Consider the following 45185-nt stretch of genomic DNA (forward strand, 5'->3'; position numbering starts at 1 on the left):
GGTGGTGCATTAAAAAGTATGCTGATATCAGACATACCCGTTATTAATATAAAAGAACACTAAATCAAAGGCTTTAAAGTGATTCTCGAGTTTTTTGGAAAAGTTACAACTTCGCCTAACTGCTCGTTTTATCCTATGCCGAATACGGCAATTATTTCCTTCGATGCCCACGGTGAAAAATTTACCAATTCTTTGAGTAAAGCCTTTAAAGCCAGTGACGAAGCTATCCCAATTATCACTGGCAATAACAGCACAAGTTACACCCAAGGCTTGAGGTTTTGCGCTTAATCGTTTAACCGTTTTAAGGTCTCGCTTTCCCCATACATAGGCAACAATTTCGCCTGTTTGACGGTGGTAAGCATAGATGAGCCATTGTTTGTTGCTCTTTTTACCTACGAACATCCATAGCTCGTCTACTTCTAGTTGGTCATAGTGACTTTGCTTTGGTATCAGTCGGTAGTTGCATTTTTCCAAAGTAGCTAATACTTTACCTTGGCTAATCCTTTCAACGCAAGCGATGTCTTTTATGCCACTACCTCGTACCATGAGTTGGCGTATTTTGCTTTCTTTTTGAGAGTGACATCCAAGATAACTTAACGCATGGTCGCCAATAAATTGCCGCCTGCAGTCTTTGCATTGGTAGTTCTGCTTACCATAGCTTTTTTTACCGTTTTTCTTTATACTGTCCCCTAAACAGGCTGGGCAGTTGATGTATAGTGTGATTTGCATTTCACTATTTTATCAATTTCTCAGCCTGTTTTTTTACAGCATACTTTTTAAAGCACTACCTGAACTTGATGATCAGCGGTGGGCTAACTTATCTGACTTAAATTGTGTGGTATTAAGAATGTTTGATATAAAAATTAAACCTAAATCCCCCTAACCACATTCTCAATCGTGCCAAAGATCGTGTTGCCGTCTTTGTCAAACATCTCAATACGCACCACATCACCGTGTTTCAGAAATGGCGTTTGTTCTTTACCTTCGATCTTTTGGTACATACGAAGCTCCGCCAAGCAGCAGTAACCGACGCCGCCATGCTCGACACTTGAGCCCCACAGACTGTCTTGTTTATTAGACACCGTCCCTGAGCCAATGATCGTCCCTGCCGCCAGATTGCGTGTTTTGGCAGCATGAGCGATAAGCTGACCAAAATCAAAAGTCATGTCTGTGCCAGCATTAGGACGACCAAAGAGCGCATCATTTAGATGCACAACCAGCGGTAGGTTTAATTTATTGTCCTGCCAATCGTCCAGCTCATCTGGCGTCACTGCGACAGGACTAAACGCCGAGGCAGGTTTAGACTGAAAAAACCCAAAGCCTTTGGCAAGCTCATCTGGGATAAGATTTCTTAAAGACACATCATTGACCAGCATCACTAAGCGGATTTGTTCAGCGGCTTGTTTTGGGCTGCTACCCATTTCAACTTTGCCTGTAATAACCGCCACTTCAGCTTCCATATCAATGCCCCACGCTTCGCTTGCGACGATATCATCATTTGGAGTGATGAAGCCATCCGAGCCACCTTGATACATCAAAGGATCATCATAAAATGACTTGGGTACTTCTGAATTTCGGGCTTTACGCACCAATTCCACATGGTTGATGTACGCTGAACCATCCGCCCATTGATACGCCCGAGGCAGCGGCGAGTGGCATTTTGTACTATCAAATGGTAAGCCGTCAGTGCTATCATTGAGCTTTTGATAGATATCTTGAAGCTTAGGCGCTGTGTTTTCCCAATCATCGAGGGCAGCTTGCAAGGTGGGTGCGATCTCGCTTGCGGTGACATAGCGGCTCAGATCACGACTGACGACGACCAAGGTGCCATCTAGTCCGCCTTGTTTTAGGGTGGCTAATTTCATAAAAACTCCTGATTATTTTTATATTTTAAAAAACAAATCCATCACACATCGGGTGGCTCTGTACCGTCATGAACCCACTGAGCGTATTTGGGTGCTTTTTTGGTTTGCGCCCATTCATTGAGCATCTGCCATTTGACCTGATCAAGCGCGCGGTTCATCCGATCGGTTGAGATATCACAGGCAAGCTCAATGCGATGTCCATTGGGATCAAAAAAATAAATACTCTTAAATAGCGTATGATTCACAGGCCCCAAAACCTCCAAGCCTTCATTAATCAGCCTGTGTTTGGTGGCGTTTAATGCCTCTTCGCTATCAACTTTGAGCGCCAAATGCTGAGTCCAAATCGGCGTATTTTCATCACGCCCCATCTCAGGTTTGGTCGGTAGCTCAAAAAATGCCAAAATATTACCGCCCCCTGCATCCAAAAAAATATGCATATAAGGGTCAGGTTCGCCCGTAGATGGTACTTTATCCTCGGCGATGGCAAGCACAAATTCCATGTGTAAGTGCTTTTGATACCATTCAACCGTCTGTTTGGCATCCTTGCAGCGATACGCCACATGATGCACGCCTTTGGTCAGGGACATGAAAACTCTCCTTGGTGATGTGCGGTTTGTTCTATCATTTCATCAAAAAATACCCCTAAATAAAAGTTGGATTTTATGGATTATTTATCAGACTATACGATAATTCCTGTGATTTAATGCATGAATTCACCAATGATTACTAAGAAACCTCAAGATACAAGCTCACCGACTTTCAAACCGATGGATTCCCAAATCATGAATAGCTATGATAAATATGGAGGGTTATTAAAATAATTAAAATCCCCCAGAAGCAATCCTGCAACTGGGGGATTTTAATTGGATCAACCAAACAATCAATTAAGCGTCATAAGGATCGCGCAACACGATGGTCTCACCTCGATCTGGACCTGTTGAGATAATGTCCACAGGGCAGCCGACAAGCGCCTCGATGCGCTTAATATATGCTTGGGCATTGGCAGGCAATGCATCAAAATTGGTCACGCCAATCGTTGACTCGCTCCAACCTGGCAAGGTTTCATATTTTGGGGTGACTTTTTCATAATATTCAGCATCATAAGCACCTGCACATTCACCTTCTGGCACTTCATAGCTCGTACAGATATTAATCTCATCCAAGCCATCAAGCACATCAAGCTTGGTCAAGCAAATTCCACTCATTGAGTTTAGCACAACTGCACGGCGTAAGCTTACCGCATCAAACCAACCACAGCGACGAGCACGTCCAGTCGTTGCGCCAAACTCATGACCTACTTTTGCCAAATGGGCACCCACATCATCAAACAGCTCTGTTGGGAATGGACCTGAGCCAACACGCGTGGTGTATGCCTTAGTGATACCCAGTACATAATCCAAATACAAAGGACCTAGACCTGTCCCAGTAGATACGCCGCCAGCTGTCGTGTTTGAGCTGGTGACAAACGGATATGTACCATGATCAATATCAAGTAGCGTCCCTTGAGCGCCCTCAAACATCAGATTTTCGCCATTTTGGCGGCGAGTCTCTAGCGCGTCCGTCACATCCACCACCAAGTCTTTGAGCTCGGCTGCCCATTCTTGACATAGCTTAAGTGTGGCGTCAAAGTCGATGGCATCGACTTTATAATATTCAGTCAGTGCAAAGTTATGATATTCAAGCAAATTTTCTAGCTTTTCAGGCAGATCCGCTCGGAACAGATCGGCGACTTTAAGCGCGCGACGAGAAACCTTATCTTCATAAGCAGGACCAATGCCGCGTCCTGTGGTGCCGATTTTACCATTGCCACGCTTAATTTCGCGCGCTTGATCCAAGGCCACATGGTAAGGCATGATCAATGGACAAGCAGGCGAGATGCGCAACCGCTCACTCACAGGTACACCCTTTTCGATCAAGCCGTTCATCTCTTTGAGCAGTGCATCAGGGGCAAGCACAACACCATTACCAATAAAACAAGTCACGCCTTCGCGCAAAATGCCTGATGGAATCAAGTGCAAGACAGTTTTTTCGCCGCCGACGACTAGCGTATGACCTGCATTATGACCGCCTTGAAAGCGAGCGACGGCGGTGGCCTTTTCGGTGAGCAAATCCACAATCTTGCCTTTACCTTCATCGCCCCACTGACTGCCCAGCACGACAACATTCTTACCCATAATGTATCCTTAAAAGTTACTCAATAAATCATTCAACAATCAAATCAGTGACAGTCAGAACTCATCACCAACTAAGCGCACCGCCCAAACAGGCTTATCTTGATCAGTATCCCAATGCAAGATACCATCAATCTGATCAGGCTTATCATCCACAGTCAAAGGCTTAATGACAATACAGCCTTCAGATTGCAAAGTTTTAATTTGTGCCGCCAAATCGGCTTTTGTGTCTGCATCGGCATTTTGTAGATCGTGATAATCCACCCAAATCACGGTATCTTCTTCAAGCTCAACAAATTCAAGCAAGCGATTAATGTCCATGCTAAAGCCAGTCGCACCGCGTGCCACGCCTTGAGTTGAGATCCCATCAAAGCGTCCGCCGCGCACCAAAGCCTGAGTCTGCGTAGTTCTATTGCTCAAATACACATCAAAGACCACGCCAGTGTGGTAATGATAGCCTGACAATTCAGTCACATCAATGCTCACGCTCATGCCGACTGCTCTGATATGCGCCGCCAAAGTCGCAAGCTCATTTGCCGCTTGGATGATGTCATCATCTTGGCGAGCTTTATCAGACAGTTTACTTAATAAAGCGTCGGCATTTGGCGTACGATCACTGCTTAGTGTATGTTTAGCCAACACCAAAAAATCGGTTGCATCACTTGGGCTGCTTAGGCTTTGTCCGATATTTTGGCACCATTTGGCAAGCTCTGGCATGGCTTTTTTATGATAAATACCAATCAGCTCGTCAGCGTCTTTGTTTGAAACTTCATGCAACTGGCATAAGCGATCAAAAATAGCCACATGTCCAATATCCACATGCAACATCTCTCGATCCAGTCCAATCTCATCCAACAGTGCTGCCAGCAGGTCAATCAGCTCAAGCTCGGCGCGGATGTCATCCACCCCAAAAATCTCAGCGCCCAACTGAAGCGGTGTACGCAGTCCAAACAGACCGGTCGGTAGGGTTTTGACAACCTGCCCAACATAACAGTAACGGCTGACACCTTGACCATATTTGCTGTCTATGCGTAAAATTTGCGGCGTAATATCGGCACGCAAGCCCATCAAGCGCCCATTGAGCTGATCGATAAATTTGAAAGTTTGGCGTTTTAAATCTTCATCGGCATTATTGAGTAGGCTTTCGGTGTACTCAATCAAAGGTGGCGACACTAAGCGATAACCGTGCGCTGTGAGCACAAATAGTAAGGCATCACGCAAGCTTTCTTGTTTTTGAGCATCGGTAAATAGGACATCAGCAACACCATCAGGTAGGAGCCAATTTTGCTGAATGTGTTTTGCATCCATTTGGTGTTCGGCGTTAGAATTGGTGGTGCTATGCTTTGGCACAAAAAAACCCCTGTCAGCAAATAAAAACAGTCAAACAAGCGTTTGACCAAAATACGGTGTCATGAAATACGGTATCATGAAAAAATAACTTGGGCTTATAACAAGCTTATAAAATAAGTATCATAATTACAAATGAGTTATATTGACTCATTTGTGATCACAGTAAGCATTTAGCATTTTTTCTTGACTAGTGTACCATACCTTAGCAGGCTTGCAAGGTTAATTTGAAAAAAATTTTATCAATCACTCAATTGTCAATGAAGTCATCATTTAACTGATGAAAAATTGCGACAGTATTGCTATAATAATCCACTGAATATAAATTTGCTCTATATTTTTAGGGTTTTGGCAAACTGATCATCACGAAATTTGCGATTTTTTGGGGATTTTATGACACAGCATAATACACAAACCGATCACACCCCAAATCCAAACGACCTGACCCACCCTACCGAATCCGCCACCATATCTGATCTTAATCCTATCATTCATCAAGATGAGCTGTTTGATGAATCAGACATGATCAAAGTCACCAACGACCCTGAGCATACCCCTGAAAGTGCTGAAACTTTCCACGATACTCAAGACAGCTATATCTATGGCGATGCTGATGCTACGGATGAAGATACCATTGAGACAATGACAGTCTACGATCCTGATGCGGATCGTTTGGAGGATATAGAACAATCAGGTGATAACGAAACGGTCATTTGTTATTCTTATTCTCGTAAAACGGGTGCGCCTATTGAGGCTTTGGCGATCGAGGATGTCAGCCGCACACTCACCAATAATAATCAGTTTATTTGGCTTGGCTTGTATGACCCAAGCCTTGAGACGGTGCAAGAAGTTCAAGATGCTTTCGATTTGCATGAGCTTGCCTTGGAGGATGCATTTGCCGATCATCAGCGCCCCAAAGTCGAAAGCTATGGGAACGATACGATCTTCGTCGTCGTGCGAACTGCCAAGCTTGAGGACAATCAAATTCGCTATGGCACCACCGCCATTTTTATGGGCAAAAATTTCATCATCAGCGTCCGCCGTGGTGCATCCAATTCCTACACCCCTGTCCGAGAGCACTGTCACCGCCGCCCCGAAAAGCTGCGCTTAGGTCCGATTTTTGTACTGCATGCGATTTTGGATTTTATCGTCGATAACTATTTGCCAATCACCGACCGATTGGGTAATTATCTGCGCGAGCAAGAGCGTAATATTTTTTCGCACGAATTTAGTAAAACTACCTTAAAAAGCTTGTATGAACTAAAATCTCAACTGGTGCACATGCGAGCGGTCATTTTACCCGTTCAAGATGTGTGTAACTTTTTTATTAATCATAAAAAAAATGAGCTGGTCTCTGCCTTCCCTGTCGCCGCTAAGCCATATTTCCGCGACGTTAACGACCACCTTTTGCGCTCTATTGATGCGGTCAATGGTCTGAACGAAATGCTGTCTGTGGCGATGGATACGTATATGGCGATGGTCACGATGGGGCAAAACGACGTCGTGCGTAAGCTTGCGGCATGGGCTGGTATAGCGGCTGTGCCGACGGCGGTAGCTGGCATCTATGGCATGAACTTTGACTATATGCCTGAGCTGCACATCAAAAATGCGTATTTTGTCGTACTTGGTGCCGTGATTAGCGTGTGTTTGTTCTTATATTCTAAATTTAGAAAGGCAGGTTGGTTGTAATTTATCATTCAAACTGATAACTTCATAAGTTTTATATATAATTTTTGATTTTATTGGCACAGTGCTTAAGTTTCCATTAAAATGGCTGCTTAATTATTGTGCTTTTTTATTTGAGTTTATCATCAAAATAAGGGATGGCTATGGCTGAAGCTGGTATGGCAAGCGAGCTGATACAGGTCGTTACACTGCTTGGGGCTGCCGTGATTGCAGTTCCTGTTTTTCGTAAAATTGGCTTAGGATCTGTCCTTGGTTATTTGGCTGGTGGTCTGATCATCGGACCGTTTGGCTTAGGGATATTTACCGATCCACAGACCATCATCCATATCGCTGAGCTTGGCGTGGTGATGTTTTTATTCATTATCGGTCTTGAGATGCATCCATCGCACTTATGGAGTCTAAGACGGCAAATCTTTGGGCTTGGCTCTTTGCAGGTGCTAGGCGCCACAGCCTTAATGATGCTAGTGATGAAGCTGTTTGGGGTATCATGGCAAGTGGCTTTTGTGGGTGCATCAGGCTTTGTACTGACCTCGACGGCGATCGTCATGCAAACTTTGGGCGAAAACAATGAGTTGTCCACCGCCAAAGGTCAAAGCATGGTGTCCATCTTATTATTTGAAGATCTGCTGATCGTGCCGCTGCTTGCCATTGTGGCTTTTTTATCGCCGGTGGTGCACACCAGCGAAACGCCAGCTTGGCAGGCGATCGTGGTCGCATTGGGTTCATTGCTTGCGCTGCTGGTTGTTGGACGCGTGCTGATTAATCCATTATTTAAAATACTTGCCAAAACTGGTGTACGAGAGATTATGACTGCAGCAGCGTTATTGGTCGTGCTAGGATCGGCACTACTCATGGAACTTGGCGGTCTGTCGATGGCGATGGGCGCGTTCGTCGCTGGCGTGCTACTGTCTGAATCCAGTTTCCGACATCAGCTTGAAGCGGACATTGAGCCTTTTCGCGGTCTTTTATTGGGCTTATTTTTCTTGGGCGTCGGCATGGCGCTTGATTTATCCATCGTCGCTAAGAACTGGCAGCTGATCGGTCTTGGCGTCATCGTACTCATGCTCACCAAAGGTCTTTGGATTTATTTGGCGGCGCGCATGACCAAATCTGGTCACGCCATCGCCATTGAACGCGCGGTCATGATGGCACAAGGTGGTGAGTTCGCTTTTGTGCTATTTTCAGCGGCGGCGGCTCATTCGGTGATATCTGCCGATACCCATGCCAATTTGACCGCAGTCGTTGTAATATCTATGGTGCTTACGCCACTATTTTTAGTGATCCATCAAAAATACATAGCCAAACACAGCCCCAAAGCTTCTTTTAGAGACAGTGATGCGATCGACGAAGAAAACCCCATCATCGTCTTAGGACATGGCAGATACGGACAAGTCGTGAATGGTATGATGACCGCTTGTGGCTATCAGACCACACTGATTGATAGTGATGCTGATCATGTGGATGGGTTATCAAGCTTGGGTATCAAAACCTATTATGGTGATGCCACACGATTTGATTTGCTTGACATGGCGGGCATCGCCAAAGCTAAGCTGGTGATCATTGCCATTGATCATCCTGAAGAAGCGCTGTCCATTGTACGCCATTTGCGCCATGCATATAGCGACTTGCCGATCGTGGCGCGCGCTTATGATCGCGTCCATGCCTATCAGCTGCACAGAGCAGGCGCCAATGCAGTGATTCGTGAGACTTTTGACTCGGCGGTGCGTAGCGCACGCACAGGGCTTGAGCTTTTGGGGATGGACAGTGAGATTGCCGAGCGCATCGCACATCTTTACCATCACCGAGATCGGGACGGCGTCGCCGCAGCTGCCGAAACCTATGACCCAAATGTCAGCCGCTATAAAAACACGCACATGATCAGCATGCTCAATGAGCATCGCGCGCATACTAAGGTGATGATTGAAAAAATCTTGCGTGGCGAAGAAGTCACATGGCAACCAAAACGGGGTACTTATCTGGGTCAAGAAAATCACTAATCAATTAAAATACCTTGAACTCAATTCAAGGCATTTTAATATGTATTTAACATTTATTTAACCAAAAGCTACTAAAGCACCATGGCAGCAATCCAACCAAAAATAATCAAAGGAATATTATAATGAATAAAAGTTGGAATGACAGAATCACGAATATGATCATGTTGACCGTCTGCATTTAGCCCCATGGTAGGACCCAGCGTAGAGTCTGACGCAGGCGAGCCAGCATCGCCCAACACGCCTGCTGTCGCAATCAAAGCCACCGTAGCAGGCACACTAAAGCCCACCGCCATGCATAGCGGCACATAGATGGTCGCAATAATGGGGACGGTAGAAAATGACGAACCAATCCCTAGCGTCACCACCAAACCAACAAGCAACATCGAAAATGCCGCAAGCATTTTGTTATCGCCAAAGATACCCACCACGCCATCAACCAACGCATCAATTTGCCCTGTGGCTTTCATCACTTCTGCAAAACCTTGAGCGCAAATCATGATAAAGCCAATCATCGCCATCATCTTAATACCATCATTAAATACGTCATTAGCATCGCGCCACTTAACGACACCTGTCGCCATAAATATCGCAAAACCCACGAGCGAGCCAATCAATAAAGAATCCGTCATCAGCTGCGCCACAAATGCCGCAACAATCGCCGCCACCGCCACGACAACATTGAGCGTGCCAACGTGAGTGGGCGCTTGACTGACTACCACATCTTTTTCTTGGTAATCGCGGGGTTTACGATAAGTCACAAAAATCGCAATCAAAAGCCCGATCAGCATACCCAAAGCAGGAATCGTCATAGTTTGCATCATTGAGATATTATCGGTTGCCATGCCTGCTTCATTGACATTTTTAAGAATAATTTGATTCAAAAAAATATCACCAAACCCATAAGGAATGAACATATATGTATTGACCAACCCAAAGGTCAAAATACACGTCACAGCACGGCGATCCAAGCGCAAACGATTCATCACCAATAATAGCGGCGGCACGATCAGCGGAATGAATGCAATATGAATCGGCACAATGTTTTGGGACATCATCGCCATGATAATCAAGATAAAAAATAAGAAAAACTTAAGCTTGCCTGCGCCATCGGTGTGCTGCACCTGAGCAATCAGCTTATCTGCCAACATCTGCGGCAGTCCTGAATGAGCGATCGCCATCGCAAACGCACCAAGCATGGCATAAGACAAAGCGATCTGTGCACCGTTTTTAATACCATCTTGAAAAGAAGTCAGCGTATCAGCTACTGACATGCCCGCCACCAAACCGCCGACGAGCGCCCCAACCACCAAGCTTAGCACCACATGCACGCGTGCAAGCGACAAGCCAACCATCACAATGACAGCAAGTAACACAGCATTAATCATCATCACTCCCAACTCACCCATCAAAATCAAACGAAGTATTATACCCCAAAAACCAGTAAGATTTTTTTAATAATATGATGATAAATCAATAACTTAGCGATTTAATTATTATAGACAATTTGCACAACTGCAATCATCTAGCAATGTTTACTAAAACACCATTGATGATTTGCCAAGTTTTTATGGGTAAGCCTTGCAATTTATTGCAGATGCCACCATAAAACTGTCATCATTTTAACACATAAGGAATGACAACAATGACGATTTCAAAATCCGATTATTATGAAAACCCAGGGCAGCTGCCACTGTTAGCGGTGCGCGATGTGGTGGTTTACCCTTATATGCAAATCGCTTTGTTTGTGGGTCGTGAGCAATCCATCAAAGCCATTGAGCTGGCTCAAGAAGCACACGATGGCGAGCTGATCGTCGTCTCCCAAAAAGACTCGCTTGCCGAAGAGATTAACATCAATAATCTGTATCAATTCGGTACTCGCTGCCGCATTGTCAGCACCATGCCGCATGATTCTGATGACAAATGCCTAAAGGTGCTGATCGAAGGTCTTGAGCGTGTACAAATCGGTCACATCCAAAATGCCAGTGATGATGCCGACGATAGCCTGATCGTGGAATTTACCGCTGCCGATGTTGAGCTAAATCTTAGCCAAGAAGAAGCCGATGCCCAAAAGTCAGTGCTGCTTGAGCTATTTAGTGACTATGCCGAAAGTGCACTGAGAAATTCGCGCGAGCTGATCCGTGTTGCCAATGGCTTTGACAATTTGCTTGAGCTGATCTACTTTGTAGCGACGCGCACGCAGTTACCCCTTGACAAAAAGCAAGCCTTGCTTGAATCAGGCGATGCCACTGAATACTTTAAGGCGCTGAGTGAATATTTCACCAACACCAAAACCGAGCGCAGCATCGAAAGCGAGCTACAAGACACCGTCCGCAAGCAGATGGAAAATAATCAGCGCGAATATTTCTTAAATGAAAAAATGAAAGCCATCAAATCAGAGCTGTCTGATTTAAATAACGGCGCTGAAGATGATGATGTTGAGCTTGAAAATCGTCTAAAAGAAGCTGACTTGCCTGACGATGTCCGCAAAAAAGCCGAAAGCGAATTTAAAAAGCTCAAACAGATGCCTGCGTCTTCTTCTGAAGCGTCAGTGGTGCGCGGTTATGTTGAGTGGATTTTGGACACGCCTTGGAATAAAGCCAGTAAAGTCAGCATCAACCTTGACAAAGCCAAGCAGACATTGGATAAAGACCACTATGGCTTAGATGATGTCAAAGATCGCATCTTGGAGTATCTGGCGGTACAATCCCGCGTCAAACAAATCCGCGGTCCGATTCTATGCTTAGTAGGTCCTCCAGGTGTGGGTAAGACCTCTTTGGGCGAGAGCATTGCTCGTGCCACAGGTCGTAAGTTTGTGCGTATGGCGCTGGGCGGTGTGCGTGACGAAGCCGAAATTCGTGGTCATCGCCGCACTTATATCGGTGCGATGCCTGGCAAGATTGTGCAATCACTTGTCAAAGTCGAGGTCAAAAATCCGCTATTTTTGTTGGATGAAATTGACAAGATGGCGCAAGATTTTCGTGGTGATCCTGCCTCAGCCTTGCTTGAGGTTTTAGATCCTTCCCAAAATAAAGCGTTCAATGACCATTATTTGGATTTGGATTTGGATTTGTCGCAGGTGATGTTTATTTGTACCGCCAATAGTATGAATATCCCGCCTGCCCTGCTTGATCGCATGGAAGTCATTCGCTTGCCTGGCTACACTGAAGATGAAAAAATGGCGATCGCCAATAATTATCTAACCCCAAAAGCTTTGGAACAAAACGGTCTAAAACCCAATGAGCTTAATATTACTGATGAGGCATTAACCAGTATTATCCGTCATTATACCAGAGAGGCAGGTGTACGAAACCTTGAGCGCGAGATTAATAAAATCAGCCGAAAAGCAGTTCGCACACAAATTGAAAAGTACGGCACTAAGCCTAAAAAAGGTGTGAAAATCGAGGGGCTGACCATTAATGATGAGAATATATCAGACTTTTTGGGTGTCAAGCCATTTGACTATGGCTTAGCAGAAAAAGAACCTGAAATTGGTCGCATCACAGGTCTTGCGTGGACTTCTGTGGGTGGGGAGCTTTTGACCATCGAATCTGCGACGATGCAAGGTAAAGGTGAGCTTGTGTTTACAGGATCGCTTGGCGATGTCATGAAAGAGTCTATCCGAGCCGCGATGAGCGTCGTGCGTGCCAATGGCGAGCGATTTGGTATTGATTATGAGAAATTTAAAAATACCGATTTGCACATCCACATGCCCGAAGGTGCTACACCCAAAGACGGTCCATCGGCAGGTATCGCACTCACCACTGCCATCGTCTCTGCAATGACGGGTATTGCCATCCGCGCCGATATAGCAATGACTGGCGAGGTAACTTTGCGTGGTAAAGTCCTGCGCATCGGCGGGCTCAAAGAAAAGCTCTTGGCGGCGCATCGCGGCGGGATCAAGCATGTCTTAATACCCAAATCCAATGAGCGTGATTTGATCGAGATTCCTGACAATGTCAAAGAAGGTCTTGTCATTCAGCCTGTTGAGACGATTGATGAGGTGTTAGCGGCGGCATTGGTTGAGCCAATTCGCCCACTCCCTCCACAAGCGGTCACTCACAAGACCAGTAGCGATACTGTACGCAGCTAAACAACAGCACACCTAGGCAGACATTGTCAGGTGTGCTTTTTATTTATGAAAAGATATGCATCATGAAAGCCTTATTTGACTATATTCCACTCATCATATTTTTTGTTCTTTATAAAACGACCGAACCAACAGACAACACGCATCCGATTTTACAACTCATTGGATCAGCAGGTACGGATAATAACCACATTTTAGTGGCAACATTTGGGCTGATTGCCGCAACTGTAATTATATATGGGTATTTATTCATCAGCCAAAGATTTCACCTAGAAAAGCAGCAGTGGTTTGTGTTACTGATGACGGTGGTTTTTGGTGGAATCACCTTAGCACTTAGCGACGCATTTTATATCATGCTAAAAGCAGTGTTAATTAATGGTGCATTTGCACTGGGGCTACTTATCTCCCCATTATTTAGTAAAGATAAAAGCCCTATCATCAAACGCTTGTTTGAGCCTGTATTTCACCTAACGCATCAAGGTTGGCAGTATCTTAATTTGGCTTGGGTGGGTATGTTTACTGTGATGGCAGGTTTACATACATTTTTTGCATTCATTTTTGCAGAGGGGAAATACTGGGGCGAATTTACCGCTTTTGGTGATATGATTGTCATGTTTATATTTTTGGGTGTGATGTTTTTTTGCCTAAGAAAAAATATCAAAAAAGACATTACCGAGAGTTCTAAACAATCACTTAATAAGTAATAACCTAATAAAAAGCACTGTTTTAACAGTGCTTTTTATTATCTTTGATTTGATTAAATCCATCTATTCGCTGACAAAAGCGATTTTGCCCAGTCCCGCTTTTGATGCCTCAGCCAAAACCTGTGCGACGGTGTCGTATTTACCCTCTTTATCAGCACGCAAATTAATTTGAGGATTTTTGCCTGCATTAACCTGCTCGGTGAAACGCTGACTTAGCTCATCTAAGCTCAGTGCTTCACGGTCCCAATAAATCCCCCCTGCCTCATCAATGCTAATTTGTAAGACCTCAGGCGGTGCATCATTCACCGATGCCGAAGTTTTTGGTAAATCAAGCGGTACACTTGGGTTTAGCACCGTTGCTGTTACCAAAAAAATAATCATCAAAACCAACATGATGTCAATCAGCGGAATAAGGTTCATCTCATTCATGCCGCTATTGTCATGATCACCCAACTCAAAAGCCATCAGACCCTCCTTTATCGTACAATCTTAGACAGAATTTGATGGGCTGTATCAGTTGCCAGATGAATCGCTTGCTTGTTGATGCGTGTGGCAATGTTATAAAAGATCACCGCAGGTATTGCAACCGCCAAACCCAAACCTGTCATAATCAATGCCTCGCCCACAGGCCCTGCCACTTGTGCCAAGCCTGCTTGACCTGTTGCACCGATGCTATGAAGGGCATGAAAAATCCCCCAAACCGTACCAAACAGCCCAATAAAAGGTGCGATGGAAGCTGTTGTACCAAGAACGGGCAGACCTTTTTCAAGTTCATAACGATGATGAGCGATTTGTTGGAGCAGTGTTTGCTCTGTTGCCATCTTGCGTTGGTCAAATGGCAGATCACCCAAGTTTTGGATATTGATTTGGGAGGTTAGCTCATCAACAATATTTGCTGTGCGACGCCGAGAGTTAATCACACGCATGATGCCCACAATCCAAGATGCCATTGATAAAGCCAATAAGACAAAAAACAGTGTCTTACTCACCGCATCGGTATGCGACCAATAAAATCCAAAATCCATAAATTCACCTCAAATTTTCAAAACTCAATCAGATGACCAAATATTTGGGCAACTCAACTAAGTTGTCATAAGAATTATTGCTAAAAATCAGTTAAAACCACAAAATTAGTTGGTACAAGACTCATCTTTTTGTAATTTTAGCGTAATCGGATAAATTGCAGTGCCAACACGCGTGATGTTACCCTCTCTAAACGGATGCAGGCGACCACGACCGATTTGACGGGTAATCTGTCGGTCTAATTTGGCATCGCCTGTTGAGCCATTTAAATTGACATTAGAGATTTTACCCTCAGCATCAACACGGAAACTCACTTGAAGCGTGGTGTCAATATCACTTCTTGCTGAACAAAAATTATTCACTCTGGGCTTGGTTTTCCAGCTGGCATTACTGATATTAATGCCGCCTTCCACAGTCTGATTTTGGGCAGGCTGACCGCCCCCATGATTGCCTGCTTTTTTGGCAGCATTAGCAGCCGCTTGGGCAGCGGCGGCAGCTTGTCTTGCAGCAGCTGCTTGGGCTTCTTTTTGTGCTTGTTCTCGGGCTCTGCGTTCGTTGTCAAGTCGCTCCTGCTCACGCCTTGCGTTTTCTAAGCGTTCTTGTTCCCTGCGTTCATTTTCAAGGCGTTCTTGTTCAAGTCGCTCTTGTTCTTGAATTTTGGCCAATTGTTTTTGCTGGGCAACCCAAGCCTCTTGAAGTCTTTGTTGTTCTAAGATGGCTTCTACATCAATCTCGGGCTCAGGTTCAGGCTCGGGCAATGGCTCAGGCTCGGGTTCAGGAATCGGTTCAGGCTCAGGCAATGACTCAGGTTCAGGTGGCGGTTCAGAAATGGGTTCAGGCGGTTCAACAACCTCAGGGGTAGCAACCTCTGGCTCTACAACAGGCTCTGGTGTAACAACAGGTTCGCCTGGTGGTTCGGGCGACTCAAGGTCATTAAGTGCGATGGGTTCAGGCACTGGTTCTTTGATAAATTCAATCTCTAAAGGCGGTGTGACAGGTGGCGGTATGATTGGTTTTATGGTCATATTCGCCAATCCAAAACCTACCAATCCATGCAAAACAGCTGCGATAGAGATAGCCAACACTTTGATTTTTTTGGAATTATCCACTTAAAACACCCATAAACAACCAAATATGGTATATCTATTGACAAAAAATAAAAATAGTAACGATAACGATTATCAGTTGGCATATTATGAACGATTTGGTTATAAATTGCAATGCTTTAGTAAAATTTATTTCACCAAAATCAGCTGCCAACTGATCGAAAAAAGTTATATTATAACATTAATTATCAATCTGCCAACCTCTCTCAAAAAGTTTGCTTAAATTTTATGGCGCAGTATTTTTTCTTGACAATTTATATAACTTTGCTAAGATTTGAAAACTTGTTTATTATACAACTATTCTCAAATCCATAAAATTAGTTATAAGGATGACTATGAACTTAAAATTGACCATGCTGACTACCACTTTAGTGACAGCTTTAGGAATCAGCGCTTGTAGCTCCCCATCGCAGCCATCAGCATCACTGCCGCCCAATAAAGACACACTCATCATCGCCAATGGTGACGAACCTGCCACGCTAGACCCCCAAAAAAGCCAAGATACCACCAGCTCTGCCATCATTCGGCAGATGTTTGAAGGCTTGGTGATGACTGACGCCCAAGGCAAAATCATACCTGGTCTAGCCGAAAGTTGGGAGACGACGGATAATAAAGTTTGGACCTTTAAATTGCGCGATGCCAACTGGTCAAATGGTGATGCCATCAGCGCGCATGATGCCGTCTTTGCGCTTCAAAGATTGGTCGATCCTGCCACTGCTACTTATTATTCCAGCTATTTGGTCGACGCCAAAGTTCACAATGCCGAAAAAGTCGTAACAGGCGATCTGCCTGTGGACGCTCTAGGCGTTAAGGCATTGGACGATAAGACATTACAGATCACCTTAGATGAGCCTGTACCTTATTTGGTGGATATGTTGGCGCTGCCAGTTGCTTATCCTGTACCCAAAGCGGTCGTACAGGCACATGGGGACAGCTGGCTATCACTTGACAACATCGTGGTGAGCGGTGCTTATCGATTAAGCGACTGGGTGGTCAATAGCCATATTAATCTTGAGCGAAATCCTGCTTATTATGATAACGCCAATACAGCCATCGAAAAGGTGCAATTTTTACCGATCACATCAAGTGCTGGCATGAATCGCTACATGACTGGTGAGCTGGATATCAATGGCGTGCCGCCAGAAGTTATGGATAAGGTTCGCAAAGATTTGCCTAATGAGATGCATACCGCTCCCCGGCTTTGTACATACTATCTAGAGCCGAATTTTAAGTCAGCACCATTTGATGATGCGCGCATACGCCAAGCGCTATCTATGAGTATTGAGCGTAAAACACTGACCGATATTCTAAAACGCGATAACCCTGAAGCGTATCAGTTTACGCCCCTAGCCATTCAAGGCATCACTAAGATTAGCCCAGATTGGCAAGCACTTGACCAATCCACACGCTACGAACAAGCGATCAGCTTACTCAAAGACGCAGGATACGATGCTAACAATCCACTGAAATTTGAATTTTTTTATAGCACCAGCGAAACAGCCAAGATGCTCGCCAGTGCGATTGATTCCATGTGGAGACAAAATTTAGGTGGTGCTGTCCAGGTGTCTTTGATCAACCAAGAATGGAAAACTTTTTTGGATACCAAAAACCAAGGGCAATATAATTTGGCATTTTCGGGCTGGTGTGCTGATTATAATGAGCCAAGCAGCTTTTTGAATATGCTAAAAACAGGCGGTAGCAGCAACACTGGCAAATATAGCAGTCCGCAGTACGACGCCATTATGGCACAGACGCTGCAGCCAGGCATTGATGATGCCGCTCGCAGCCGCCTGTATCAAGAAGCCGAAACTTTGATCGCCAAAGACACCGCGATCATTCCAATGTATTCAGCAATCAGTGTACGCTTGGTAAAACCCTATGTCAAAGGCTTTTCACATGACAATCCTATGGATGATTATCATGTCAAAGACATGTCCTTTGAATGATATCTGATAAAAGTGCTTATCCAGCTTTTGGCAGGTGATTTGGCGTTATCAGATTCGGCTCATTTTCCACCCAATAATGACAGCCAATGCTATGCGGGCGATCTAAGCTTGCTTTTGCGACCAAATAAGCGCACATGGTGAGATTGAGCTGCTCGATTTGGCTTTGAGTAGTAAGATTTTGGGTGGATAGATCAGCCAAAGCCCCCGCCAAAAGCTCGACAGTTTTTGCCACATCCTCTTGCCTGCGCATTACTCCAAGATGCTGCTGCATCAGCTGCTTAATCTGAGCGACATCCAATGGCATACTTGATGCCAGATTAACATTCTTTTGATGCGTTTGAACCGACCAATTAGGCAGTACATCACGATTTGACCATTTCGCCAAAGGTTCTTGCAAAGATTTGGCAGCATTTTGACCCATTACCAAACATTCCAGCAATGAATTACTCGCCAACCGATTGGCACCATGCAGCCCTGTATAGGCCATCTCACCCAAACAATACAAACCCACCACATCACTTCGCCCACTGACATCTGTCAAAACACCCCCACAAAAATAATGCTGTACTGGCGTTACAGGAATTGGCTGCTTGGTTATATCCACGCCTTTAGCTAAGCACGATTGATAAATTTTTGGAAAATGCTGCTTGATGAATTCATCTGATTGATGACTGATATCCAAAAATACGCCCTGAGCGGTACGCTGTGCCTCTTTGGTAATGCTTCTTGCGACAACATCTCTGGGTGCAAGCTCTAGACGCTCATCATAATTTGACATAAAGCGTTCGCCTTGAGCATTAATGAGCCGCCCACCCTCGCCTCTAACTGCTTCTGATATCAGTGCTGTTTGAGCCATACCGTCATCAAAACCTGTTGGGTGAAATTGAACAAATTCAGCATTCACAATGCGGCAACCTGCTCGGTACGCCATAGCAATACCATCACCAGTACAAACCTCTGGCGCTGTGGTATATTGATAAATCTGCCCTAAGCCACCAGTGGCAAGCACCACTTTATCGGCATCATATTTTTTGGGTTGTTGATTGATGAGACATACCACACCTTTACAATGCACTTTTTTTGTCTTTGCATCAATCTCAGTCAAAATATCTGTAACAAAACACCGCTCAAGCACATGGATATTTGGGCGAGTTTGCATGTTTGCCCAAAGGCACGCCATGACTGATTGACCTGTATGATCAGCCACATGGCAAATACGGCGTCTATTGTGCCCACCTTCTTTGGTTAAGTGCAAACCTTCTTTCGTTGTACTAAAAGGTACTGCCAAAGAACTAAGCCAAGCAATCGCATCAGCACCTTGACGAATGATTTGCTCGGTTGTGTGGGGGTCGCACAGACCCGCACCTGCGATGAGCGTATCTGTCACATGCTCCTGAATGCTGTCAGTTGGTGCTATCACCGCAGCGATGCCACCTTGGGCAAAGCGGCTTGATGTATCAGCAATTTCACCTTTGCACATTAACAAAACTTGGCAATCTTTTGGTAAAGATAACGCTACTGTTAAAGCCGCCAAACCGCTACCAACAATGATCACATCATAAGAATCTGGTTTCATTTAGGCAACTCCCAAACCATGAACCGTGGGTTTTTTGGGCAATGTTTTTGAAAATTCAATCATTTTATCCAACGCATGGCGTGCATCATTCATCAAAGACTCAGTCAGCTGAATTTCACCTGTACCATATTTGAGCGCTTGATAAACCCCTTGGACGCCATTCATGGCCATCCAAGGGCAAAATGCACAGCTTTTGCAAGTTGCACTATTGCCTGCTGTCGGTGCTGCAATGAAAGTTTTTTGTGGTGCGTGCTTTTTCATTTCATGCAAAATCCCCAAATCGGTTGCAACGATGAAAGTTTTTTCGGGACGATGAATGGCAGCTTGTAATAGCTTACTGGTAGAACCGACCACATCTCCTTGAGCGACCACGCTGGCAGGGGACTCTGGATGCACTAAAGTAATCGCTTCAGGGTGTTCGCTCTTAAGCTGCTCAAGCTCTATTGATTTAAATTCATTATGCACAATGCAAGATCCTTGCCATAAAATCATATCCGCCCCTGTTTTTTGGCGAATGTACTCTCCTAAATGACGATCAGGACCCCAAATGATCTTTTCTCCTTTGGCGTGTAAATGACTGACAATTTCAAGTGCGACCGAAGAAGTGACCACCCAATCAGCACGCGCTTTGACAGCGGCACTGGTGTTGGCGTAGACAACCACTGTTCTATCAGGGTGTGCATCACAAAATGCACTAAATTCCTCAATTGGACAACCCAAATCCAACGAACATTCAGCCTGTAAATCAGGCATTAATACTGTTTTGTGCGGACTTAATATTTTGGCACTCTCACCCATAAAACGAACGCCTGCGACCAATAAAGTCTTGGCGTCATGTGCCGCCCCAAACTTAGCCATCTCAAGCGAATCCCCAACACAGCCACCTGTCGCCAATGCCAAATCTTGAATGTCAGGATCAACATAGTAATGTGCAATAATCACCGCATCTTTTTGGATAAGCAGATCCTTAATATTGTGTTGGTATTGGGTCAGTGCGTCTTTTGGTAGCTCAGGCGGGATCTTTGCCCACGCTTGCTTGATGCGACACGATGTCGTTGGCATATTTGATAAAGGTGCTTCATAATCAAACGCTTGCTGGGTATTTTTGTGCATCACATGCTCCTTTTTGCATCAGCTTAAATGATTACTCAGATGATTTATGCTCATTTTGAGTATTAATTTGACATATTATGCTCATTTTGAGTATAATGTAAAGCAGTTTTTGATAGGATATCGCTTTTTAATCAGTCTGGTTATCAAAAGTACATTGAAAATTAGTAAGATTTTTTTTAAAATGATGATTTTTCAATGACTGTGAATTATGAGCATACATTCATCAACCAATACTCCCCAACAAACTGACGGCTTGGTCGATCTTGTAACGGTTTTGGCTGCTGTTACTGATCATAAAGCTCGTATCTTAACGGTCAGCGGCGGTGATAAGTTGCCCAGCGGTCAGCTGACACCCATTCATCATTCACTACAAGCTGGTGTTAAAGACTGGGTACGCACCCAAACCGCTCAGCCAATGGGTTATGTGGAACAGCTGTATACTTTTGTAGATGGTGAGCGTAAAAACGCACAAGGTATGCCCGTTTTGTATGTCAGCTACCTTGGGTTGGTTAAAGAAGCCACTGCCCACAGCCTAAACCCTGATGCCACTTGGCAAGATTGGTATGATTATTTTCCATGGGAAGATCGACGCCATAGCAGTGAACCCATTGAGATTTTATCAGGTCTGTATGCTTGGGTGGATGCTGGCAACGATACCCAAGAACGCCAAGAACGGCTAAGACGGGTTCAATTATGCTGGGGTTTACCACCTTATTCGTGGTCAGAAGAGCAGGTGCTACTACGCTATGAATTATTGTATGAAACAGGATTGGTTGCCGAATCGCCTTGGCAAAACCCAAATTTTGCTTTTCACCATACTGGTCGTTTTATGCAGCATAGCCATCGCCGTGTACTAGCCACGGCACTCGCCAGATTGCGTGCCAAGATAAAATACCGCCCTGTTATTTTTGAATTGATGGCAGATGAGTTTACCTTATTTCAGCTTCAAAAAAGCGTCGAAGCATTATCAGGTCAAGAACTGCATAAACAAAATTTTCGCAGGCAAGTTCAGCAGCAAAACCTGATAGAAGCCATTGAAGGCAGGTTTGCTCATGAGCGTGGTCGACCTGCACAGCTTTACCGATTTAAAGACACGGTACTACTTGAGCGTTTGTTATCTAACACTCGCCTGCCTGTGAGCAAATGATTTAAGATAATGATTAATAAGATAAGGATAAATTCATGAAAACGCCATTATTTGCATTGCCTGATGCCCTACTGATACCCACAGTCCAAGCAGCACTTTTAGAGGATTTGGGGCGGCGTGGTGATGTTACCTCCGCTGCTGTCATCGCCAAAAATAGCACAGCAAATCTTGCCATCGTCAGCCGTGATACAGGCATTTTGGCAGGCATGGATTTGGCAAGGTTGGCTTTTGAATGTATTGATAAAACAATCAACTTTAGCCCAAATGCCTCAGATGGGGATACTATCAAATCAGGTCAAGTGTTGGCTTATGTATCGGGCAATACCCAAGCCTTATTACAAGCCGAAAGAACAGCACTAAATTTTTTGACACATCTAAGCGGTATCGCCAGCATGACCGCCAAAGCAGTTGCCCAAATATCGCACACACACGCCAAAATTACCTGCACACGCAAAACCACACCACTTTTAAGAAATCTACAAAAATACGCTGTGCGAGCAGGTGGTGGCTGTAATCATCGAATGGGGCTAGATGATGCGATCTTAATTAAGGATAATCACTTGATTTATTCAGGTACGCTTAAACAGACCATCGCCAACGCCAAAGCAGCCGCAGGGCATCTTATCCCCATTGAAGTTGAAGTGGATACCATCGCACAGCTTGAAGAAGCCTTGGAGGCTGGAGCGGACTTTGTTTTGCTTGATAATATGGATAACGATACCCTAAAGCACGCCGTATCACTTTGCCAAGGCAGAGCAAAAACAGAGGCATCAGGTGGCATTACCTTTGAACGACTCAAAGCGGTGGCGGATTGCGGTGTTGATTATATTGCTTTGGGCTATCTCACCCACAGCGTGATTAATCATGATATTGGCTTGGATTTTTTGGATTAAGACAGTAATAACTTTTTAATCCATAATTAAATTATACTAAAGCACCATTAAGGTGCTTTATCTTAAGCATGTTATACAACAGTTATTTAACACTAAGGAGCGTTATATACAAAAAGTACTCATTATTTTAGGTTATGTACACCCTGTTATTGCACTTATCTGAACTTACATCATAGCTGATAAATTTATTTAGCTATTTTTAATACCCACCTGACTAATCTTAGGGATATGTTTGAGTACCATTTAGGGTAATCCTAGGGGTAATTGACATAAAACAATTACCCTAAAATTACTCTGCTCCAACACTTGCCATCAAATCAGCGTGATGTTCACGCAATAAGCTGTCTAAAAGCTCAGTCAAATCCCCTTCCATGATGGCATCAAGCTTATATAAAGTTAGGTTAATGCGGTGGTCTGTCATGCGTCCTTGGGGGAAATTATAAGTACGAATTCTTTCTGAGCGATCACCTGAACCGACCAAATTGCGTCGCATATCGCTTGTTGCATCAATTTGGGCTTGAACTTTGGCTTGTTGAATGCGAGCTACCAACATTTTCATGGCTTTTTCTTTATTGGCATGCTGAGAGCGTTCTTGTTGGCATTCAGCCACCACCCCTGTTGGGATATGTGTGATGCGTACTGCTGAGTCAGTTGTATTGACATGTTGCCCTCCTGCACCACTTGAGCGATAGGTATCAATACGCAAATCACTTGGGTTAATCTCAACAGTATCATCAATCTCAACCTCTGGCATCACCGCAACTGTACACGCCGAGGTATGTACACGCCCTTGAGATTCGGTGGCTGGAACTCGCTGGACACGGTGCGCGCCGCTTTCAAATTTCAGTTTACCGTACACGCCCACGCCAGAGACTCGGCTGATAATTTCTTTATAGCCGCCATGCTCACCTTCATTGGCAGACAATACCTCCACTTGCCAGCCTTGGGATTGTGCATATTTTTGATACATTCTAAACAAATCACCCGAAAAAATCGCCGCTTCATCACCGCCCGTGCCTGCACGAATCTCCAAAAATGCCGTCGCCTTATCATTAGGATCTTTAGGCAGCATCATCACATTGAGCGCCTCCTCGAGCGTCTCAATGTTTGCACGCGCCACCTCAATTTCATCAAGCGCCATTTCTTTCATCTCAGGATCGCTCAAAAGCTCATTGGCAGTTTGTAAGTCTGCTTCTGCTTGCACAAAGTCCTTCCAAGCAGCGGTGATCTCAGATAGGTCGCTATGCTCCATGGATAACTCACGGAACTTTTTGTTATCGCTGATGGTATCAGGATCAGATAAAAGCGCGGTAACCTCTTCAAAACGATCAACCATTTGATCCAAGCGGTGGCGTAAAGATTCTTTCATAAATTTATTTCAGCTAAATATTTGGTAAATCAGTTATTTTGCCATATTTTTTAGGTTTTTGCACCGTTTTATGGGTGTAATTGAGTGGTTATAAAGCTTATTCCTTAAATTTGGTTGTTTCATCATGCTTGATTGTGCTAATCTGTCGCAAATTGTAATCTTTTATCAAGTAATCTTTGCAGTACTTGTACGTCTTGGCAGGCTTTCATAAAACCCAGTAGCTGCGATGTTTGAAACTTTTTGAGTATGAACTTATGACTGATACAACCCTAAACCAAAGCCATAAATTGACTTGGCGCTCATTTGGACCTGGTATTTTGATGGCTTCTGCTGCCATCGGCGGCTCACATTTGGTCGCCTCGACACAAGCAGGTGCTTTATACGGATGGCAGCTTGCGATTATGATCATTCTTGCCAATTTTTTTAAATATCCTTTTTATCGTTTTGGCACAGAATATGCCTACTCAACAGGTAATAGCCTAGTGGCAGGCTATGCCAAGATCTCACGCGTGTATCTTTGGGCATTTTTTGTCTTGTGTATCATTTCAGGTATCATCAGTACAGGCGCGGTGGCGCTGCTTTGTGCGGTGATCTTGGGGCAGATTTTACCTTGGGAGCTAAACACGCTTGCGCTCTCAGGCATCGTGATGGTTACTGCATGGGTGCTATTATTTGCAGGTCATTATCGCTTTTTGGATGGCTTAACCAAATGGATCATCGCTTCATTGACAGTGGCAACTGTGGCAGCTGTATTTATCGCTGCAGGCAAGCCTTCTGCCATGGCAGCTGACTTTATTCCTGCCTCACCTTGGAATTTGGCGGCTCTTGGATTTATTGTCGCACTCATGGGCTGGATGCCGGCACCGCTTGAGTTTTCTGCCGTTACCTCAGTGTGGACTTCCAAGAAAATTCGCACCGATCATACCAGCCGTTTTCAGGGTTTTGTCGATTTTAATGTTGGCTACTTTACTTCAGCGATCTTGGCAGTATTATTCTTGGCGCTTGGTGTATTTGTACAATATGGCACAGGCACCGAGATCGCGATGCAAGGCGGTGCTTATGTGCCACAGCTGATCAATATGTACACCGAAACCATCGGCAGCTGGTCAAAAATGCTGGTCGCTGCGATCGCCTTTTTGTGCATGTATGGCACAGTCATCACCTGTGCTGACGGCTATGGTCGTACCAATTCAGAAAGCCTATCGCTGATTTTGACCAACACCACAACCGACACCGAAAAATATGTCGCCAAATGGACTGCATTCACGATTGTGGCAGGCTATGGCTTGATCGCATTCTTCTTAGGTCAAATGGCGGCACTGCTCAAATTTGCGATGATCTCAGCATTTGTGACCGCACCGATTTTTGCTTATTTGAATTACTCTTTGGTCAAAAAAGAAGGTCATCTGAGCACCATCATGAAATGGTATGCGCTGGCAGGCATTGTGTTTTTGACAGGCTTTACCATACTGTTTTTATTGCAATTTTTTGGTATGATTGGCTAAATTTATCTATCTTACCCCAAGCTATCGCCAAGCCAAATTTGCTTGGCGATTTTTTTATGATTATGTAGTTGTTATAGATTGGTTCATGTATTAGCTTATTTTTGATCAGTCATCCGCCAAAAAAGCCAAAAATTTATCAAAATCGGTTGCCAAGCCTTCAAAAATACTGTTTAATATACTTATTCCATATCAAGAACAAATGTTCAGTATAAAGAACATATCACCCACTGGAACAAAAGGAAGTCCTATGAGCCAAACCAATCAGTCTTTACTCACCCGTCGCCAAAACGTGTTACCCACAGGGCTTGGCGTAGCATTCCCCATCTTTGCCGATCATGCCAAAAACAGTGAGATTTGGGATGTCGAAGGCAAGCGCTACATTGATTTTATCGGTGGCATCTCGGTGCTCAACACAGGGCACAGTCATCCGCGTATCGTCGAAGCTGTCAAGGCTCAACTAGACCGCTTTTCACACACATCAGCGCAGATTGTCAATTATGAAAGCTATGTTGAGCTGTGCGAAAAATTATGTGAGCTTGCCCCCATTTCTGGCGACAAAAAAGCCTTTTTATTGACCACAGGTGCTGAAGCGGTTGAAAACGCTGTCAAGGTGGCGCGCGCTAAGACGCGTCGTCATGGTGTGATTGCTTTTCAGGGCGGCTGGCATGGGCGCACCTTGCTTGCGATGGGCTTGACTGGTAAAGTCATTCCTTACAAAAAGAATTTTGGTCCCATGCCTGCGTCCATTTATCATGCGCCGTTTCCTTGTGAAGAAAATCATGTCAGCGAAGAAGAGGCGCTGCATGGGCTTGAGATGATCTTTAAATGTGACATCGATCCTAGTGAAGTGGCAGCCATCATCATTGAGCCTGTCCAAGGCGAAGGCGGTTTTCATCAGCTAACGCCCAGTTTTGCCAAATCACTGCGTAAGATTTGTGATGAGCATGGCATTGTACTGATTTTTGATGAGGTTCAGTGCGGTTTTGCTCGCACAGGCACGCTGTTTTGTGCTGAGCAGCTTGGTGTTGAGCCAGATTTGATGACCTGCGCCAAAGCACTGGCGGGTGGTTTTCCCATCTCGGCACTGATCGGACGCGCGGACATCATGGATGCGCCGCAAGTCGGCGGCTTGGGCGGCACTTACGCTGGCTCACCGCTTGGCACAGTGGCAGCACTGGAAGTCATTAAGATCATTAAAGAGGAAAATTTACTAGAAAAAAGTCAAACCATTGGCAATAAAATGTCAGCATTTTTGGAAAATTTAAACAGCCCAATGATTCAACATATCCGCCATAAAGGCGCCATGCTTGCCTTTGATATCGTTGATAAACAAGGCAATCCTGATGTCGATCAAACCAACGCCCTAAAATCTTATGCCTTTGAGCAGGGATTACTGCTGGCATCTTGTGGCACAAACTTCAACACCATCCGCGTGATGATGCCTTTGACCATTCAAGATGAAGTATTGGATGAAGCTTTTGAAATCATTGGCAAATTTTTTCAGCGCTAAGCATTGATAGCGATATGCCAAACTTACCCAAACTGCAAAGTTTGGTACAAAACATCTTGGCATCCAAAATCAGTGATATTTTGGATGTCAGCCATTCAAATAAAAAATCATGGCTTTGGGTGGCTAAATTCACATAAAATAAGGATTTTTTATGGAAAATCAACATGGTTTAAGTAAATCTTTAAGCACCATTGACATCGTCGCACTCGCTTTTGGTGCGATGATTGGCTGGGGCTGGGTTGTGCTGGCGGGCGGCTGGGTTAGCTCTGCTGGCGTGCTTGGTGCGGTCGTTGCTTTTTTAATTGGCGGACTTGCGGTGCTACTCATTGGGCTGGCTTATGCTGAATTGGCAGCGTGTATGCCCATCACAGGTGGCGAGCACACTTATACGCATCGTGCTTTTGGGGTGCATGTCTCTTTCATCTGTTCATGGAGTATTCTATTTGGCTACTTGTCTGTCGTCGCCTTTGAGGCGGTTGCCCTACCGACTGTGGTTGAATATCTCATTCCTAATTTTAATCAAGGCTATATGTACAACATCGCAGGCTGGGATGTCTATGCCACCTGGGTGGCGGTTGGGATGCTTGGTTCCATCATTGTTACTTGGCTAAATGTTCGTGGTCTAGAAGTCGCTGCATGGTTCCAAAAACTTGCCGTTCTAGGGATTCTTTTTGTTGGTATCATGCTGTTTGTTGGGGCACTGCTATTCAATCCTGAAGCCAGATTTGATAATCTTGGCTTACCAAACTTTATCAATGGTACAGCAGGCATTATGACGGTGATTATTATGGTGCCGTTTATGTTTGTGGGCTTTGATGTGATTCCACAGGCAGCCGAAGAGATTGACCTTAGCCGTCCTAAGATTGGTTTGTTTTTGATTGTCTCGCTCATCATGGCGATCATGTGGTACATGGGGATTGCTTGGAGTGTGGGCTACACATTATCCGCCGAACAAGCTGCCAGCTCAAGCCTAGGTACTGCGGATGCAATGATGAATGCTTGGAATAGCAAATGGGCAGGCGTATTGCTGATTATCGGTGGTGTTTTGGGCATTTTGTCCAGCTGGAATGCGTTTTTGATTGGCGGCAGCCGCCTGATGTACGCCATGGCGAAATCACATATGTTGCCAGAATTTTTGGGTAAAATTCATCCAAAATACGGCACGCCTGCCACAGCAATCATGCTGATTGGTGGTTTGGCGACACTGGCACCATTATTTGGTCGTAAAACGCTTGTGTGGATTGTAGATGCAGGCGGCGTGGGCATTGTCATTGCTTATACTTGTGTGGCAGCAGCGTTTTTATATTTGCGCTTTAAAGAGCCTGACATGGTGCGACCTTTTAGAGTACCTGCCGGCAAATTGGTTGGGGTCATCATCTTATTGGTCAGTATCGGTATGATCAGCCTGTATCTGCCTTGGGCACCATCAGCGCTGACACCTGTGGAATGGGTTATCTTTGGCGTGTGGTGCTTGATTGGCGCACTCTTATACGGCTATGCTTATAAGAAAAATCCTGGCAAGAGCCAAGCTTTTATGGACGAAGAAATCCGCGCCATCAAAGAAGCCAATCAAGTTTGGCTCAAAGAAAATGGTATGCCAAGTCTTGCCATCGAGCGACAAGCCAGTCGCCGCAATCCTTAAACAAAATCAGCATATGATTTGACAGCGGCTTTTGTCGCTGTTTTTATTTTAATGAATTAACCCAAAACTCAAAGGTCAAGTTGCAAGGTCGAAATAAGTCAAGCCATAAGGGCAAATCATTTATGACCAAATTCATTCAGCCAATTAATAACACATAAAAAGCAGCGCCTTTTGCACTGCTTTTATTGATGAGAGATTTAGTGAAAGTTATTCGCTGACATCCATGCACCAATATTTGGTGGTGACATACTCTTCGATGCCATATTTTGAGCCTTCACGCCCAAAGCCTGACTGCTTCACACCGCCAAATGGTGCAACTTCAGTTGATAAAAGCCCTGTATTTTGGGCGACCATGCCATATTCTAGTGCTTCAGAGACACGCCAAGCACGAGCATGGCTTTGGGTATAAAAATACGCTGCCAAGCCATAGATGGTATCATTAGCATGGCGGATGACTTCTTTTTCATCCTCAAAGGTCATGATCGGTGCAATCGGACCGAATATCTCCTCATGAGCAATATCCATCTCATCATTGATACCGCTGATGACAGTTGGCGTAAATGACAGCTGGCTTGCCTCATGCGGTGCACCGCCAGTGACCAAGGTCGCCCCTTTGTCAAGCGCATCACCCAAAAGCGACTGCACTTTTTTGAGTGCCTGTTGGTTGATTAGCGGTCCGACATCGGTTGAGTCATCAGCGCCATCACCGACCTTGAGCGCCTCCACTTTTTGCTTAAACTTCGCCAAAAATTCATCCTTAACCGAGCTTTGGACATAGACGCGGTTAGCACACACACAAGTTTGCCCTGCGTTTCGATACTTTGAAGCAATCAGCCCTTCTGCCGCCTTTTCTAGATCAGCATCATCAAACACGATGAAAGGTGCATTACCGCCGAGCTCCATGGACAGCTTTTTGACGGTGCTTGCGCATTGCTCCATGAGCACTCGTCCCACTTCGGTAGAGCCTGTGAATGAAAGCTTATGGATGCGTGCATCTTTGGTGAGCACCTCGCCGACCACAGACGATTTGCCAGTAACGACTTGTAATACACCCGCAGGAATGCCTGCTTGTTTTGCCAAATATGCGAGCGCCAGTGCAGAAAATGGCGTCTCGGTGGCAGGCTTAATGATCATGGTGCAGCCAGCTGCCAGCGCGGGCGCCGCCTTACGCGTGATCATCGCCGATGGGAAATTCCAAGGCGTAATCGCGGCGCACACACCCACTGGCTGCTTGAGCACCACATAGCGCAGTGACTGATTGGCGCTTGGGATGACATCCCCATACACGCGCTTGGCTTCGTCAGCGAACCAGCGTATGAAGCTATTGGCATAACCAATCTCCCCGCGCGACTCCTTGATGGGCTTGCCTTGTTCATAGGTCATGATCAGCGCCAAATCCTCTTTGTGCACATCAATCAAATCCGCCCAAGCATGTAAAAGCTTGGCGCGCTCACTTGCTGTAGTATTCGCCCAGCCTACCTGAGCGGTATCGGCGCACTCAACCGCTTTTAGGACCGCCTCTTTTGATAAACTGGGTATCGTACCTAGCGCCTCACCTGTAAAGGGATTGGTCACTGTGATGGTATCACCCGTATCGGCATTAACCCATTCGCCGCCGATTAAGCAAGCTTGCTTTAGCAAATCAGGGCAGTCAAGGGGAATGGATGAATTTTTGGTCGTCGTTTGGTTCATAGCACATCCTTTTTACTGATAAATTATGACCTAAAAAAACTGTGGATTGAATTAATTGTTCCATATATTGAACATATGTTCTTTATATTGTACAATATAGCACTAAATATTTTGGAATACAAGACCAAAATTCAGGGTTTTGTGACAAGCAAGATCAGTTGCATGAATATCTTGTATAGACAGTTTAAGATATGCGATAATTTGGCAATTTTACACATTTAACCTTATCAATGACATCAGAACCCACCATGACCAGTACACCAAAATCATCAGCCGCCCCCAAGGCAGCCAGCGTACCTGCGCTTGACAAAGCCTTTGAAATTCTTGACTTTCTCACCCAAAGCCCCTCGCCCGTCTCTGCTGCCGCCATCGCCAAAGAGCTGGGGCTCGCTCGCTCTACCACTCACAATATCTTACAAGCACTCAGCGCAAAAGGCGTGCTGTACAAAGATGCCAATCATTTGTTTAGCTTAGGTTCGTATTTATTGTATTGGGCGGGACGGTTTGAGATGGCGCATGGCGTGGCTGGGGTATTTCATGAGCTTGTGGCAAGCTTTGATGAGCTTACGCCCTATACGGTCACCTTATCGACGATAGATTTTGAGCGCGGCGAAACGGTTTTTTTGAGCTCGCATCAAGGCACCAGTGCAATTGACTTTGTGTTTCGGCGCGGCATTCGAGTACCTGCCCTTTTTTCGGCGACAGGCAAAGCCATCCTAAGCCAGCAGCCTTTTAAGCAGGTTGTCTCAATGTATCCAGATTTCCCCGCACCGCTGACCGAGCGCGGCGTGGCTGATTTTGATCAACTCAAAGGAGAGTTTGAGCATATCAAGCAAACGCGCTTATCGCTTGACGACGGTCAGCTACGACTTGGCATGACGTGTATCGGCACCTACATCCAAAGCCCTGATGACAAGGTCAAGCTTGGCATTGCTGTGTCTTTATCCGACAGCGAATATGACAACAAAAAAGCAGAAATTGGCGATGCGCTCATCAAGCTTGCCCAAGCCATCGAAAGCCGCATGGGAATTAGTAAAATTTAATCATCCTATCCGATGGCTTGATCACCAAAACAGACTCAGCTCTTGATATTTATAAAATAAAAGCAGCGGATGGCTGCTTTTATTGATCCTTAAATCGTTGACTTAGATGATGCCATTTTGCTTAAGTGTTTCGATGCTTTGATCATCCAGATATTTGGCAAGCACTTGAGCGGTATCCGCGCCAAGCAGTGGCGGCGCGGTGTGATACTGCGCAGGCGTGTCGGATAATTTGATGGGATTACCCAGCACCTTGACAGGCGAGCCTGCAAACTGATGCACCATGCCGCGGTGGCGTGCTTGTGGTGTGTTGAGCGCTTCATCAATGGTGTTGATTGAGCCACAAGGAACGCCTGCATCATCTAGCAGATCCAGCCAATATGCCCGAGTCTGACTGACAAAAACCGCTTGCATGGCAGGAATCAGCAGCTCACGGTTTATCACACGCTTAGGGTTCGTGGCGTAGCGCTCATCGGTATGCCATGTCTGCCCAAGCACCTGGCACAGTCGCTCAAACTGACCATCATTACCACAAGCAATAATAAAATGACCATCCAAAGCCGCAAAAACCTGATAAGGCACAATGCTTGCATGAGCATTCCCCAGTCTTGGCGGTGTGGCGTTGGTTGCCAAATGGTTCATGCCGACATTAGCAAGCATGGCAAGCGCACTGTCAAACAGCGCCACATCCACCCACTGCCCCCTGCCCGTCTGCTGGCGTGCATATAAAGCAGTCAAGATACCCACCGTCAGCTGAAGACCTGAAAACAGATCCACCACTGCTACCCCGACTTTTTGGGGCGCGCCATCAGCCTCGCCAGTGATGCTCATCAACCCTGATAAACCTTGGATGATATAATCATAGCCCGCTTTATGAGCATCTACTCCCGTCTGCCCAAATCCTGTCAAGGACGCATAAATCAGACGCGGATTGATCGCTTTTAGGCTATCATAATCTAGCCCATATTTTGCCAAATTACCCACCTTAAAATTCTCAACCAAAACATCGGCATCTTTGACCAGCTTTCGTATGACTGCCTGACCGTCTGGATGTGAGATATCCAGGGTTAGCGACTGCTTATTACGATTGACTGTGGCAAAATAAGCACTGGTCATGCTGCCATTGTCATCTTCAAAATTGGGCGGGTTCCAGTGGCGAGTCTCATCGCCCACTTCTGGACGCTCAATTTTTATCACTTGGGCGCCAAAATCCGCCAAAATCTGCGTGGCACTCGGTGCCGCCAAAACTCGTGATAAATCAATCACTTTAATCCCTTGTAGTGCCTGCGGCGATAAGCCCAAATCACTGACGTTATCCATCATCATTCCTTTTTATCATAAACTTTATAACAATAAAAAACGGGCAGGAGTACACCCTCGCCCGTTTTGAAAAATATTTTAAGACATTAAACTAATCAGGCAAAGGCTTGGATACCTGTGATCGCACGACCCAAAATCAGTGCATGGACATCGTGCGTGCCTTCGTAGGTGTTCACCGCCTCCAAATTCATGGCGTGGCGAATCACATGGAACTCATCGCTGATGCCATTGCCGCCATGCATATCGCGTGCCACACGGGCGATGTTCAGCGCCTTACCGCAGTTATTACGCTTAATCAAAGAAATCATTTCAGGCGCTGCCTTGCCCTCGTCCATCAAACGACCCACTTGTAGGGCAGCTTGTAAGCCTAAGGTAATCTCAGTTTGCATATCGGCAAGCTTGAGCTGCATTAGCTGAGTGGCGGCTAAAGGACGACCAAACTGCTTACGATCAAGCGTATAAGTGCGCGCCGCCTGCCAACAAAATTCTGCCGCACCCATCGCACCCCAGGCGATGCCATAGCGAGCTTTATTTAGGCAGCCAAACGGTCCTTTGAGCCCGCGAATGTCGGGGAACGCGTTTTCTTCTGGAACGAACACGCGATTCATGACAATCTCCCCTGTGATTGATGCACGCAGAGAAAATTTGCCTTCGATTTTTGGGGCAGATAAGCCTTTCATACCTTTTTCAAGGACAAATCCACGAATCTGACCTTCGTCATCTTTTGCCCACACCACGAATACATCCGCAACCGGTGAATTGGTAATCCACATCTTAGAGCCGTGTAGCTCATAGCCACCCTCGACTTTTTTGGCGCGCGTTTTCATACTGGCAGGATCAGAGCCTGCATCAGGTTCGGTCAAGCCAAAGCAGCCAATGTACTCACCTGTCGCAAGCTTGGGTAAGTATTTTTGTTTTTGGGCTTCGGTGCCATAGGTATAAATTGGGTACATTACCAAGCTTGACTGCACACTCATCGCCGAGCGATAGCCAGAGTCCACCGACTCCACCGCTCGCGCCACCAAGCCATACGCTACATGCGAAAGTCCTGCACAGCCATAGCCTTCAAGCGTCATGCCCAGCAGTCCAAGCTCGCCCATCTGTCTCATGATATTGGTATCAAAGTTTTCATGGCGGTTGGCTTCGATGATGTTTGGCATCAGCTGTTTTTGACAAAAGCTCTTAGCGGTGTCATAAATCATGCGCTCTTCTTCGGTGAGCTGAGTATCTAGTAACAAGGCATCTTGCCAATCAAAAGGTGGGCGACTCATGATATCTCCTTATCAATGCAATTAATGTCATGGTTATTCAATATACTGTACAAAAGTTCTGTATATTGAAACATGTCCCTATTTAATCAAATAAAACGTGCTTTGTAAAGGGGCGGCGGATAAATTTATTCACCCCTTTTTATTTTGTTAGCCTTGAGCCTGTTAGCGGATATGGGCTGACTTATCATAACCTGAATGATACATACCATCACTCAGACGACTACTTACGATGGCTGCTTACATTTTAATCTCATATTAAAATAGCTCACCCCCCCCAAAAAAAGATGATGAGCCGCCAATAAGGTCATGGCACATTAGCAATGATATGGTTAATGGTTAACCAATTAAGATGCCAACAAGGATTTTTTGCGTAAAAAATCTTGTGCCACTTTTCTTTCATTTTGACCTTGATTTTCTACCAAGTTATTTAAAGATGCCATCTCTTGTTCTGAAATTAGCCCGTCCATTTTCATGAGTGCAGACTCAAGTTTTGGGTACTTTTGTAGTGCTTCTTGTCTGACGACCGTGCCTGCATGGTAATGGGTATAAAATGCCCTATCATCTGTTAGCACTTTTAGATTTGGGTTGGTGAGAGCACCATCGGTAGTTGAGATACTGACGACATCAATTTGACTGTTATTAAGTGCTTGGTATTTTAGGCCAATATCTAAATCTTTGGTATTTTTAAAGTGATAACCGTAAGTATCGCTTAACGCTTGGTAACCGTCATCACGCTCAAAAAAATCATACTCAGCACCAAAAGTAAGATTTGGGCTAACGGGTGCAAGCTGACTAAAAGTAGCAATTTGATTAGTATCGGCATAGTCAGAACGCACCGCCAAGCCGAAGGTATTATCAAAGCCATACATACCCACCCAGCGAAAGTTATATTTGTCTTGATAGCTTATTTTAAGATTTTCTAAAAGCACAGCTTGATCAAAGATTGGCTCATTTTTTAGGACATACAGCCATGCCGTACCTGTATATTCTGGATACAAATCAAACTCACCTTTAAGCATGGCAGGATGGATATTTGCTGTACCCCCACCGATACCTTTAGTAATTTCAACTGCTGTGCCAGTTTCTTGCTCGATGAGTATGGCAAGCATTTCAGCGATGATGAATTGTTCGGTCATGGGCTTGGTGGCAATGCGAATTTTATCATCTTGACTTTGGCAGGCGACCAATAGAACGCTCATAAGTAGCAGAACAGATTTTTTAAGCATGAGATTTTCTCCATTTGATTGATTTTTCAAAATACGCCAGCACAAAGTCAGCCAAAAACGCAATAAGCATGATCAAAATACTACCGACTGCGGTCATGGCGGTGCTATTGGTGGTGATACCACGATATACCGCCACACCAAGCCCACCTGCACCAATAAAAGATGCAACCCCTGCCAGTGCAATGGTCATCACCAGCATCGTACGAATGGCTGATAAAATAATCGGTAATGCCAAAGGCAGCTTAATGCGGCGTAAAATCTGCCAGCGTGTCATTCCAAAGGCCTCGGCGGCTTCTATCAATCCCATATCAATCTGCCGAAGCCCTGTGCGTGTGCCATTAATCATCGGTAACAGTGCATAAATTACCAGTGCAATGATTGCTGAAATATTACCAATACCACTCACCAAAATCAATAAGCCAAATAAAGAAATGCTTGGGATGGTATAAATGATATTGCTTGTTTGAATGACAAACGGTGCAAACTTCTGATGTTCGGTAATTAGCACACCAAGCCCAACACCAATCACGATCGCACAGCTTGCCGCAATACCGCAAATCATCAAATGCTCAACAAACAGTCGCATAAAAAACTCAGAGCGAGTGGTCAGAAGCTGTAGCATCTCTTGAATGATCATCACGCCATATCCTTTGATTTTTTTATAAATTTATTTAAGTGAGTATAAATAATTAATCTGTCATTTTATACGACCAAGACACATATTACAATGTTCAGCGTTATAAATATTGTAAAAGTGGGTAACGGATTATCAAGGTGAGTGCCGATAAGCGACTGGCATGCCTGCCATTGCTTACAGTTATCGGATAAAATCTTGATATTTGCGACCAATGATTACCTTTAATTTAGACCGCCCATCTTAAATGCTAACCGTCGTTAGTAATTATGTAAAGATACTAGACGCTTGCCTCATAAAGGGGTATGATAATCATAATTTTATGGGTGAGATGCTCTGATACCCGATACCACGGAATGACTAATTTATTAAATTTTATTTATAATAATATATTAATAAATTTATATAAAACTGTCAATGTTAGTTAATGGGCAAAAAGGAGATTTACTGTAATTAAAATTAACAACCCAAAACGACACAAATCATCACACAATTTGCAATAAATCATATAGACAACATCTTATAGATAATAAGGATAAATGATGAAAATTTTAATGGTATTAACCTCACACGAAAATCTTGGAGACACTGGTAAAAAAACGGGTTTTTGGTTAGAGGAATTTGCTTCGCCATATTATGCGTTTAAAGATGCTGGTGCTGACATTACCTTAGCGTCCCCCGCTGGCGGTCAACCACCGCTTGACCCAAAAAGTGATGAGCCAGACGCTCAGACCGAATTTACTGAACGATTTAAGCAAGATGCCGCCGCCAAAGAACAGTTGGCAACCACTCATAAATTGGCTGATATTAAGGCTGCCGATTATGACGCAGTATTCTATCCAGGTGGTCATGGCCCAATGTGGGATTTGGCAGTTGATGAGCAATCCATCTCATTAATTCAAGATTTTGTGAATGCCGATAAGCCAGTGGCTTTTGTTTGTCATGCACCCGCCGCACTCAAAAATGTGAAAATTGATGGCGAATATTTTGTTAAAGATAAAAAAGTAACTGGCTTTAGCAATTCCGAAGAACAAGCCGTCAGTCTGTTAGATGTCGTTCCGTTCTTGTTAGAAGATGTTCTAAAAGAAAATGGGGGTAAATATGAAAAAGTTGCTGATTGGCAATCGTATGTGGTAGAAGATGGCCTGTTAATCACGGGTCAAAACCCTGCTTCATCTGAAGATACTGCCAAGCGGTTAATTCAAAAACTACAGGCTTAATCAACCACCGCTGACCATGTCCATGATGATTGCTCTGATGGGATGGTCAGCCCAGCTTATTGATTGCTTTGGTTATTTTGGTTATGATGTCGGCAGATCAGCCATATTGTAATCTAAATACTTCTGAATTCTCTGCTATGAGCTAAAGAGTTAAAATTTCTTTTAGTTGTTCAGTACTCATATCCCAATGAGAAATTCCATAAATCTCACTAGAAAGGTATGTATAAAAACACTCCAGTATTTTAGTATCAAAATAATATATTGGAAAATAATTTCCATATCCTTCATATATTTCCTCAAAATCCTCTTTTGAACTCAAAACCGAAATATTATCAGTTATAAAAATAAAACTTTCGGTAATATAAAAACCTTCATCTTCTTCATTATCAGATAAAAAATTTTTTGGTATGATGGTATATATTTCTATATTGGAAATTTTATTTCTTGGTGACTCATATCTTTTTATCGAAGCAGCTGGTCGAATATACTCCAAGGAAAACCTGACGGCATGCTTCCATTGATTTACATAATCAAACCTACTCCAATCACTAGTAATAAGCTTAAAACTTTCCACATATTTTCCCAGTCGGATATTAACAGTATCTTATTTAGTAAAATAAATAAAATTTCGCATTGTTAATCCTTAAATATTACAAGATCTTTGTCCGCTGCACCCAATCTTTTGCCTTTTTTGTCAAAAATTTTCCAAACCCCACCGTTATGACTATGCATATTCCACTCCAAATGGTCACCCATTCCACTCTTCACGTGACCACTTATTCTACTCTTCATGTGATCATCTAATAGTTATTTTTTATAATGACTATATTAAAATTAATTTGTAGAGGTGGCTAACAGTTGTTAAGACGTGATTTGCTTAGTCTTTTGGACTATGTCGAAAATCTAGCGTCATGTGCCGGATGGTGTAATCAAGACCGGAAGAAGGATGGGTATGTGTACTATAGAATGCAAGGCTGTTATTTGCGCAAGGACTGTTGGGCTTGATTATTGGAAAGCAGGAATCCTGCAATGACTTGGACCATTTATCCAGTATCTGCTTTTGGTTAAGATTTGTGCTGTCAATATAAATCAAAAGCCCACCTGCATTTTGACCTTCCAGTCCAGTAGAATAGCGATAAGCAAGCTGATTTAAGCCTTTAGTGGTATAAGTAGGTCCGCTATAAATTTTTCCTTCACTAATCCATTGATAACTCATATATGGTAAAGTGACGACAATATCAGCGTGACCATTGATAGAAGTGTCATGCCCGGCTTGCCAACCACGAGCGGTCAAAATGACGCAAATAATTACATTAATCAGGTTTTCGCCCTGAGTAGGGTTATTTTTAATCCCTTGAGAGCAAATATTTTTATATTTTGCAAGCTCTTTGATGGCAAAATCTAGGTCGCAATACAAGGCATCCAAAAATTCTTGATAGCTTTTTGGATTGGGTGTTGTGGACAATTGACGTATCTTATTATTGGATAGTTGCGAATTATTTAGCATTAAATATTTCCAATAATTCATCTGAGGGTGAAAAAAAAGTTAGTACCTGCTCTCCAAACTCCTGTTCAGTTAAGCTCTGCCCAGTAAAAGGATTGAAGAAATCGCTAGTTTTCATTGCCTCTATGATCTCTTCTTTATTTGGTACAATTTTAAAACCACCTCTTGGGTGCCAGGCTTCAAAGTTCTGAGTTAGAATATTACATGGATGCCTGGTTAACAAAAATACCGCTTGATAAAAGCTATCGTCATCAACTCTCGGACTAATGCGATATAAATCCATAAAGCTCAAGTGAGAGAAAGTTTTTGGGGATTTTGACACATGGTTGATAATCGCAAGACAAACGCTCGCTACATCTTGAGGGATGTGGCGAGCGTCTAGCTCATTTTTTGCGTTATCAACAATATTCATAATTAAGCAGTCAAGCGATTAATTGCAAAGTTCAAATCAGACAAACTCCTACTGCCATAAATAAAAGCACCATAGACTTGTGAAGCATTGACTGTATGCAGAGCTCGATAACTGCTCTTGATGGCGATATCCATGTCTCTATTATCCATGCGATAGAATCTTGTGTTTATTTTATAAGGAGTGATATCATTATTCAACAATTGCCCGTTGTATTTTTGTCCACGAACTGCTTTTACGCCACCATTATGGTAAGGAGCTTGGCGTAAATCTGTTGCATTTCCTTTTAGTACTTCATGATGAGCCGTACCTGCTGTTGTGATAAATGAAATCTCAGTAACGCCATTATCGCTATTCTGTGGCAAGTCGTAAAATGCTCTAATTTTTGGGAACAAATCCACTCGCTTATCCAACTGAATGTCAATTTCCTTGTTTAAAAAATTAAAAAAGTTATTTTCGGCAATATTTAGCTCATTGACACCAAGTACATCCGCCAAATCAATTCCAACCACAATCCACTTATTATCAATCATGATAAAATCATGGCAATTTAGCGGAATTTTTTCAATAGCATATATTTCTTGATAATTGCCATCAACTTCCTTTAAATCATTCAGACTAAGTTGAACCTTAACATTAATCTCTCGGCAAACAAAAAAATGATAGAAATCACATAATTCCTCAAGCTTCTGTTTTTTGTATGGTTGATAACTTCCACAATTTTGACCATCAAAATATGCATCAAGCTTAGTTTTTATCTCATCTTCTTTTTCAAAAATAAAAATTAACTTATCATCAAAGAAAATATGTGCGTTTATTATGTTAGACAAATTTTGATGTAATGTCGTTAATTTAACACTGGCGTACTCGCCACCCAATTTATTTTTAAGATGAATAAATGTTCTGCCATTTAACGAATTTTTGACAGATTTAAAAACTGATTGTATTTCAGAAAAGGAAATACGACGCTGCTCAGCCACATCTACTAAATCAGCGATTTTCTCTCTAATTACATTTAAGTCCATATCGTTCACCATTGCTTTTTTTCATTGATTTAAGCATCCATACACCAATTATGTGTATATTCACAAAACCACAACAACCATGTTTTTTACCAGCTTGATATACCACCAAACATTCGAAGACTCTAATATCTTACCTAAACATCAGATGATTAGGTATAATTTTGCAAAATTGTTACATAAATGTTTATATATTTTAAAACAACAGACGGTAATGTGCAAGTATTACAAAATATTTGTAAGCATTCTAACCGCTCTCAATAAAAAAACCACCAGCCAAGCCAATTTGCTCAACTGATGGCTTACGCAGGATTTATTTGTTGCTGGTTTAAAAAAACCGTTTGGTTAAAACTCCACCCCCAAACTCATCCCACCGACCCAATCTTTATCACCAAAATACTTAGGCTGTCTGATGGGATGTCCTGCAAAGAAGTCGTAGTTTAGGCGTAGTGGCTTGATTTGCCCTTTGATGCCGATTGCCCCACCGATGAGGGTGTGTCCAAGTAGCAGCTTGTCTTGTTCTTTGTTTTGCATGGCGATACTGCCAGCATCTAGAGCCAGATATAGGCTGTGATTGGATTGTCTGATGGGAAAGCTGACATCTTGGCGAAGGGTTGCTCCGATGTCGCCTGACAGTGTCCGCTCACCATCAAAGCCACGCACGCTGTATCGTCCGCCAATACTCATTCGCTCACTGGGTACTAGGGCTTCTTGGGCATATTGGGCTTTTAGGTTTGCCTGATAACCTGCTTGGTAGTTATCACCCATTCTAATGGGCGTGGCGAAGTTTAGATTAAGCTTATAAATCGGTGTGCGCGCCGTGCCTTCGTTAAACAGACTCTCAGGTGGTGTTAGGGCATTAAATGCCCCTGTACCTCGTTGTATGCTGACATCTGTATTTAGCTGACTTTGTCCTAGGCGTGCCTCATGGCGAATACCTGCCGTCCAGCCTGAGATTTTGCGGCGCTGTACATCAATTTGGGTATCGTCAATATAGCTCTTTTGTGATTTGGTGAAACCACCTGCATTGAGCCATGTTTTGCTCTTGGCATCTCGATGCACCAAGTGACTGGCATTTAGACTGATGTTATCAGAATCACCACTGTATATATAATCTTGATTCACCCCTGCCACGGTTTGATGATAGGTGTATTGACTGGCATTGGCATTAAAGACGGTGTTGTTAATGGGTAGGACATAGCCTATGCCATAGTTTTTACTGCCGCCTTTATCAGTCTTATTGGTATATTCGTCTTTATTGATGCGATTACCCAGATCACGACTGTACGTCAGATAGAGTAAGTCATTATGCCAAGTGGGGTTGTCAAAGCTTAAGGTAACACTGCCTTGATATTTACCTGTGGTTTTTGAGCCTGAGTCATCAAGGCTAAGACTGCCTCGCACTTTTCTGGATGTAGCGTATTTGATGAGTACATCACTTGCCCCCACCTTACCAGTCTCACTTGGCATGATGGCAAAATCAGCATCAGAGCTTGGCACGCGTTTTAGGTTTTCAAGGGCGGTTTCAAGCTGTCTGATGTTTAGTACATCACCCTCTTTAAAAGGCAAAGCAGTCTTAAAATTGGCAGGCAGTCCTGTGGGGTCTGTATAAACTGTATAAATAGGTTTGGGACTATTTGCCGTATCTGCCTTAATCTGTCCAATAACACCTGGCACGACAGTCAAGACAAGCTGACCGTCAGATAAGTTTTGATCGCCGATAAGGACTCTGGTGGTGGCAAAGCCACGCTCGATGAGGCGGTTTTGTACATCACGAGTTATGCGATGAATGTCATTGATGTTTAAGCATTGACCCAGTACACTACGCTTGCCATGTGTTAAGGGTGTAAGAGCAAAAGCAAATTGATTCAAATCCATGCTACCAGTAGCAGCATCACCCGTAGCATCGGCAGCACTAAGCGGTGCATAAGCGATTTGATTGATGGTAAAGCAAGGTGGGCTGTCTTGATTGTCAGTGTGAACAGAGTCCATCTTGGCGATAGGCTCAAAGGCAGGCACATCAACTTGTACGCTAGGGCTTATCATCAATGATTGATTAAGCACAGCCTGTCTTTGCTCATTAAGCAAGATTTGCTGATTGATAATCTGTTCAGAAGTATTGGCATAAGCTGAATAACACAAGGTCAAAGAGACAGCCAATGCCAATCGTGTTGGTAAGGATAATATATGGCAAGATGGGTGGTTGGTATAGGTCGTGGGTTTGGGTCTTTTGGGGTTGGTGGTTAATGGGTTTGGGATTTGGAGGTTTAGCAAATCAAAATCAAACAATTCAATGGGTTGCACTGTAATGCTGGGCTATGCTATCGCTAACCCAGCCTACGGGCTAGCAGTATCCAGCGGTGCATAAGCGATTTGATTGATGGTAAAGCAAGGTAGGCTGTCTTGATTGTCAGTATGAGCAGAGTCTATCTTGGCAACAGGCTCAAAGGCAGGCACATCAACTTGTACGCTAGGGCTTGTCATCAATGATTGATTAAGCACCGCCTGTCTTTGCTCATTAAGCAAGATTTGCTGATGGGCAATCTGTTCAGAAGTATTGGCATAAGCTGAACAGCACAAGGTTAAAGAGATAGCCAGTGCCAATCGTTTTGGTATGGCTAATATACGGTAAAATGAGTGGTTGGTATGGGTCATGGGTTTGGGGTTTTTTTGGGGTTGATGTTTAATGGGTTATGGGATTTGGAGGTTTAGCAAATCAAAATCAAACAATTCAATGGGTTACGCCATAAATGCTTAGGTTGTGCTGTTGGGAAACTAAACCTACGAGCTCAGAGAATACTGAACAATCACTCTCAAAATCCATCCAGAGGCTATACAAAAGTATGATATGAGAAAGAACGATTAGAAAAACTAGAATTTTCTTATTATCCTTAATAATAAGACCAACTATGTTTCTATTAAGCAAATAAATAATGCATAAAAAGCATAAATTTAAAACGGCGAATAAACCAAAAATAATTGTATAACCCATCAAGGAATCGTAAAATCTACCATATTTCAGTGCTCTAACACAAGCCATATATGGGGAAGATAAAAAACCTCCCAGCTGTACCAAAAACATTGGAGTGTATAAGCAGTTAAGGAGAAAAAAACTCCAACTTAAAAACCTTAAGCTCACATTACTCATATTTTCTAATTCCTCCTTTCTTGTCATAAAAGGAGTTTTTTCCGCTGCCAAGCTGTTTCAGATAATTTTTCAATCTATTGATTGACTCAGCTGTAACGGTTCTTGTGTGAGTCCGAGTAACATCTTTACTGTCTGTCAATAGCAACACATAATCAGTCCCCCTAGGTACAGCAAAAGGAGATACTAAGTCAAAATTACTGTGTATCTGATAGGTAGTGGGTTGACTTGGTACAGAATAGTCCGTCGCTTCATCAGGAGATAAACTTAACACGGTTTCAACTTTATAACCCTTGTCTATTAAAGCTTTCGCCATGCCAGCTCCGTATGCGCCATGCCAGCTCCGTATGCACCACCTTCACTATGCGAGATAATTTTAAAGGTTTCGTTACGACTCATCAAAAGTGATTCATACTTATCGATATTATTATAGACTTCTTGGTAACCTCGATTAAATCTATCAGTACCATCCTAATCTATGCCCATAAAACTAGAACCATCAATAAAACTATCCTTTTCTGCTTCTGAATTTAAAAATTCTTTGGTTTTCGGGATAAAAGAAATTCCACCCATCCATTCCCAATAATTTTCTTTACCGGGGCCAGCAGGGGAGATACCTGCTCTGTGTAGTATAGCATTCCAATGTCCATTTACAAAAATATTGGCATTGTTTTCTATAGCTACCTTCCCAATCTCAGCCGCACTCACAGCATCAGCAGTGCTACCATCAGTCGCTGTATAAGCTGTTGTCACTGTGGCAAGGTTTAGAATGCTGACGATGGTGTCTTTTTGTTCTTGGTTAAGTTCGCTTAGGTCTTTGGTGCCATATAGGTAAGTTGCAGACTTTGCTCTTCTGGTCCATTGCCACTATTTCGTTTTATAAATTGCTATGTATTAGTCTAATTATAGCAAATAAGTAATCCGCCAAATTAATGTTATGATATTATCAACTACCCATCATAACATTAAACACAAATGAAAATCAGCACCATTGAACTAACAGACACTCAAAAACAAGCACTTGAGCAAGGCTACAAACTAGGCGAAACAGCAGTCTATCGACAACGATGTCATCTCATTCTACTCAAAAGCCAAGGCTACAAAGCTAAAGATATAGCAAACATACTAGACACCAACATCCAAAGTGTCTATAACTGGATCAAACGCTACCGAGAGCATGGCATACAAGGACTACAAACCAAACTAGGACAAGGCAGAAAAGCCATACTCACCCATGAGCATGAACAAATCGTCAAAGACTGTATTAGCCGAGAACACCAACGAGTTAAACTCATTATGAATGAACTCACTGAGCAAACAGGTAAACAATTTAGCCAACGCACCCTTGAGCATTTTTTAAAAGTCTTGGCTACACCTACAAACGCATCCGAATGCGACTAAAAGGGCAATGTCACCTAAAACTATACCAACTTAAAAAACAGCAACTTGCCATACTTGAGAACTTAAGCCAAAACAACCACATCGACCTATACTACGGCGATGAAACCAAAATCAGTCAAACAGGCTATGTACCCTATGGTTGGCAACACAAGGATGAAAACATCAGCATTTCTGTGCAACGGGGTAAAGATATTAACTGTTTTGGTCTACTCTCAAGAACCATGCAGTTTCATTACCAACTAAGCGAAACGAATATGACGGCTAATGATATACTTACCTTTATTGATGAGATATCATTAAAAATTAACAAATACACGGTACTTGTATTAGATAATGCCAGAGTCCATACTGCCAAAGTGATTCAAAAGCGGTTAAAGATTTGGCAACAGCGTGGTTTGTTTATCTTTTATTTACCGCCTTACAGTCCACAGCTTAATATTATTGAGCGTTTATGGAAAGAGGTAAAACAAGGCTGGCTTAGACCGTGTGATTATGTCGATTTCGATTCACTGCGTTACGGTGTAAATCGTGTTTTTGCTAATATCGGTTCAACGTTAAACTTGAACTTTAAACAGTTTATTAATGTAATTATTTAATTTTGTCGGATTACTTAT

Annotated in this window: 38 protein-coding genes and 1 pseudogene; 14 read left to right on the forward strand and 25 right to left on the reverse strand. The window is 43.7% G+C overall.

What is annotated here, in order from left to right; translation table 11 throughout:
- Positions 1-27 precede the first annotated feature (27 nt).
- The 5 genes from AO382_RS09250 to AO382_RS09270 all read right to left on the reverse strand — a co-directional run bounded on the left by AO382_RS09250 (position 28) and on the right by AO382_RS09270 (position 5386).
- Positions 28-729 carry an IS1 family transposase gene (locus AO382_RS09250; RefSeq protein ID WP_064618156.1) on the reverse strand — a complete coding sequence of 234 codons (702 nt, stop codon included), beginning with the start codon at positions 727-729 and terminating at the stop codon, positions 28-30.
- 140 nt (positions 730-869) lie between these two features.
- Positions 870-1865: a fumarylacetoacetate hydrolase family protein gene (locus AO382_RS09255; RefSeq protein ID WP_064620481.1), complete on the reverse strand. Its 996-nt coding sequence runs from the start codon at positions 1863-1865 to the stop codon at positions 870-872.
- 41 nt (positions 1866-1906) lie between these two features.
- Complete coding sequence (locus AO382_RS09260) at positions 1907-2452, reverse strand: VOC family protein (protein WP_064620483.1); 546 nt, start codon at positions 2450-2452, stop codon at positions 1907-1909.
- A gap of 297 nt (positions 2453-2749) precedes the next feature.
- Entirely contained in the window at positions 2750-4039 is a 1290-nt protein-coding gene (locus tag AO382_RS09265; RefSeq protein ID WP_064620486.1) for an adenylosuccinate synthase, read from the reverse strand.
- Positions 4040-4093: 54 nt separating this feature from the next.
- Complete coding sequence (locus tag AO382_RS09270) at positions 4094-5386, reverse strand: ATP phosphoribosyltransferase regulatory subunit (protein WP_064620489.1); 1293 nt, start codon at positions 5384-5386, stop codon at positions 4094-4096.
- Between the two features lie 390 nt (positions 5387-5776).
- On the opposite strand from AO382_RS09270, the gene AO382_RS09275 reads away from it, so the two are divergent.
- A complete protein-coding gene (locus AO382_RS09275) occupies positions 5777-7072 on the forward strand; it encodes a magnesium and cobalt transport protein CorA (protein ID WP_081261403.1) in 1296 nt (431 codons plus the stop codon).
- Positions 7073-7212: 140 nt separating this feature from the next.
- On the forward strand, positions 7213-9066 hold the full coding sequence (locus AO382_RS09280; RefSeq protein WP_064620491.1) for a monovalent cation:proton antiporter-2 (CPA2) family protein: 1854 nt from the start codon (positions 7213-7215) through the stop codon (positions 9064-9066).
- 71 nt (positions 9067-9137) lie between these two features.
- On the opposite strand, the gene AO382_RS09285 is transcribed toward AO382_RS09280, so the two are convergent.
- Entirely contained in the window at positions 9138-10454 is a 1317-nt protein-coding gene (locus tag AO382_RS09285; protein ID WP_064620560.1) for a Na+/H+ antiporter family protein, read from the reverse strand.
- A 254-nt stretch (positions 10455-10708) separates the two neighbouring features.
- Between AO382_RS09285 and lon the strand changes: the two genes are divergently transcribed.
- Positions 10709-13156 carry an endopeptidase La gene (gene lon / locus AO382_RS09290; protein WP_227513676.1) on the forward strand — a complete coding sequence of 816 codons (2448 nt, stop codon included), beginning with the start codon at positions 10709-10711 and terminating at the stop codon, positions 13154-13156.
- Between the two features lie 62 nt (positions 13157-13218).
- Positions 13219-13857: an inner membrane-spanning protein YciB gene (locus tag AO382_RS09295; protein WP_064602900.1), complete on the forward strand. Its 639-nt coding sequence runs from the start codon at positions 13219-13221 to the stop codon at positions 13855-13857.
- Between the two features lie 63 nt (positions 13858-13920).
- Here the strand turns inward: AO382_RS09295 and AO382_RS09300 are convergent, their stop codons facing one another.
- The 3 genes from AO382_RS09300 to AO382_RS09310 form a co-directional block, all read right to left on the reverse strand.
- Entirely contained in the window at positions 13921-14322 is a 402-nt protein-coding gene (locus tag AO382_RS09300) for an ExbD/TolR family protein (protein ID WP_064602901.1), read from the reverse strand.
- 11 nt (positions 14323-14333) lie between these two features.
- Positions 14334-14882, reverse strand: coding sequence for a MotA/TolQ/ExbB proton channel family protein (locus AO382_RS09305; protein WP_064620497.1), 549 nt, complete (start codon positions 14880-14882; stop codon positions 14334-14336).
- A gap of 105 nt (positions 14883-14987) precedes the next feature.
- On the reverse strand, positions 14988-15989 hold the full coding sequence (locus AO382_RS09310) for an energy transducer TonB (RefSeq protein WP_064620500.1): 1002 nt from the start codon (positions 15987-15989) through the stop codon (positions 14988-14990).
- Between the two features lie 332 nt (positions 15990-16321).
- Here AO382_RS09310 and AO382_RS09320 point away from each other — a divergent pair, with 332 nt between their 5' ends.
- Positions 16322-17932, forward strand: coding sequence for an ABC transporter substrate-binding protein (locus AO382_RS09320; protein ID WP_064620505.1), 1611 nt, complete (start codon positions 16322-16324; stop codon positions 17930-17932).
- Between the two features lie 16 nt (positions 17933-17948).
- On the opposite strand, the gene nadB is transcribed toward AO382_RS09320, so the two are convergent.
- Together nadB and nadA are read right to left on the reverse strand one after the other, a co-directional pair.
- Positions 17949-19508, reverse strand: coding sequence for an L-aspartate oxidase (nadB, locus tag AO382_RS09325; protein ID WP_064620508.1), 1560 nt, complete (start codon positions 19506-19508; stop codon positions 17949-17951).
- Positions 19509-20621, reverse strand: a complete 1113-nt coding sequence (gene nadA / locus AO382_RS09330) for a quinolinate synthase NadA (RefSeq protein ID WP_064602908.1) — start codon at positions 20619-20621, stop codon at positions 19509-19511. It abuts the gene before it with no gap.
- Between the two features lie 208 nt (positions 20622-20829).
- Between nadA and AO382_RS09335 the strand changes: the two genes are divergently transcribed.
- A complete protein-coding gene (locus tag AO382_RS09335; protein ID WP_064620511.1) occupies positions 20830-21768 on the forward strand; it encodes an NUDIX hydrolase in 939 nt (312 codons plus the stop codon).
- 35 nt (positions 21769-21803) lie between these two features.
- Positions 21804-22661, forward strand: coding sequence for a carboxylating nicotinate-nucleotide diphosphorylase (gene nadC, locus AO382_RS09340; RefSeq protein WP_064620514.1), 858 nt, complete (start codon positions 21804-21806; stop codon positions 22659-22661).
- 289 nt (positions 22662-22950) lie between these two features.
- Here nadC and prfA read toward each other — a convergent pair whose 3' ends face one another.
- A complete protein-coding gene (gene prfA / locus AO382_RS09345) occupies positions 22951-24030 on the reverse strand; it encodes a peptide chain release factor 1 (protein ID WP_064620517.1) in 1080 nt (359 codons plus the stop codon).
- Between the two features lie 254 nt (positions 24031-24284).
- On the opposite strand from prfA, the gene AO382_RS09350 reads away from it, so the two are divergent.
- The 3 genes from AO382_RS09350 (at position 24285) to AO382_RS09360 (ending at position 28687) form a co-directional block, all read left to right on the forward strand.
- Positions 24285-25535, forward strand: a complete 1251-nt coding sequence (locus AO382_RS09350; RefSeq protein ID WP_064611429.1) for an NRAMP family divalent metal transporter — start codon at positions 24285-24287, stop codon at positions 25533-25535.
- Between the two features lie 247 nt (positions 25536-25782).
- On the forward strand, positions 25783-27045 hold the full coding sequence (gabT, locus tag AO382_RS09355; RefSeq protein WP_064620520.1) for a 4-aminobutyrate--2-oxoglutarate transaminase: 1263 nt from the start codon (positions 25783-25785) through the stop codon (positions 27043-27045).
- 151 nt (positions 27046-27196) lie between these two features.
- Complete coding sequence (locus AO382_RS09360; protein WP_064611427.1) at positions 27197-28687, forward strand: APC family permease; 1491 nt, start codon at positions 27197-27199, stop codon at positions 28685-28687.
- A 207-nt stretch (positions 28688-28894) separates the two neighbouring features.
- On the opposite strand, the gene AO382_RS09365 is transcribed toward AO382_RS09360, so the two are convergent.
- Positions 28895-30379 (reverse strand): NAD-dependent succinate-semialdehyde dehydrogenase, encoded by a 1485-nt coding sequence (locus tag AO382_RS09365; protein WP_064620523.1) that lies wholly within the window; start codon positions 30377-30379, stop codon positions 28895-28897.
- Positions 30380-30627: 248 nt separating this feature from the next.
- Here AO382_RS09365 and AO382_RS09370 point away from each other — a divergent pair, with 248 nt between their 5' ends.
- On the forward strand, positions 30628-31422 hold the full coding sequence (locus AO382_RS09370; RefSeq protein ID WP_064620563.1) for an IclR family transcriptional regulator: 795 nt from the start codon (positions 30628-30630) through the stop codon (positions 31420-31422).
- A gap of 102 nt (positions 31423-31524) precedes the next feature.
- On the opposite strand, the gene AO382_RS09375 is transcribed toward AO382_RS09370, so the two are convergent.
- The 4 genes from AO382_RS09375 to AO382_RS11335 form a co-directional block, all read right to left on the reverse strand.
- Entirely contained in the window at positions 31525-32739 is a 1215-nt protein-coding gene (locus tag AO382_RS09375; RefSeq protein ID WP_227513677.1) for a CaiB/BaiF CoA transferase family protein, read from the reverse strand.
- 95 nt (positions 32740-32834) lie between these two features.
- Positions 32835-34010, reverse strand: coding sequence for an acyl-CoA dehydrogenase (locus AO382_RS09380; protein WP_064620528.1), 1176 nt, complete (start codon positions 34008-34010; stop codon positions 32835-32837).
- Between the two features lie 344 nt (positions 34011-34354).
- Positions 34355-35236, reverse strand: coding sequence for a glycine betaine ABC transporter substrate-binding protein (locus AO382_RS11330; protein ID WP_201030229.1), 882 nt, complete (start codon positions 35234-35236; stop codon positions 34355-34357).
- The gene (locus AO382_RS11335; protein ID WP_241498360.1) at positions 35229-35873 is read right to left on the reverse strand and encodes an ABC transporter permease; all 645 of its coding nucleotides are present in this window, start codon (positions 35871-35873) and stop codon (positions 35229-35231) included. Before AO382_RS11335 ends, AO382_RS11330 begins: the two co-directional genes overlap by 8 nt.
- 539 nt (positions 35874-36412) lie before the next feature.
- Here AO382_RS11335 and AO382_RS09390 point away from each other — a divergent pair.
- Entirely contained in the window at positions 36413-37090 is a 678-nt protein-coding gene (locus AO382_RS09390; protein ID WP_064620531.1) for a type 1 glutamine amidotransferase domain-containing protein, read from the forward strand.
- A gap of 142 nt (positions 37091-37232) precedes the next feature.
- Here the strand turns inward: AO382_RS09390 and AO382_RS09395 are convergent, their stop codons facing one another.
- From AO382_RS09395 to AO382_RS09435, 8 genes and pseudogenes are all read right to left on the reverse strand, one after another.
- Complete coding sequence (locus AO382_RS09395; protein WP_064620534.1) at positions 37233-37664, reverse strand: hypothetical protein; 432 nt, start codon at positions 37662-37664, stop codon at positions 37233-37235.
- A 303-nt stretch (positions 37665-37967) separates the two neighbouring features.
- On the reverse strand, positions 37968-38597 hold the full coding sequence (locus AO382_RS09400; RefSeq protein WP_064620537.1) for a hypothetical protein: 630 nt from the start codon (positions 38595-38597) through the stop codon (positions 37968-37970).
- On the reverse strand, positions 38587-39006 hold the full coding sequence (locus AO382_RS09405; RefSeq protein ID WP_064620540.1) for a hypothetical protein: 420 nt from the start codon (positions 39004-39006) through the stop codon (positions 38587-38589). The genes AO382_RS09400 and AO382_RS09405 overlap by 11 nt, the downstream gene beginning before the upstream one ends.
- 2 nt (positions 39007-39008) lie before the next feature.
- Positions 39009-40028 carry a hypothetical protein gene (locus tag AO382_RS09410; protein ID WP_064620543.1) on the reverse strand — a complete coding sequence of 340 codons (1020 nt, stop codon included), beginning with the start codon at positions 40026-40028 and terminating at the stop codon, positions 39009-39011.
- Positions 40029-40370: 342 nt separating this feature from the next.
- Complete coding sequence (locus tag AO382_RS09415) at positions 40371-42329, reverse strand: ShlB/FhaC/HecB family hemolysin secretion/activation protein (protein ID WP_064620545.1); 1959 nt, start codon at positions 42327-42329, stop codon at positions 40371-40373.
- A 33-nt stretch (positions 42330-42362) separates the two neighbouring features.
- A complete protein-coding gene (locus tag AO382_RS09420; RefSeq protein WP_064620548.1) occupies positions 42363-42680 on the reverse strand; it encodes a hypothetical protein in 318 nt (105 codons plus the stop codon).
- 485 nt (positions 42681-43165) lie between these two features.
- On the reverse strand, positions 43166-43486 hold the full coding sequence (locus tag AO382_RS09430) for a hypothetical protein (RefSeq protein WP_064620554.1): 321 nt from the start codon (positions 43484-43486) through the stop codon (positions 43166-43168).
- A 155-nt stretch (positions 43487-43641) separates the two neighbouring features.
- Positions 43642-43968: pseudogene (locus AO382_RS09435) on the reverse strand (VENN motif pre-toxin domain-containing protein); the annotation flags it as partial.
- 177 nt (positions 43969-44145) lie between these two features.
- Here AO382_RS09435 and AO382_RS09440 point away from each other — a divergent pair.
- Positions 44146-44571 carry a helix-turn-helix domain-containing protein gene (locus tag AO382_RS09440; protein ID WP_064617994.1) on the forward strand — a complete coding sequence of 142 codons (426 nt, stop codon included), beginning with the start codon at positions 44146-44148 and terminating at the stop codon, positions 44569-44571.
- On the forward strand, positions 44562-45167 hold the full coding sequence (locus AO382_RS09445; protein WP_064618732.1) for an IS630 family transposase: 606 nt from the start codon (positions 44562-44564) through the stop codon (positions 45165-45167). Before AO382_RS09440 ends, AO382_RS09445 begins: the two co-directional genes overlap by 10 nt.
- The last annotated feature ends 18 nt before the right edge of the window (positions 45168-45185 follow it).

It is taken from the genome of Moraxella catarrhalis (genome assembly GCF_001656295.1).
Lineage (GTDB): Bacteria > Pseudomonadota > Gammaproteobacteria > Pseudomonadales > Moraxellaceae > Moraxella > Moraxella veridica.

Coding starts and splice junctions, on each gene's coding strand:
- AO382_RS09300 (WP_064602901.1), bottom strand. CDS start 14,322: ATGGCTTTTGAGTTGGGTGATCATGACAATAGCGGCATGAATGAGATG.
- AO382_RS09410 (WP_064620543.1), bottom strand. CDS start 40,028: ATGGACTTAAATGTAATTAGAGAGAAAATCGCTGATTTAGTAGATGTG.
- AO382_RS09250 (WP_064618156.1), bottom strand. CDS start 729: ATGCAAATCACACTATACATCAACTGCCCAGCCTGTTTAGGGGACAGT.
- AO382_RS09370 (WP_064620563.1), top strand. CDS start 30,628: ATGACCAGTACACCAAAATCATCAGCCGCCCCCAAGGCAGCCAGCGTA.
- AO382_RS09275 (WP_081261403.1), top strand. CDS start 5,777: ATGACACAGCATAATACACAAACCGATCACACCCCAAATCCAAACGAC.
- AO382_RS09380 (WP_064620528.1), bottom strand. CDS start 34,010: ATGAGTCGCCCACCTTTTGATTGGCAAGATGCCTTGTTACTAGATACT.
- prfA (WP_064620517.1), bottom strand. CDS start 24,030: ATGAAAGAATCTTTACGCCACCGCTTGGATCAAATGGTTGATCGTTTT.
- AO382_RS09260 (WP_064620483.1), bottom strand. CDS start 2,452: ATGTCCCTGACCAAAGGCGTGCATCATGTGGCGTATCGCTGCAAGGAT.
- AO382_RS09350 (WP_064611429.1), top strand. CDS start 24,285: ATGACTGATACAACCCTAAACCAAAGCCATAAATTGACTTGGCGCTCA.
- AO382_RS09265 (WP_064620486.1), bottom strand. CDS start 4,039: ATGGGTAAGAATGTTGTCGTGCTGGGCAGTCAGTGGGGCGATGAAGGT.
- AO382_RS09295 (WP_064602900.1), top strand. CDS start 13,219: ATGAAAGCCTTATTTGACTATATTCCACTCATCATATTTTTTGTTCTT.
- AO382_RS09285 (WP_064620560.1), bottom strand. CDS start 10,454: ATGATGATTAATGCTGTGTTACTTGCTGTCATTGTGATGGTTGGCTTG.
- AO382_RS09390 (WP_064620531.1), top strand. CDS start 36,413: ATGAAAATTTTAATGGTATTAACCTCACACGAAAATCTTGGAGACACT.
- AO382_RS11335 (WP_241498360.1), bottom strand. CDS start 35,873: ATGATCATTCAAGAGATGCTACAGCTTCTGACCACTCGCTCTGAGTTT.
- nadC (WP_064620514.1), top strand. CDS start 21,804: ATGAAAACGCCATTATTTGCATTGCCTGATGCCCTACTGATACCCACA.
- AO382_RS09335 (WP_064620511.1), top strand. CDS start 20,830: ATGAGCATACATTCATCAACCAATACTCCCCAACAAACTGACGGCTTG.
- lon (WP_227513676.1), top strand. CDS start 10,709: ATGACGATTTCAAAATCCGATTATTATGAAAACCCAGGGCAGCTGCCA.
- gabT (WP_064620520.1), top strand. CDS start 25,783: ATGAGCCAAACCAATCAGTCTTTACTCACCCGTCGCCAAAACGTGTTA.
- nadB (WP_064620508.1), bottom strand. CDS start 19,508: ATGAAACCAGATTCTTATGATGTGATCATTGTTGGTAGCGGTTTGGCG.
- AO382_RS09445 (WP_064618732.1), top strand. CDS start 44,562: ATGCGACTAAAAGGGCAATGTCACCTAAAACTATACCAACTTAAAAAA.
- AO382_RS09360 (WP_064611427.1), top strand. CDS start 27,197: ATGGAAAATCAACATGGTTTAAGTAAATCTTTAAGCACCATTGACATC.
- AO382_RS09305 (WP_064620497.1), bottom strand. CDS start 14,882: ATGGATTTTGGATTTTATTGGTCGCATACCGATGCGGTGAGTAAGACA.
- AO382_RS09420 (WP_064620548.1), bottom strand. CDS start 42,680: ATGACCCATACCAACCACTCATTTTACCGTATATTAGCCATACCAAAA.
- AO382_RS09255 (WP_064620481.1), bottom strand. CDS start 1,865: ATGAAATTAGCCACCCTAAAACAAGGCGGACTAGATGGCACCTTGGTC.
- AO382_RS09405 (WP_064620540.1), bottom strand. CDS start 39,006: ATGAATATTGTTGATAACGCAAAAAATGAGCTAGACGCTCGCCACATC.
- AO382_RS09430 (WP_064620554.1), bottom strand. CDS start 43,486: ATGGCGAAAGCTTTAATAGACAAGGGTTATAAAGTTGAAACCGTGTTA.
- AO382_RS09320 (WP_064620505.1), top strand. CDS start 16,322: ATGAACTTAAAATTGACCATGCTGACTACCACTTTAGTGACAGCTTTA.
- AO382_RS09280 (WP_064620491.1), top strand. CDS start 7,213: ATGGCTGAAGCTGGTATGGCAAGCGAGCTGATACAGGTCGTTACACTG.
- AO382_RS09440 (WP_064617994.1), top strand. CDS start 44,146: ATGAAAATCAGCACCATTGAACTAACAGACACTCAAAAACAAGCACTT.
- nadA (WP_064602908.1), bottom strand. CDS start 20,621: ATGCACAAAAATACCCAGCAAGCGTTTGATTATGAAGCACCTTTATCA.
- AO382_RS09375 (WP_227513677.1), bottom strand. CDS start 32,739: ATGGATAACGTCAGTGATTTGGGCTTATCGCCGCAGGCACTACAAGGG.
- AO382_RS11330 (WP_201030229.1), bottom strand. CDS start 35,236: ATGCTTAAAAAATCTGTTCTGCTACTTATGAGCGTTCTATTGGTCGCC.
- AO382_RS09365 (WP_064620523.1), bottom strand. CDS start 30,379: ATGAACCAAACGACGACCAAAAATTCATCCATTCCCCTTGACTGCCCT.
- AO382_RS09400 (WP_064620537.1), bottom strand. CDS start 38,597: ATGCTAAATAATTCGCAACTATCCAATAATAAGATACGTCAATTGTCC.